Source organism: Achromobacter ruhlandii, assembly GCF_002082135.1.
In the GTDB taxonomy this organism is placed as follows: domain Bacteria; phylum Pseudomonadota; class Gammaproteobacteria; order Burkholderiales; family Burkholderiaceae_B; genus Achromobacter; species Achromobacter ruhlandii.
This window is the reverse complement of record NZ_CP017433.1, coordinates 6,270,246-6,326,552: the sequence shown is the minus strand read 5'-3', so window position 1 is coordinate 6,326,552 and position 56,307 is coordinate 6,270,246. Positions and strand designations below refer to the sequence as shown.

Genomic DNA, 56,307 nt, shown 5'->3' with positions numbered 1-56,307 from the left:
CCATTGGCCGATTATCCCAAGCAGGCGATCACCGTGGTGTCGCCGTTCCCGCCCGGGGGCGGCAATGATGGCGTGGCGCGTCTCATCGCGCAGGAACTGGGCGCCCTCATCGGCCAGAGCGTGGTGGTGGAAAACCGCTCCGGCGCGGGCGGCAACGTTGGCACCTCGCAGGTGTCGCGCGCCAAGCCCGATGGCTACACGCTGGTGATGTCGCAGACCAGCGTCATGGCGGTCAATCCGCGCCTGTACAAGAACGTCGGCTTCGATCCGCTCAAGGATTTCGTGCCGATCTCGCAGATCACCTCGGCACCGCTGGTGCTGGTGGCGCGCAGCGAAAGCGCCTACAAGTCGCTGGGCGACTATCTGGACGCGGCGCGCAAGCAGCCGGGCGTCATCACCTACGCCACGCCCGGCAACGGCACCATGAGCCACCTGATGGGGGCGCTGCTGTCGCAGAAGGCCAACGTCAAGCTGGTGCACGTGCCGTACCGCGGCGCCGCGCCCGCGATCACCGACCTGATGGGCGGCACGGTCGATATGCTGATCACCTCGCCGGCCTCGGCCGAGCCGATGGTGGCGGCCGGCAAGCTGCGCATCCTTGCGCTCAGCCATGAAACCGGCATCGGCATCTTCAAGGGCGCGCCCACGCTTGGCCAATCCGGCATGGACGGCATCACGGCCGACGACTGGTACGGCCTGTTCGCGCCGGCCGGCACGCCGCCCGAGCGCGTCGCCTACCTGGCGCAGGCGGTGGCGCAGGCCATGAAGTCGCCTAACGTCATCGCCAAGATCCAGGCCGGCGGCAGCCAACCCGTCGGCAGCGCGCCCGATGCGTTCGGCAAGCGCCTGCAACAGGACACCGCGTACTGGGCCGACATGGTGAAGGTGGCGGGGGTGTCGGTGGATTGAGGCGGCGCTACACCACCAGCATCTTGCCGACCGCGCTCTTCAGGGCCGCGAAGGCCGGCTGCTTCTGCGCATTGGTGTTGGTGACGAGGTGATCGATGCGGTTCACCTCGCAGTACGACACCCGGCTGCACAGGCCGATCTTGCTGAAGTCGGCCAGCAGGATGCGCTGCTTGGCGTTGGCCGCCATGGCGCGCGCCACCTCGGCTTCGCGCAGGTCGTAGCTGGTGGCGCCGCATTCGGCATCCACGCCCACCGGCGACAGCAACGCCACGTCGGCGCGGTAGCGGTGGATCTCGGCGATGGTGATGTCGCCGGCGGTGGCGCACACCGGCCCGCCCACCGATCCGCCCAGCATGATGAGTTCATTGGCGCCGCTACCGGCGGCGCCGACCTTGAGCGCCACGTCGAACGAATTGGTGATGAGGGTCAGGCCGCTCAGCTTGGCCAGCTCGTCCGCCAGCATGCTGGTGGTGCTGCCGGCGTCCAGGAACAGCGTCTGGCCGCTCGTCACCAGGCTGGCGGCGGCGCGCGCGATGGCGCGCTTGTACTTGACGCGGGTGTGCACGCGCTCGGTGATCGGCGGCTCGCTGTGCACCGGCACCGCGCCGCCATGCACGCGGCGCAATTCGCCCATCGCCTCCAGCTCCAGCAGATCGCGCCGGACAGTCTCCCGCGATACCCCCAACTCGCCGACGATACGGTCGGTCGATACCTGCTGCAGCGAAGACAGCAGGGCGCGGATTCTCTGATACCGCTCTTCTTGCCACATATCGGATGCTTCCTAATCTATTTGCGGCGTCGCGCCGGCAGCGCGATCAACGCGCGCATCGCCAGCAGCGAACCGCCCACGACCAGCATGATAAGCGTCGAATAGGCCGCCGCCTGCGAGACGAACCCCGCTTCGTCCAGCCGCAGTACGGAAACCGGCGCGACGCTGACCGACGGCGTGACCAGGAAGATCACCGCCGACAGCGTCACCATGGAACGCATGAACAGGAAAAAGAACACGCCCAGCACCGTTGGGGCGATCTGCGGCAGCACCGCGTCGCGCAGCACCTGCACGGTGCCGCCGCCCAGGCAGTTCACCGCCTCCTCCAGCGCCTGCGGCACCGCGCGCATGCCGGTCATCATCGTCAGGAAGCCCTGCGTGTGATAGTGGTAGAAGTTGCACAGCGCGATCAGCGCGGCGCTGCCATACAGCGCGTAGAGCGGATTGGCGGGCGAGTTGAAGGCGAAGATGTAGGACAGCCCCAGCACCAGCCCCGGCACGCCCACTGGCAGCACCGACACCAGGTACACCAGCTTGGCCCAGGCGCGCGGGATGCGGCAGACACCGAAGGTCAGGAAGAACAGCAGCAGCACCCCGCCGGCCGCGGCCGCCAGCGACAGGTACAGCGAGGTCCACAACGGCGCATAACCGCCGCTGACGGTGATGTCGTAGTGCTTCAAAGTCCACTCCATGCGGTACGGCCACAGCCGCATGAAGCTCGCGAAAACCACCGTGCCCACCGTCACCACGATGGCGCTGGCGCACAGCAATACGCCGGCCGTGAACGCCAGGTCGCGCCCGCGCGCCGGTTGTGGCGTGACGCGCAACCCGCTGGGCGACGCGGCGCCGAACTGGCGCTGCGACGCCACCCGTTCGATCTGCACCGAGATCAGCGACGGCAGCAGCAGCAAAATGCCCACCACCGAGCCCATGCCGAAATTCATCTGCCCCGACACCTGGCTGTAGATCTCGGTGGCCAGCACGCGATAGTTGCCGCCGATCACCGCGGCGTTGCCGAAGTCGGTGATGGTGATGACGAACACGACGAACGCCGCGCTCAGCAGCCCGAATTTGCAGTTGGGCAGCGTGATGTCGAAGAACTGCCGCGCGCTCGACGCGCCCATCACCTCGGCCGCGTCGTAATAGCGCGCATCCGTGTTGCGTAGCGCCGCCTGGAGGATCAGCACGGCCTGGGGCAGGGCGTAGAACACGTTCGAGATCAGCAGGCCCCAGAACCCGTAGATATCGAATTCCCACCCGGTCCAGCGATGCACCAGGCCGTTGCGTCCAAGGATGAAGATCAGCCCCAGCCCCTGCACCAGCGACGGCGCCAGCAGCGGCAGCACCAGCGCCAGCTTCACCAGCGCCTTGCCGCGCATGCGGCTGCGGTCCAGCCCGAAAGCGATGGCAAAGCCCAGCAGCAGGCTGACGGCGGTGGTGGCCGCGCTCATCGTCAGGCTGTTGGCGGTGGCGGTCAGGATGCCGCGGGTGGCGAACACCTCGGCGTAATTGCCCAGGCCGATAGCGCCGTCCTTTTCCACCAGGCTGCGCCAGCCGACCGTGGCCAATGGATACAGGAAGAACAATGCCAGCCCGGCCATCGGGATGCCGACGCAGGTCCAGAGCAACACCCGGTCCAGCGACACGGACGCGCGGCCGGCGCGGGACGACGCGGCGGCGCCGATACGAACCGTATTCATGCTCGGACTCCCGCGCGTGCCGGCGTGGCGGACGCAGTCATACGCGAACCCAGGCGCATTGTTCCGGCGCCATGTCCAGCCGCACGGGCGCGCCCTGCGACAAGCCCGCCGTGCCCTGTTGTTCGACCAGCAACTCGCGGCCTCGCCAGTCCACCCGCACGCGCGTCAGGTTGCCCATGAAGGTCATTTCCCGCACCCGGCCCGGCCCGCGCTCGTCGGCGGCGATGCGCAGGCTTTCCGGCCGCAGGCAGGCCTCGAAACGCTCGCTGGCGCCATCGGGCCGGGTCGCCAGCAACGCCGGCATGGCCTCGCGCACCCAGTCGGTCGGCAGCAGGTTGCTCAGGCCGACGAAGTTGGCGACGAAGCGTGTGCTCGGCCGCAGATACAGATCGGAAGGCGAGCCCACCTGCTCGACGCGGCCGTCATTCATGCACACGATCTTGTCCGCCAGCGTCAGCGCTTCCTCCTGGTCGTGCGTCACCATGATGGTCGGAATCCGCAGGCGGCGCTGCACCTCGTGGATCTCGGCGCGCATGTCGGTGCGCACGCGCGCATCCAGCGCCGACAAGGGTTCGTCCAGCAGGATCAGCGCCGGGTCCACCGCCAGCGCCCGTGCCAGTGCCACGCGCTGTTGCTGGCCGCCGGACAACTGGTGGGGATAACGCTGTGCATAATCCGGCAGCTTGATCAGCGCCAGCAATTCACGCACTCGCGCGTCGATGCGCTCGCGGCTCTCGCCACGGATGCGCAAGCCGTAGCCGACGTTCTCGGCCACGGTCATGTTGGGAAACAGTGAATACGACTGGAACACGATGCCAAAGCCGCGCTTGCGCGCCGGCAGCGCCGACAGGTCGCGTCCGCCCAGCGTGATGGTGCCGCTGTCGAACGGCAGCAACCCGGCGACGATGCGCAGCAGGGTCGTCTTGCCGCAGCCGCTGGGTCCCAGCAGGCAGACGAATTCATGTTCGCCCACCGACAGGTCGATGCCTTCCAGCGCCACCGCGCCGTCGAAGGTCTTGCGGATCCCGCGCAATTCCAGGTACATGGCCGCTCCAGGCGGTGGCGTGGCGGCCGGCGGCGCCGGCCGCGCGCGCCGTCAGCGTTTGATGGTGTCCTGCCAGGTCTTGATGGTGGCGTCGCGTTCCGCCGCCGATTTCTGGAAGTCCACGGGGTACAGCACGGCGGTCAGGTCCTTGGGCAGCCCGGCGGCCTCGGCCGCCTTGTTGGGGGCGGCGCCGGGAATCGTCACCAGTTCCTTGTACTTGCTGTACAGCCCGCCTGCCTGCGCCGACAGCGTCCAGTCGAGGAAGCGCTTGGCGTCCGCGGGATTCTTCGACGTCTTCATCAGGCCGGAGGCTTCGAGTTCGTAGCCCACCCATTTCGACGGGATCACCATCTTCACCGGAAAGCCCTCCTCGATCGATTGCATCGCCGGGAACGCGAACGACACGCCGATCGCATACTCGCCGGCGCGCGCCATCTTGCAGGGGCGGGAACCCGACGGCGTGTACTGCGCCACGTTCTTGTCCAGGTCCTTGAGCAGCGCCCAGCCTTTCTCGGCGCCCAGGCCCTGCAGCAGCGCCACGATCTGCAGATAACCGGTGCCGGATGCGGCCGGACTGGGGATGACGATCTCGCCCTTGTAGACCGGCTTGGTCAGGTCTTCCCATGAGGTCGGCATCGGCAGGTTCTTGGACTTGAGCCGGTCGGTGTTGACACAGAACGCGGCCACGTAGCCGGTGGCGGCGAACCACTTGTTGTCGGCGGCCTTGTATTGCGCCGGCAGGGCGTCGATGCCCTTGGCCGCATAGGGCTCCAGCAGCTTCTGCAGGCGCGGATCCAGCATGTTGCTGACGGCAAATCCCCAGATCACGTCCTGCTGCGGATTGCCGGCCTCGGCGATCAGGCGCGCGCCCAGGTCGCCGGTGGACAGCCGCAGCACGTTCACCTTCACGTCCGGCAGCGCGGCATTGGCGGCCTTCAGGTAGGCGGCGATCTCGTCTTCCTCCAGCGCGGTGTAGACGGTGATGGCGCCAGCGTGGACGGCCTGGGTCAAACCTAGGGAAATCACTGCAACCACGAGACCAAGCTTCTTCTTACATTGCATGATGGGACTCCGGAAAGGAATACACGGCAACGGCGATGAGCTGCTTTTCTGCGAACGGCGACCTGCGGGGCGGGGCGGTAGGGTTGCGCGAGGAAACGTTGCGTTTCCCTGGTTGCGTTTTTAGGTATATTTGCAAATTTGTGGCAACGTGTCTAGACTGGAAAAACCCGAATCGCATGGGTCTTTCCGCGCCGCGTTACGCCTCGGAGCTCGTCATGCAAACTTCGCCGCCGCTTACCGCGCAGCAATTGGCCGCGTTTTCCTCGTTCGCCCAGACGCTGGCGGACCAGGTCCGGCCCTTGTCGCGCCAGTGGTTCCGCCACCCCCTGATGGTCGAAACCAAAGCGGATGAAAGTCCCGTCACCCGTGCCGACCGCGAGGTCGAGCAGGCGCTGCGCGAAGCCATCGCCCGCCAGTATCCGGATCACGGCATCTTCGGCGAGGAATACGGCGCCAGCCATGCGGAGGCCGAGTGGGTGTGGTCGCTCGATCCCATCGACGGCACCCGCGCCTTCATCTCCGGCAATCCCCTGTGGGGCACGCTGCTGGGCCTGCTGCACCGCGGCCGCCCGGTGCTGGGCCTGATCGACATTCCCATGATGGCCGAACGCTGGCTGGGCGTTGCCGGTTCGCCCGCGCGCCTGAATGGCGAACCCTGCCGCGCGCGCCCCTGCACCGAACTGGACCAGGCGATTCTCTACGCCACCTCGCCCGACATCTTCGAAGGCGCCGACCTGGACGCGTTCGAGGCGCTGGCGCGCTCGGTGCGCATGCGCCGCTATGGCGGCGATTGCTACAGCTATGGCCTGCTGGCCAGCGGCCATGTCGACCTGGTGGTCGAGGCCGGCCTGCAGCCGTATGACTATCTGGCGCTGATGCCCGTGATCGAAGGCGCGGGCGGCGTCATTACCGATTGGTCGGGGCAGCCGTTAGGCCTCGCGTCGCAGGGCCGCGTGATCGCGGCCGCCACGCCGCAACTGCATCGCGAGGCGATGCGGATGCTGGGGGCGGCCGTGACCTGAAACACCGCGCCCCGCGACCCCGCACGTCAACGCAACGCTTCAGCCACGACAAGGTGAACGAGCCATGCATGCACTAGGGGTAGCAACGGTGGAAGACGCGGAGCGGCTGGTCCAGGCCAGCACGCTCTCGCATATCAAGATCGGCCTGTCCGACGTCGATGGCGTCATGCTGGGCAAGTATGTCAGGCGCGACAAATTCCTGGCCGCGCTGCGCGGCGGGCTGGCGTTCTGCGACGTGGTGTTCGGCTGGGACCTGGACGATCAGCTCTACGACAACACCAAGTACACCGGCTGGCACACGGCCTATCCCGATGCCAAGCTGCGCATCGTGCCCAGCACCTGCCGCCGGCTGCCGCTGGAGCAGGGCCCCGGGGGCGAGGACATGTTGCTGTTCCTGGCCGAGTTCGAAGGCCCCGCCGCCGACATCTGCCCGCGCCGCCTGCTGCACCGCACGCTGGACCGCGCCGCCGGCATGGGCTTTGAGGTCTACGCCGCGCTCGAATACGAGTTCTTCATGTTCCGCGAGACGCCGCACTCGGTGCGCGCCAAGCACTACCGCGACATGGAGAACTGGACCCCCGGCAACTTCGGCTACTCGGTGCTGCGCAGCACGGTGCAGGGCGATTTCTACCGCAAGCTGCTCGACATGTGCGAGCGCATGGACATGCCGATCGAGGGCCTGCATACCGAGACCGGTCCCGGCGTGCTGGAGGCGGCCATCGCGGTCGACCAGGCCGCCGCCGCCGGCGACAAGGCCTTCCTCTTCAAGACCTTCACCAAGGCGCTGGCGCAGCAGAATGGGCTGATGGCCACCTTCATGGCGAAGTGGTCGCACGATCATCCCGGCCAGAGCGGTCACATCCATCTGTCGCTGCGCGACCGCACCAGCGGCCGCTCGGCGTTCCACGACGAGTCGCGCCCGCACGGCATGAGCGCGACACAGGAAGCCTTCATGGCCGGCGTGCAGCGCTACCTGCCCGAATTCATGGCGCTATACGCGCAGACCATCAACAGTTATTCGCGCCTGGTGCCGGGCTACTGGGCTCCGCTGGACGCGACCTGGGGCATGGAGAACCGCACCACCGCGCTGCGTCTCATCCCGGGCAGCGACAAGTCGCAGCGTGTCGAAGTGCGTATCGGCTCGGCCGACGCGAATCCGTACCTGGCGCTGTCGGCCGCGCTGGCGTCGGGCCTGCGCGGCATCGAACTGGGCCTGCAACCCGAACCGATGGTGCAGGGCAACGCCTACACGCAGCAGTTTCCCGAGCACCTGCGCCTGCCCACGACGTTGTGGGAAGCGGCGCAGCGTCTGCGCCAATCCGAAGCCGCGCGCGAGCTGTTCGGCAATGCCTTCGTCGAGCATTACGCCGCCACGCGCGAATGGGAAGAACGCCAGTTCCGCCGTCACGTCACGGACTGGGAACTGGCTCGCTATTTCGAGATCATCTGAACGCCGCCGCTTCATCTTTTCTCCACGCATGCACAGGGTCGCCATGACGCAGGAACTCATCACCATCAGTCCCATCGACGGCCGCGAAGTCGTGCGCCGTCCCTACGCCAGCGAGGCGCAGGTCGCGCAGGCGCTGGCCGACGCGCAGGCCGCGCAGGGTGCCTGGCACGCGCTCGGCATCGAGCAGCGCGGCCGCATCCTGTCCGAGGCGGTGACGCGCTTTGTCGCGGGCAAGGTCGAGATCGCGCGGGCCATCACGATCCAGATGGGCCGTCCCCTGCGCTACACGCCGGGTGAGGTCGATGGCTTCGAGGCGCGCGCGCGCCACATGATCGGCATCGCCGCCGAAGCGCTGGCGCCGATCCAGGTGCCCGAGATCGCGGGCTTCACGCGCTTCATCAGCCGCGAGCCGATCGGCGTGGCGTTGACGATCGCGCCGTGGAACTATCCGCTGCTAACGGCCGTGAACAGCATCGTGCCTGCGCTGATGGCCGGCAACACCGTCATCCTCAAGCATTCCGACCAGACCCCGCTGTGCGCCGAGCTCATCGGCCGCGCCTTCAGCGAAGCGGGCGTGCCGCATGGCGTGTTCCAGTACCTGCACGCGAACCACGACATCGCGCAACGCCTGATCCGCGCGCCCGAGATCGGCTACGTGTCCTTCACCGGTTCGGTGCGTGGCGGCCAGAGCGTGGAGAAGGCCGCCGCCGGCCGCTTCATCGGCGTGGGCCTGGAGCTGGGCGGCAACGACCCCGCGTATGTGCGCGCCGACGCCAACCTGGCGCACGCGGTCGAGACGTTGGTCGACGGCGCCTTCTTCAACTCCGGCCAATCGTGCTGCGGCATCCAGCGCATCTACGTGGCGCGCGACCGCTACCAGGATTTCATCGATCGCGCCGCGGCGCTGACCCAGGAGTACGTGCTGGGCGATCCCTTGCAGCCGGACACCACGCTCGGCCCGGTGGTGCGCACGCGCGCCGCCGACGAGGTGCGCGAGGTGATCGCCGAAGCCGAAGCGCGCGGCGCCCGCAATCTGGTCGATGCCACGCGTTTCGACGCCGCGCGCGCCGGTACGCCGTATGTGGCGCCGACGCTGCTGACGCAGGTGGATCACCGCATGCGTGTGATGAACGATGAATGCTTCGGCCCCGTGGTCGGCGTGATGCCGGTCGACACCGACGAAGAGGCGGTCGCCTTGATGAACGACAGCCCCTATGGCCTGACCGCCGCCATCTTCACGCAGGATGAAGAGGCCGCATTGCATCTCGGCCGCCAGTTGCGCACCGGCACCGTCTTCATGAACCGCTGCGACTACCTCGATCCCGCGCTGGCGTGGACCGGCGTCAAGCAAACCGGCCGCGGCGTTTCGTTGTCGCGCGTCGGCTACGAACAGCTCACCCAAGCCAAATCCTTCCATCTGCGCCGCAACGCCTGAGCGCGCGACCAGGAGCCCACATGGCCGTCCCCAGCGTCAACTGGAACTATCCCACCGCCATCAAGGCCGGCCCCGGCCGCATCAAGGAGTTGCCCGACTGGTGCCGCGAACTCGGCATGGCGCGCCCCTTGTTGGTCACCGATCCCGGCCTGGCCGCGCTGCCCATGATCGCCGACGCGGTGCGCGGCTGCCGCCAGGCCGGACTCGAATGCGGCCTGTTCCACGAAGTGAAGGGCAACCCCACCGGCAAGAACGTGGACGATGGCGTGTCGCGCTATCGCGAAGGCCGTCACGACGGCGTCATCGCGTTCGGCGGCGGCTCGGCGCTGGACGCGGCCAAGGCCATCGCGCTGATGGCCGGACAGAAACGTCCGCTGTGGGACTTCGAAGACGTGGGCGACAACTACCTGCGCGTGAACGTGGCCGGCATGGCGCCAGTCGTCGCGGTGCCGACCACCGCGGGCACGGGCTCGGAAGTGGGACGCGCCTCCGTCATCACCGACGAGGCGGCGCAGGTCAAGCGCATCATCTTCCACGCGCGCATGCTGCCCGCCATCGTCATCCTCGACCCCGAGCTCACAGTGGGCCTGCCGCCGCGCATCACCGCCGCGACCGGCATGGACGCGCTGTCGCACAACCTCGAGGCCTACTGTTCGCCGTTCTTCCATCCGATGGCCGCCGGCATCGCGCTGGAAGGCATGCGCATGATCAAGGAATACCTGCCGCAGGCCGTGACCGACGGCGCCGACCTGCAGGCGCGCCAGCAGATGCTGGTGGCCTCCAGCATGGGCGCCACCGCATTCCAGCGCGGGCTCGGCGCGATGCACGCGCTGGCGCATCCGCTGGGGGCGTTGTACGACGCCCACCACGGCATGCTCAACGCCATCCTGATGCCTTACGTGCTCAAGGCCAACCAGCACGCGGTCGCGCCGCGGCTGCAGGCGCTGGCGCGCTACCTGGCGTTGCCGGACGACAGTCCCGGCGCCGTGCTCGACTGGGTGCTGGCGTTGCGCGAGACCGTCGGCATCCCGCACACCCTGGCCGATATCGGCATCGACGACGCACAAGCCGAGCGGATAGGGCGCATGGCCAGCGAGGATCCGTCCGGCGGTACCAACCCGGTCACCTACACCCCGGACCAGTACGCCGAACTTTTTCGTGCAGCCGTTCGCGGAATCTTGTAAGCTTCGCCCCCTCTGCGCGGAAACGCGGCAGGCAGAACGAAAGTTTTGAATATTTTTCGTCCCAGGCGTTTGACAGCGGATTTGAAAGTGTTCATAATCTCAAGTTCTCCGCTGGAGGGGTGCCCGAGTGGTTAAAGGGGGCAGACTGTAAATCTGTTGGCCTTGCGCCTACGTTGGTTCGAATCCAACCTCCTCCACCAGAGACCCAAACCTGAATCCAGGCGATGTTTGCCTGGATTTTAAAATGTAGGCCTAGGGAACTGGGCGGCCTTCGCAACGAAGGTGGCTGGTTCTCCAAGGCCTTAGTTTTGAAAGTCTGGGATAGATAGTGAGGTGGTGAAAGGACAGCCGCGGGTGTAGCTCAATGGTAGAGCAGAAGCCTTCCAAGCTTACGACGAGGGTTCGATTCCCTTCACCCGCTCCAAGCAGTACACATGCCCATGTGGCTCAGTGGTAGAGCACTCCCTTGGTAAGGGAGAGGTCGCGCGTTCGATCCGCGCCATGGGCACCACAAATTCCAAAGTCTTTTCTTCAGTCAGCAGCTTCAGTCAAAAGCGCAATCCAGGTCAGGAGTCAGCCATGGCAAAAGGCAAGTTTGAACGTACCAAGCCGCACGTGAACGTGGGTACGATTGGTCACGTTGACCACGGCAAAACGACGTTGACGGCGGCCATCACGACCGTTCTGTCGACCAAGTTCGGTGGCGAAGCCAAGGGCTACGACCAGATCGACGCGGCACCTGAGGAAAAGGCTCGCGGCATCACGATCAACACGGCGCACGTCGAGTACGAAACGGAAACGCGTCACTACGCGCACGTTGACTGCCCGGGCCACGCTGACTACGTCAAGAACATGATCACGGGCGCAGCGCAGATGGACGGCGCGATTCTGGTCGTGTCGGCCGCTGACGGCCCGATGCCGCAAACGCGTGAACACATCCTGCTGAGCCGCCAGGTTGGCGTGCCGTACATCATCGTCTTCCTGAACAAGGCCGACATGGTTGACGACGCCGAGCTGCTCGAGCTGGTGGAAATGGAAGTTCGCGAACTGCTGAGCAAGTACGACTTCCCGGGCGACGACACCCCGATCGTGAAGGGTTCGGCCAAGCTGGCGCTGGAAGGCGACAAGGGCGAACTGGGCGAGCAAGCGATCCTGTCGCTGGCCCAAGCCCTGGACACGTACATCCCGACGCCCGAGCGTGCCGTTGACGGCGCGTTCCTGATGCCGGTCGAAGACGTGTTCTCGATCTCGGGTCGTGGCACCGTGGTGACCGGCCGTATCGAGCGCGGCGTGATCAAGGTCGGCGAAGAAATCGAAATCGTCGGTATCACCCCGACGGTCAAGACGACCTGCACCGGCGTGGAAATGTTCCGCAAGCTGCTGGACCAAGGTCAAGCCGGCGACAACGTGGGCATCCTGCTGCGCGGCACCAAGCGTGAAGACGTCCAGCGCGGCCAGGTTCTGGCCAAGCCGGGCTCGATCACCCCGCACACGGACTTCACCTCCGAGGTGTACATCCTGTCCAAGGAAGAAGGCGGCCGCCACACCCCGTTCTTCAACGGCTACCGTCCCCAGTTCTACTTCCGCACGACGGACGTGACGGGCACGATCGACCTGCCGGCCGACAAGGAAATGGTTCTGCCGGGCGACAACGTGACGATGACCGTCAAGCTGCTGGCCCCGATCGCCATGGAAGAAGGCCTGCGTTTCGCCATCCGTGAAGGCGGTCGTACCGTCGGCGCCGGCGTCGTCGCCAAGATCCTGAAGTAAGCAATACCCGGATGGGTAGAGTGGACTCTCAAGTCCCTCTATCCATCTTTGCTGTAAAAGTAGTATGATGTTTGGTTCCGCAAGCCGCTACGCGTGGCGGCCTGGCAGGAACGGCGAAAGTGTAGTGCACGTGTAGTGATGTGTGAGTTTTAGGGGCATAGCTCAATTGGCAGAGCGTCGGTCTCCAAAACCGAAGGTTGTAGGTTCGATTCCTACTGCCCCTGCCACCGCCAGGATAAACCCGCGGGAGATCATCGCGAGTTACGCATTCAGGCGGCTCGCGTCGCAATATGTCTAATACCAGCGTAGAAACCGTAACCAGTACCGCCGACCGGGTCAAGCTCGGGCTGGCGGTTCTTGTCGTTATTGCTGGCATCGTCGGGTTTTCCGTGCTCAGCGCACAGCCGATGCCTGCCCGTATCGGCGTCTTTGTCGGCGGCCTCGTGATCGCAGCCGTGATCGCCTGGTTCAGCGAACCCGGCCGTCGCACCCTGAGCTTTGCCAGCGAGTCCTACAACGAAGTCAAGCGTGTGTCGTGGCCGACCCGCAAGGAAACGACCCAGATGACGGGCATCGTTTTCGCGTTCGTGGCGGTCATGGGCATTTTCATGTGGGTGCTCGACAAGGGCATCGAATGGATTCTCTACGGCCTGTTGTTGGGCTGGAAATAAGGACGGCGAATGAGTAAGCGTTGGTATGTCGTCCATGTGTACTCCGGCATGGAAAAAAGCGTACACAAGGCCCTGAACGAGCGCATCGAGCGCGCGGGCCTGCAAACGTCTTTCGGCCGCATTCTTGTGCCCTCCGAGGAAGTCGTCGAGGTCAAGGGTGGCCAGAAGTCGATCACCGAGCGCCGTATTTTCCCCGGTTACGTCCTGGTTGAAATGGACCTGACCGACGAAACGTGGCACCTGGTCAAGAACACCAACCGCGTCACCGGCTTTTTGGGTGGCTCGGGCAATCGTCCGACCCCGATTTCCGAAAAGGAAGTCGAAAAGATCCTCTCCCAGATGGAAGAGGGCGTCGAGAAACCCCGTCCCAAGATCCTGTTCGAAGTGGGCGAGATGGTTCGGGTCAAGGAAGGTCCGTTTGCGGACTTCAACGGCAACGTCGAAGAAGTCAACTACGAAAAGAGCAAGGTTCGCGTGTCTGTCACGATCTTCGGTCGTGCCACCCCCGTCGAACTGGATTTCAGCCAGGTCGAAAAGACCTGATTTCAACCCCCGGGGAGCCCTGGCCGCGCGCTAGGGCGATATAACCCGCAAGGAGCAAAGCATGGCGAAGAAGATCGTCGGCTTTATCAAGCTGCAAGTGCCGGCTGGTAAGGCTAACCCCTCCCCCCCGATTGGCCCGGCCCTGGGTCAGCGTGGCCTGAACATCATGGAATTCTGCAAGGCGTTCAACGCCAAGACCCAAGGCATGGAGCCTGGTCTGCCGATTCCGGTGGTGATCACCGCTTTCGCCGACAAGAGCTTCACCTTCATCATGAAGACCCCGCCCGCGACGGTCCTCATCAAGAAGGCCGCCGGCGTGCAAAAGGGTTCGTCCAAGCCGCATACCGACAAGGTCGGCACGCTGACCCGCGCGCAAGCTGAAGAAATCGCCAAGGCCAAGGGCCCCGATCTGACCGCCGCCGATCTGGACGCCGCCGTCCGCACGATCGCTGGCAGCGCCCGCAGCATGGGCATCACGGTTGAGGGGATCTAATCATGGCAAAACTGAGCAAGCGCGCCGCCGCCATTGCGCAAAAGATCGACCGCACCAAGCTGTACCCGGTCGCCGAAGCCCTGACCCTGGTCAAGGAAACCGCTGTCGCCAAGTTCAACGAATCGATTGACGTGGCCGTGCAGCTGGGCATCGACCCGAAGAAGTCGGACCAACTGGTCCGCGGCTCGGTCGTGCTGCCCGCCGGCACCGGCAAGTCGGTCCGTGTCGCCGTGTTCGCCCAAGGCGACAAGGCCGAGGCCGCCAAGGCCGCTGGTGCCGACATCGTCGGCCTGGACGACCTGGCTGACCAGATCAAGGCCGGTCAAATGGACTTCGACGTGGTCATCGCCTCGCCCGACACGATGCGTGTCGTCGGCGCCCTGGGTCAGATCCTGGGCCCGCGTGGCCTGATGCCGAACCCGAAGGTCGGCACCGTGACCCCCGACGTCGCCACCGCCGTCAAGAACGCCAAGGCCGGTCAGGTTCAGTACCGCACCGACAAGGCCGGCATCATCCACGCCACGATCGGCCGCGCGTCGTTCGGCGTGGAACAGCTGCAAACCAACCTGGCCGCGCTGGTCGACGCCCTGCAAAAGGCTCGTCCCGCCGCTGCCAAGGGCATCTACCTGCGCAAGCTGGCCGTTTCGTCCACGATGGGCGGCGGTGCGCGCGTGGAAATTGCCTCGCTGTCGGCTACCAACTAAGCCAACAGCTGTAAACGTACTTTGGGCCGCATCCGGATTCCTCCGGATGCTGCTGTCAAAGACCGCTGGAGCAGGTCAGCGCGAAGGTTCTCCTTCCGCTGGAAGCAGTACCCTCGCTGCCCCGCTTAATCCCGAAGCTCGCAAAGTTCGGATCCAGCGTAGACGGCGTCCCCAGGAAGATTTCTTTACCCGAAGAACTCGACCAGGCGCCGCATTCGGTTGACGCGCAAGGCTCCGGCCCCAGGCGTCTTTTGATGGAGTGTTCAAACCGTGAGTCTCAATCGTCAAGAGAAAGCGGTGGTAATCGAGGAAGTCTCGGCCGAAGTGGCCAAGGCGCAATCGATTGTTATCGCCGAGTACCGTGGTCTGGACGTCGCCTCTGTCACCGTACTGCGCAAAACTGCGCGTGAATCGGGCGTGTATCTGCGTGTTCTGAAGAACTCGCTGGCCCGTCGTGCTGTTGCCGGCACGGCTTTCGAGCCGTTGGCCGAGCAACTGACCGGTCCGCTGATCTATGGCATCAGCGCTGACCCGGTTACGGCGGCCAAGGTCCTCGCAGGTTTCGCGAAAAGCAACGACAAGCTGGTCATCAAGGCGGGCGCTCTGCCCAACAGCCTGCTGAACCAAGAAGGCGTGAAGGCTCTGGCCACCATGCCCTCGCGCGAAGAGTTGCTGTCGAAACTGCTGGGCACCATGCAAGCCCCCATCGCGCAATTCGTGCGTACGCTCAACGAAGTTCCGACCAAGTTCGCCCGTGGCCTCGCCGCCGTGCGCGATCAGAAGGCCGCGGCTTAATCCCCGCCCTTCACGGAAATTCGCTGAACGACCGAGCGACACCCAAACCCTGGCATTACCCAATATTTGGAGTTCTTAAAAATGGCACTTAACAAAGCTGAAATCCTTGACGCCATCGCTGGCATGACCGTGCTCGAACTGTCCGAGCTGATCAAGGAAATGGAAGAGAAGTTCGGCGTGTCGGCTGCTGCCGCCGCTGTGGCCGTGGCCGCTCCGGCCGCCGGTGGCGCTGCCGCCGCTGCTGAAGAGCAGACCGAGTTCACCGTTGTCCTGGCTGAAGCCGGCGCCAACAAGGTTTCCGTCATCAAGGCCGTGCGCGAGCTGACCGGTCTGGGTCTGAAGGAAGCCAAGGACCTGGTCGACGGCGCGCCGAAGCCCGTCAAGGAAGGCGTTGCCAAGGCTGACGCCGAAGCCGCCAAGAAGAAGCTGGAAGAAGCTGGCGCCAAGGTCGAAGTCAAGTAAGACCTGCGTCAATTTGCCCGGGGACAGCGCAATTTGCCGTCCCCGGGCTTTTGCGTTTCCAGGAAACCCCTGCTGGGGTCATGCCCTTTCCAGAGGGGTTTCCTGGAGTCGTATCACCTGGGGCCGTGGTTGACGGCCCATGCAACCTCGAGTCGGAGTGCTCATGCCTTACTCGTACACCGAAAAAAAGCGCATCCGCAAAAGCTTCGCCAAGCGTGAAGACGTTCAAAACGTTCCCTTCCTTTTGGCGACTCAGCTTCAATCCTACCTAACTTTCCTGCAGGCGGATACCGCCCCGTCCGATCGCGTAGCCGACGGTTTGCAGGCGGCGTTTTCGTCGATTTTCCCGATCGTTAGTCACAACGGTATGGCGCGCTTGGAGTTCGTGAGCTATGTGCTAGGCGAACCGGTGTTCGATGTCAAGGAATGTCAGCAACGTGGCCTGACCTATGCCTCGCCCCTGCGAGCCAAGGTCCGCCTGGTGCTGCTTGACCGCGAAGTCAGCAAGCCCACCGTCAAGGAAGTGAAGGAACAGGAAGTCTACATGGGCGAAATTCCGCTCATGACGGGCACCGGTTCGTTCGTCATCAACGGCACCGAGCGTGTCATCGTCTCGCAGCTGCACCGCTCGCCCGGCGTGTTCTTCGAACACGACCGCGGCAAGACGCACAGCTCGGGCAAGCTGCTGTTCTCGGCCCGCGTGATTCCCTACCGCGGCTCGTGGCTGGACTTCGAATTCGACCCCAAGGACATCCTGTTCTTCCGCGTCGACCGTCGCCGCAAGATGCCTGTCACGATCCTGTGCAAGGCCATCGGCATGACGCCGGAATCGATCCTGGCCAACTTCTTCGACTTCGACAACTTCGAGTTGAAGAGCGAAGGCGCCATGATGGAATTCGTGCCCGAGCGCTGGAAGGGCGAAATGGCCCGCTTCGACATCGCGGACCGCTCCGGCAAGGTCATCGTCGAAAAAGACAAGCGTATCAACGCCAAGCATCTGCGCGACCTGGCTGCCGGCGGCATCCAGCGCATCTCCGTGCCGGAAGACTTCCTGTACGGCCGCGTGCTGGCCAAGAACATCGTTGACGCCGATACCGGCGAAGTCATCGCCAACGCCAACGACGAGATCACCGAAAGCGTGCTGGGCGCCCTGCGCGCCGCCAACGTGCACGACATCCAGACGCTCTACACGAACGACCTGGATCGCGGCCCGTACATCTCGCAGACGCTGCGCACCGATGAAACCGCCGACCAGATGGCCGCGCGCGTTGCCATCTACCGCATGATGCGTCCTGGCGAACCGCCCACCGAGGAAGCGGTGGAAGCGCTGTTCCAGCGCCTGTTCTACAGCGAAGAAACGTACGATCTGTCGCGCGTCGGCCGCATGAAGGTCAACAGCCGTCTGGGCCGTGGTGAAGACATCACCGGTCCGATGACGCTGACCAACGAAGACATCCTTGAAACCATCAAGGTGCTGGTCGAGCTGCGTAACGGCCGTGGCCAGATCGACGACATCGATCACCTGGGCAACCGCCGCGTGCGTTGCGTCGGCGAACTGGCCGAGAACCAGTTCCGCGCCGGCCTCGTGCGCGTCGAACGCGCCGTCAAGGAACGCCTGGGCCAGGCCGAGACCGAAAACCTGATGCCGCACGACCTGATCAACTCCAAGCCGATCTCGGCCGCCATCAAGGAGTTCTTCGGTTCGAGCCAGCTGTCGCAGTTCATGGACCAGACCAACCCGCTGTCGGAAATCACGCACAAGCGTCGTGTTTCGGCACTGGGCCCGGGCGGCCTGACCCGCGAGCGCGCCGGCTTCGAAGTCCGTGACGTGCATCCGACCCACTACGGCCGCGTCTGCCCGATCGAAACGCCGGAAGGCCCGAACATCGGCCTGATCAACTCCATGGCGCTGTACGCTCGCCTGAACGAGTACGGCTTCCTGGAAACGCCTTACCGCAAGATCGTCGACGGCCGCGTCAGCGACCAGATCGACTACCTGTCGGCCATCGAAGAAAGCCACTACGTGATCGCGCAGGCCAACGCCGCGCTCGATGACGAAGGCAAGTTCGTGGACGACCTGGTGGCTTGCCGTGAAGCCGGCGAAACCATGCTGACCGCCCCGGCCAACGTGCACTACATGGACGTGGCCCCGTCGCAGATCGTGTCGGTCGCCGCCTCGCTGATTCCGTTCCTGGAGCACGACGACGCGAACCGCGCGCTGATGGGTGCCAACATGCAACGTCAGGCCGTGCCTTGCCTGCGTCCGGAAAAGCCGGTCGTGGGCACGGGTATCGAGCGCACCGTGGCCGTTGACTCGGGCACCACCGTGCAGGCGCTGCGTGGCGGCCTGGTCGACCACGTCGACGCCGAGCGCGTGGTTATTCGCGTGAACGACGAAGAAAACGTCGCCGGCGAAGTCGGTGTCGACATCTACAACCTGATCAAGTACACGCGTTCCAACCAGAACACGAACATCAACCAGCGTCCCATCGTCAAGCGCGGCGACCGTGTCGCCAAGGGTGACGTGCTGGCCGACGGCGCATCGACGGACCTGGGCGAACTCGCCCTGGGCCAGAACATGCTGATCGCGTTCATGCCCTGGAACGGCTACAACTTCGAAGACTCGATCCTGATCTCCGAAAAGGTCGTGGCCGATGACCGCTACACCTCGGTGCACATCGAGGAACTGACGGTCGTGGCCCGTGACACCAAGCTGGGTCCGGAAGAAATCACGCGCGACATCAGCAACCTGGCCGAGACGCAACTGAACCGCCTGGACGATTCCGGCATCACCTACATCGGCGCCGAAGTCAGCGCCGACGACGTGCTGGTCGGCAAGGTCACGCCCAAGGGCGAGACCCAGCTGACGCCGGAAGAAAAGCTGCTGCGCGCCATCTTCGGTGAAAAGGCGTCCGACGTTAAGGACACCTCGCTGCGCGTGCCTTCGGGCATGACCGGCACCGTCATCGACGTGCAGGTGTTCACCCGCGAAGGCATCGTGCGCGACAAGCGCGCCCAGTCCATCATCGACGATGAACTGCGCCGCTATCGCCAGGACCTGAATGACCAGCTGCGCATCGTTGAAAACGACCAGTTCGACCGTATCGAGAAGATGCTGGTCGGCAAGACCGTCAACGGCGGCCCGCGCAAGCTGGCCAAGGGCGCGACGATCACCAAGGCCTACCTGGCCGACCTGGATCGCTGGCAGTGGTTCGACATCCGCCTGGCCGACGAGCCCCACGCCGTGGTGCTGGAGCAGGCCAAGGAATCGCTCGAGCAGAAGCGTCACCAGTTCGACCTGGCCTTCGAAGAGAAGCGCAAGAAGCTGACGCAGGGCGACGAGCTGCCCCCGGGCGTGCTGAAGATGATCAAGGTCTACCTGGCCGTGAAGCGTCGTCTGCAGCCTGGCGACAAGATGGCAGGCCGTCACGGCAACAAGGGCGTGGTCTCGCGCATCACCCCGGTGGAAGACATGCCGCACATGGCTGACGGCACGCCGGCCGACATCGTTCTGAACCCGCTGGGCGTGCCCTCGCGGATGAACGTGGGCCAGGTGCTGGAAGTGCACTTGGGCTGGGCTGCCAAGGGCGTGGGTCACCGCATCGCCGACATGCTGCGCGACGAGCGCACCGCGCAGGTCAAGAACGTCCGTGCGTACCTGGACAAGGTCTACAACACGACCGGCACCGGCGCGCGCATCGACGAGCTGACCGACGAAGAAGTCATGGAAATGGCCCAGAACCTCAAGAACGGCGTGCCGTTCGCGACGCCCGTCTTCGACGGCGCGACCGAAGAGGAAATCACCAAGATGCTGGAACTGGCCTATCCGGACGACGTCGCCAAGCGCATGGCGCTGACGCCCTCGCGCACGCAGGCGTGGCTGTACGACGGCCGCACTGGCGAGAAGTTCGAGCGTCCGGTCACCGTCGGCTACATGCACTACCTGAAGCTGCACCACTTGGTCGACGACAAGATGCACGCGCGTTCGACCGGTCCGTACTCGCTCGTGACCCAGCAGCCGCTGGGCGGCAAGGCGCAGTTCGGTGGCCAGCGTTTCGGGGAAATGGAAGTGTGGGCGCTGGAAGCCTACGGCGCCGCCTACACCCTGCAGGAAATGCTGACGGTGAAGTCCGACGACATCACCGGCCGCACCAAGGTATACGAAAACATCGTCAAGGGCGATCACGTCATCGATGCCGGCATGCCGGAATCGTTCAACGTGCTGGTCAAGGAAATCCGCTCGTTGGCCCTGGACATGGATTTGGAGCGTAACTAATGAAAGCGCTACTCGACCTCTTTAAGCAAGTCTCGCAAGACGAGCAATTCGATGCCATCAAGATCGGCATCGCCTCGCCCGAGAAGATCCGTTCGTGGTCCTACGGCGAAGTTCGCAAGCCCGAGACCATCAACTACCGCACGTTCAAGCCCGAGCGTGACGGTCTGTTCTGCTCCAAGATCTTCGGCCCGATCAAGGACTACGAGTGCCTGTGCGGCAAGTACAAGCGCCTGAAGCACCGTGGCGTGATCTGCGAGAAGTGCGGCGTTGAAGTTACCGTTGCCAAGGTTCGCCGTGAACGCATGGGCCACATCGAGCTGGCCAGCCCCGTCGCGCACATCTGGTTCCTGAAGAGCCTGCCGTCGCGTCTGGGCATGGTGCTCGACATGACCCTGCGCGACATCGAACGCGTCCTGTACTTCGAAGCCTGGTGCGTGATCGAACCCGGCATGACGCCGCTCAAGCGCGGCCAGATCATGTCGGACGACGATTTCCTGGCCAAGACCGAGGAATACGGCGACGACTTCCGTGCCCTGATGGGCGCCGAAGCCGTGCGCGAGCTGCTGCGCACCATCGACATCGACCGCGAAGTGGAAACGCTGCGCGGCGAACTGAAGGCCACCAGCTCGGAAGCCAAGATCAAGAAGATCTCCAAGCGCCTGAAGGTGCTGGAAGGCTTCCAGAAGTCCGGCATCAAGGCCGAGTGGATGGTCATGGAAGTGCTGCCCGTGCTGCCGCCGGACCTGCGTCCGCTGGTGCCGCTGGACGGCGGCCGCTTCGCGACCTCCGACCTGAACGACCTGTACCGCCGCGTCATCAACCGCAACAACCGTCTGAAGCGCCTGCTGGAGCTGAAGGCCCCTGAAATCATCCTGCGCAACGAAAAGCGCATGCTGCAGGAAGCCGTCGACTCGCTGCTGGACAATGGTCGCCGCGGCAAGGCCATGACCGGCGCCAACAAGCGCCAGCTCAAGTCCCTGGCCGACATGATCAAGGGCAAGAGCGGTCGTTTCCGTCAGAACCTGCTGGGCAAGCGCGTCGACTACTCGGGCCGTTCGGTCATCGTGGTGGGTCCGCAGCTCAAGCTGCACCAGTGCGGCCTGCCCAAGCTGATGGCCCTGGAACTGTTCAAGCCGTTCATCTTCAATCGCCTGGAGATGATGGGCCTGGCCACGACCATCAAGGCCGCCAAGAAGCTGGTGGAAAGCCAGGAACCGGTGGTCTGGGACATTCTGGAAGAAGTCATCCGCGAACACCCGGTCATGCTGAACCGTGCGCCCACGCTGCACCGTTTGGGCATCCAGGCGTTCGAGCCGGTCCTGATCGAAGGCAAGGCCATCCAGCTGCACCCGCTGGTCTGCGCGGCGTTCAACGCCGACTTCGACGGTGACCAGATGGCCGTCCACGTGCCGCTGTCGCTGGAAGCCCAGCTGGAAGCGCGCACGCTGATGCTGGCTTCGAACAACGTGCTGTTCCCGGCCAACGGCGAACCGTCGATCGTGCCGTCCCAGGACATCGTGCTGGGTCTGTACTACACGACGCGCGAGCGCATCAACGGCAAGGGCGAAGGCATTTTCTTCACCGACGTCGCTGAAGTGCAACGCGCCTACGACAACGGCGAAGTGGAGCTGCAAAGCCGCATCACCGTGCGCCTGAAGGAACACGAGCGTGACGAGAATGGCGAATGGCAGCCGGTGATCCGCCGCCACGAAACCACCGTCGGCCGCGCGCTGCTGTCCGAGATCCTGCCCAAGGGCCTGCCCTTCACCGTGCTGAACAAGGCGCTGAAGAAGAAGGAAATCTCGCGCCTGATCAACCAGTCGTTCCGCCGTTGCGGCCTGCGCGACACGGTGATCTTCGCCGACAAGCTGATGCAGTCGGGCTTCCGCCTGGCCACCCGCGGCGGTATCTCGATCGCCATGGGCGACATGCTGATCCCGTCGGCCAAGGAAGGCATCCTGGCCGAAGCCAGCCGTGAAGTGAAGGAAATCGACAAGCAGTACTCGTCGGGTCTGGTCACGTCCCAGGAACGCTACAACAACGTGGTGGACATCTGGGGCAAGGCCGGCGACAAGGTCGGCAAGGCGATGATGGAGCAACTGGCCACCGAACCCGTGATCAACCGTCACGGCGAGGAAGTGCGTCAGGAGTCGTTCAACTCCATCTACATGATGGCTGACTCGGGCGCCCGCGGTTCGGCCGCCCAGATCCGCCAGCTGGCCGGCATGCGCGGCCTGATGGCCAAGCCTGACGGCTCGATCATCGAGACGCCCATTACCGCGAACTTCCGTGAAGGCCTGAACGTGCTTCAGTACTTCATCTCGACTCACGGCGCGCGTAAGGGTCTGGCCGACACGGCACTGAAGACTGCGAACTCGGGTTACCTGACCCGTCGTCTGGTCGACGTGACGCAGGACCTGGTGATCACCGAGGACGATTGCGGCACCTCGCAGGGCTACAACATGAAGGCCCTGGTGGAAGGCGGTGAAGTCATCGAGCCGCTGCGCGACCGCATCCTGGGCCGCGTGGCCGCCATCGACATCGTCAACCCGGACACGCAGGAAACGGCGATCACCGCCGGCACCCTGCTGGACGAAGACATGGTCGACATGATTGACCGCATCGGCGTGGACGAAGTCAAGGTCCGCACGCCGCTGACGTGCGAAACGCGCCATGGCCTGTGCGCGCACTGCTACGGCCGTGACCTCGGCCGCGGCACGCCGGTCAACCAGGGCGAAGCGGTTGGCGTCATCGCCGCCCAGTCCATCGGTGAACCGGGCACGCAGCTGACGATGCGTACGTTCCACATCGGTGGCGCGGCGTCGCGTTCGGCCCTGGCCAGCGCGGTGGAAACCAAGTCCAGCGGCGTGGTCGGCTTTGCCAGCACCATGCGCTACGTCACCAACGCCAAGGGCGAACGCGTCGCGATTTCGCGCTCGGGCGAACTGGCGATCTTCGACGACAACGGTCGTGAACGCGAACGCCACAAGATCCCGTACGGCGCGACCGTGCTGGTGGGCGATGGCGAGGCCGTGAAGGCCGGCGCGCGCCTGGCGACGTGGGATCCGCTGACCCGTCCGATCGTGTCGGAATACGGTGGCGCCGTCCGCTTCGAGAACATCGAAGAAGGCGTGACCGTGGCCAAGCAGGTGGACGAAGTCACCGGCCTGTCGACGCTCGTCGTCATCACGCCCAAGACCCGTGGCGGCAAGATCGTCATGCGTCCGCAGATCAAGCTGGTCAACGAGAACGGCGAAGACGTCAAGATCGCCGGCACCGATCACTCGGTGAATATCTCGTTCCCGGTCGGCGCGCTGATCACGGTGCGTGACGGCCAGCAGGTTGCCGTGGGTGAAGTCCTGGCGCGTATTCCGCAGGAATCGCAAAAGACCCGCGACATTACCGGCGGTCTGCCGCGCGTGGCCGAGCTGTTCGAAGCCCGTTCGCCCAAGGATGCCGGCATGCTCGCCGACGTCACCGGCACGGTCTCGTTCGGCAAGGACACCAAGGGCAAGCAGCGCCTGGTCATCACCGACCTGGAAGGCGTCAGCCACGAGTTCCTGATTCCGAAGGAAAAGCAGGTGCTGGTGCACGACGGCCAGGTGGTGAACAAGGGCGAAATGATCGTGGACGGCCCGGCCGATCCCCACGACATCCTGCGCCTGCAGGGCATCGAGAAGCTGGCGACCTACATCGTCGACGAAGTGCAGGACGTGTACCGTCTGCAGGGCGTGAAGATCAACGACAAGCACATCGAAGTGATTGTTCGTCAGATGCTGCGCCGTGTGAACATCGTCGATGCGGGCGATACCGAGTTCATCCCGGGCGAGCAGGTCGAGCGCTCCGAGCTGTTGAACGAGAACGACCGCGTCAACGCTGAAGACAAGCGTCCGGCCACGTACGAAAACGTGCTGCTGGGTATCACCAAGGCCTCGCTGTCGACCGACTCGTTCATCTCGGCCGCCTCGTTCCAGGAAACCACGCGTGTCCTGACCGAAGCCGCCATCATGGGCAAGCGCGACGACCTGCGTGGCCTGAAGGAAAACGTCATCGTCGGCCGCCTGATCCCGGCCGGTACCGGCCTGGCGTACCACCATGCCCGCAAGGACAAGGAAGCCCTGGAGGCCGCGGAACGCGAAGCCGCCCGCCAGCTGGCCAACCCGTTCGAAGACTCGCCGGTCACGGTGGGCTCGGACGCCGATGTCCCGTCGTCCGACCTGGGCAGCGAGGACGCCGCCGAATAAGGGCGACGTCCGGAGCACCCCCCCGCGCGGGTCCGGCGGGGGAGGCCAGAAGCAAAAAGGCCGCTGATGCGAATCAGCGGCCTTTTTTTGCCCGCGCGGGGCGGGGCGGCGCTATTTGGCGGCCTGGCTCTTGGCGCGCTGGAACACCGGGCCCCAGACCGGATGGCCGGCCTCGTTGGGCGCCAGTTCGAAGTTGGGGTCGATCTGGAGAATGCGGCTGAAGCTGTCCTCGCACAATTGCGTGTAGCGGCTGACGCAGTAGCTGAACGCCTGTAGCTTGTAGGCCTCGATGCGCACGGCCTTGCTGGAGGCGGCCAGCTCGTCGGAGCGGGCCACGCCGCGGATCACTTCGCCGTACTGGCCGGCGCTGTACTGGTCGCGCACCCGTTGCAGCTGTTCCAGCGCCTCCGGGGTGGGCGGGTGTTCGGGCGCGCTGGCGGGCAGGCCGGCACAGCCGGCCAATACCATCGATAATCCGAGCGAACTGCAGAGAAGGCGAATTTTCATAGGCTTTCAGTGAATTGAGGGAATTTGGCGATACGCTATCGTGCCACAGCCTGATGCGCTCGGACATTTTCGGCAATGTCCTTGCGTAACGGATTGGATAATATTCCGCCTACCAGCCGCCAACCCGTTTTCGCGTCCGTCGCGCAGCATTCTTGAATATGTCTTCATCCGTCGGCCTGCATACGCCGCGCAGCCCCTTTTCTGGCGCCGCGCCGCTCGCCTTGCGCCCCTTGAGCGCCATCGCCGCCAGCGCGGCCGGGGGCGTGCCGGAGTCGCGCATCAAGCGCTTGTTGGCGGATCTGCTGCCAGCGCTGATGGGCCTGCATGCGCAGGGGGAAATATGCGGCGATATTTCCCTGGACACGGTGGGCATGGATGAAGGCGCGCGCGCCCATCTGTTGCCGGAACTGGCGGTGCCGCGTTCGCACCGGGCGGGAGTCACGCCGGTTCCGGGGTTCGCTCCATTTGAGCTTTACACGGATTCCGCGGAATGGCCGCGCGGTCCCTGGACCGACGTCTACGCGCTCTGCGCGGTGATGCACGCGCTGGTCACCGGCCTGCGCCCGCCTCCGGCGCCCGAGCGCCGCGCCGCCGACAGTTACGAACCCCTGGTCTCGCTCGGCCTGACGAAGTACAGCCCGGCTTTCCTGGGCGTGATTGACCGTGGCCTGGCGATGCTGCCGGCCGACCGGCCGCAGACGTTGGCCGAACTGGCGGCCATGCTGGAAATCTCCGCCTACGCCGAGACGCCCCCCGCGGCCCAGAAAACGTCGCAGGCGGAGGCGATATCCGCGCCTCCCGCCCCGGTGGCGGTTGCCGGCAAGCCGCGCGGCGGCGGCCGGCCCCTGTTGGCGTTGTTGCTGGTGTTGGCGTTGATCGGCGCGGGTATCTATGCCTGGGTCCGTTACGGCCTGGGAGGCAGCAATGCCGTGATCACCCGTTCGGAGCTGGTGCAGCCAAATCCGCCCGCGATTGCGCCCGCGCCCGCGCCCGCGCCCGTTGCGCCGGCTGCTCCCGCACCGTCGCCTGAACCTCCCGCGCCCTCCACATCGCAACCGGCCCCGCCCGAATCCGCCAACCCGGGTACGACGACGTCCGCTCCGGAAGCGGGGGCGCCCGTAACGCCTGGCTCGGCCGCCGTCCCGCCCGTTGCGCCGGTGCCCGTCACGCCCGCCGAACCGGGCATGTCCGCGCCAGCGCCGATCCCGCCGGCGGTCCAGGAGCCAGCCGCGCCCGCGGTCCAGGAAGAGGCGCCCAAGCCCAAGCCCGTGCCGGTCCTGGTGCGGCTGGATATCCGGCCGTGGGGCGAGGTGTGGATCAACGGTGTTGCCCGCGGCATCAGCCCGCCGGTGAAGGAGTTGCGGCTGATTCCCGGCAAGTACCAAGTGGTGCTGCGCAATGCCAACCTGCCGCCTTACCGGGCGACGCTGGAAGTGAAAGCCGGCAAGCCGGCCGTCATCTCGCACGTCTTCGAATAGGGCGCCGGCAAGGCGGACCGTCAGTCCGCGGTTTCCTCGGGCGCCATCGGCAGGCACAGTGTGAACACCGATCCCACGCCCGTTTCGCTCGTCACTTCGACCTCGCCGCCGTGGCGTTGGGCCACGGTGCGCACGAAGGCCAGCCCCAGTCCCGCTCCCCCCACATCGCCGCGCGTGGCCACGCCGACGCGCGAGAAAGGCTCGAACAGGCGAGCCAGGTCCGGCGGCGCGATGCCTTGTCCCTGGTCGCGGATGTGCACGCGCCAATAGCCGGCCGCCTCCTCGATGCCACAGGTGATGCGGGTGTGGGGCGGACTGTACTTGATGGCGTTGTCGATCAGGTTGCTCAAGGCCCGCATCAGCAGCGTCTGGTCGCCGCGGACGTAGGCCGTCGGCAGCGGCGAGATCACTTCCAGCACGATGCCGCGCTTGTGCGCGGCCGCCCAGAACTCGTCGACGCCATCCTGCAGCAAGCCGCCCAGGTCCAGGTCGACCGCGTTGATGGCCATCGATTCGGCGCGCGTCAGGTGCACGAAGTCGTCGACCAGATGCAGCGTGCGGTTGGCCAGCGCGGCGATGCGGGTGAGCGTATCGTCGCGGCTATCCGCGGGATCTCCGTCCTGCTTCATTTCGACCAATGCCAGGATGGAGCTTTGCGGCGCGCGCATGTCGTGCGAGATGAAGCGCAGCGTCTCTTCGCGCTGGCGCTCGGCCTGGCGGATGCCGGAAATATCGGTCAACGTGGCGACGGTGCCCGCGAAATTGCCTTCGGCCGTGTGGATCGGCGCGCACTTCAGGATCAGGTCGCGGCCGGCATGGTCGCGCACCTCCAGGTCGGCGCTCCACGGCGATTGCTCGGCGACTGGCCCCTGGCCGCTCAGCACCTGCGCCACGCGTTGCCGCGTCGACTCGTCGCCGATGGTTTTCTCCAGCAGGTGGATGGCTGGGTGGCCGACGCGCGGCGGGCGCATACCCAGCCGCTGGAAGTACATCACGGCGGCCTGGTTGCGGAATTGCATGCGGCCGTCCTGGTCGAACACCAACGTCGCATCGGGCATCCCGTCCAGCCCGTCCGCCAGGAAGCGCCGCAGGTTGCGCACGCGCGCCAGCGCGCGCCGCAATTCGCCGACACGGCTTTCGAGCGAAGCGCTGGGCCCGCCGGACTGCGCCCGGGCCTCGTTCAGCACCGGCGGATATTCGCGTTGCAGCCGCCGTAGCTCGTTGTCCATGTAGCGCAGCGCGGCCTCCTGGCTGCGCCAGCTCCATAGCGGATAGCACAGCGCCACGCCCAGCAGCGCGGCAGTCGGCGCAAACCACCGGTAGCTGTGGCCAAGCAGCAGCAGGCTGGCGAGCAGAATCAGCGCCAGCAGGGCGATGTTGACGAGCAGCGCCCGGTTGGGTGACAGGCGCCACAGCGCCAGACAGGCCAACAGCACCGGCAGCGCGGAGAACAGGGCGTTGAGCCAGGGGGCGGCGGGCTGGAAGGCGATGTCGTCATTGGCGGCCTGCAGCAGGTTGGCGATGATCTCTACGCCCGGCATGCCGCTGACGTTGTGCGATACCGGCGTGGTGTAGGCGTCGCCCAGTCCGGTGGCCCAGGCGCCCACCAGGACATATTTTCCGCGCAGCTGTTCGGCCGGCACGTCGCCACGCAATACCGACAGGTACGAGACCGCGCGCGTATGTGCTACCGGTCCCGCGTACGGGATCAGGATGCTGCCGTCCGGGGCGGCGCGCCGCAGCAGCCTGTCGGCCAGCGGCTTCTGTCCGCCTACGTCGAGCATGCTCAACGCGAAATGCTGCCAGCGCTCGCCCCCGTAGCGCGTGGTCAGCACCGCCGATCGCAACACGCCGTCCGCGTCCAGGCTGGCATTGATGAAGCCGCTGCCCGCCGCGGCTTGCGCCAGCAGGGGAATGGGCGTGCTGATGGAGGAAGGGTAGGCCAGACGATCCAGCACGACCGGCAGCACGGTGCGGCCGTTGCGCCGGATGCTGTCGGCGAGGATGGCGTCGTCGCCCGGATGGGTGGTGTCGGGTTCGGCGAAGATAAGGTCCAGGCCGACCGCGCGGGCGCCTCGCAGTCGGTCCAGCAGTGCCGCGTGGACCGCCCGGCGCCAGGGCCAGCGGCCCAGCGCGTCGATGCTGGCATCGTCGATCGCGACGATCACGATGTCGGGCGAGATGTCGCGTCCGGTCAGCGCGACGGCGCGGTCATACAGGATCTGGTCGACGCGTCCGAGTCCATTGACCCAGCCGAGCAGCGCCGCCAGCAGCGCCAGCGCCACCGTCAACCACAGGCCTGATCGCGAGGTCCGGTCGATGGGGTCGGCGGCGTCTGCCATGGGCGCCTTTCTAGTATTCGGTCAGCGTCACGAATCCGCCGCTGCCGGTGGCGACGCCCAGCCCGCTGCTGGTCATCAGCTGGCTTACGCCGATGAACGTGGCCATCGCGTCCTCGCCCCCCAGGCCCAGCTCGTCGATGGCGCGCACCGATACATAGAAGGTGCCGGCGCCGGGCGCGCTGAAGCGGATGTCGGGGCTGGGAAAGCGGGTCGAGGAGACCGGCTGGGTTCCCTCGGCATCGCGCGCCACGCGCACCAGATAGCCCTGCGCGCCGGGCACGGGGGCGAACGTGCTGGTCCAGACCCCGCCGCCGGCGCGCACCGGTTCCGCCAGTTGCGGCGCCGCCAGCAGCGGCCGCACCCCGGCGACATTGCCATCGGCGCCGACGGCCGCGCCATAGCCCTTGGCCACCGCCACCGGCCGTGCCGGCGCCGCGCCGGGCGCGTGCGGTTGCAACCTTACGCTGCCTTCCAGCACTTCGCTGTGCACCCCATGGCTGCCGCTCTGCACCCGAAAACGCGTGCCGCGCACGCCGGTTACGGCAACAGGTGTCCGCACCTCGAAGCGGCCCACGCCCTGGCCCGCGGGGGCGACGCTGGATTCGACACTGCCGCGCTCCACATGGATGACCGAATCGGTCAGGTTGGTGCCTTCGAATTGCCGCAGGCGGGTCAGTTCCACTGAGCCGTCGGCCGGCAGCGTGAGCTTGGAACCGTCGGCCAGTTCCAGCGTCACGAAGCCGTTTGGCGCCGTGACGACCTTGCTGCCTTCGGCCACGTTGGCGCCCGGCTTGAGCGCCTGTCCGTCCAGGTTGGCCTGGCCGCTGACATGCACCACGCGCGCTTGGGCGGCGCGTTCGGGAATCATCGACAGCGGAATGCGCAGCTCCAGCCCGATCGGCAGGCGTTCAGGGGTGGTCACGTTATTGAGCGTCTGCAGCGGGTTCCAGTTGGCCTGGTTGCGCGTGTAGGTCGAAGCGATGTCGATCAGCGTATCGCCAGGGCGCACGCGGTAGATGAAGTTCTCTCCCAGCGCGCCCGCGGGTTGGCTATGCGAGGTTGTTGCGAGCAGCAGGCCGGAAAGCAGGGCAAGCAAAGAAAGCGCGCGGCAGCGGCTCATGACTTTCAATTCTCCAGGTAAGACCGTCAGGGGCTAGGGCGCGGAGGGCGGGCTATCTTCCGACGCGCTGATCAATTCCAGCCGGTAGCCGAGCGCGTAGGACGAGCTCAGGCGCACGCCATGCTCCGGACGCAGCTGGAGCTTCTGGCGGATGTTCGACAGATGGGTGTCGAGTGTGCGGGAGGTGGCGGGAATCTCGCGATTCCAGACGCATTCGGCCAGCACGTCGCGAGACATCAGCCGGCCCAGGTTGCGGAAAAACAGCAGCGCAAGTTCGAATTCCTTGGGCGCCAGCGCGACCGCCGCGCCATCGAGCGAGATCGTGCGCGCGGCGGGATCGACGCGGTAGTTGGCGACATCGAATGCTTCATCGGCCGGCTCGGCGATCTGGCTGCGGCGCAGCAGTGCCGCGACGCGCGCCAGCAGTTCCAGCGGCCGCAGGGGCTTGACGATGTAATCGTCGGCGCCGGCGCGCAGGCCCTCGACCAGGTCATCCTCGCTGGAACGGTTGGTCAGGAAGATGACGGGAATGCGCGGGCCGATGTTGGCGCGCAACCAGCGCACCACATCGTCGCCATCGATATCAGGCAGGTGCCAGTCCAGCAGCACCAGGTCAAACGATTCATTGCGCAAAGCGGCAAGCAGGTCGCGGCTTTGCTGATAGCTGGTGCAGGTGTATCCGGCGGCAGTCAGGACTTGCTGGATACGTTTCGCCTGGTCCAGGTCGTCTTCCAGCGACGCGATTTTCATCAGACGTGGTCTCGCGAAGGTTGGCTGCGCAAGCGCGCCCTGTGGCGCCCCAATGCAAGAAGAGGAAAGGATTGTGTAATGGAATGATAACTCGCGTCGCGTCACCGTTGGCTACGTTGTGCCAAGAACTGTCAAACATTGCAAACTTGACGAATCTTGACTGGAGTTGTTGCACAACAACCGGTCAAACTGTCCTCAACCTTCCCGCGAACCAGCGCGGTCTGCCGGGCACCGGGGGGGCAGAAGGGATGGAAAGAACCTATGAATCAATTGCGCGTACTGATGATGTCGCCGGACGAGGCTGCACGTAACACCGCTGTGTCCGCACTGCTTCAAGCGGGAATTTCGGCCCGCGGCTGTTCGACTTCTCTGGAATTATTTGGCCTGCTCAGCAATGGCACCTACGACGCCGTCGTGCTCAATGTGGGCACGCTCGGCGAAATCGGCTATGCCCTGGTGGCTCGCCTGCATGGCTCCTCGCCCCTGGGCATCGTGGTGATGGGCACCAACCTGTCCCTGGAAACCCGCCTGCGCTGTCTGCAGAGCGGCGCGGACGCCTGCCTGCCGCCGCCGCACGATCCGCGCGAACTGGCCTGCATCCTGCTGGCGCTGGCACGACGCCTGCCTGCCGGCCAGGACGCCGCCGCGGTCGAGGAGCCCGTGCCAGGTCAATGGGAACTGCGCGACCAGGGCTGGACCCTGGCGGCGCCCTCCGGCACCACGATCTCGCTGTCCGCCAACGAGCGCTTGATCGTGCGGTCGCTGCTGGAAGTGGCGGGCCGGGCAGTCGGTCGCAACGAGTTGGGAGATGAGCTTCGGGTGGAGGGGGGCGGGGCGCGCTCCAGCGGCACGCGCAGCATCGACGTCATCGTCAGCCGTCTGCGCCGCAAGGCCGAGCTGGCCGGGGTGATGTTGCCGATCCGCACCGTCTACGGCAGCGGCTACCTGTTCGCCGACCAATAAACTGTCCACGCCCATCGTCACCGGCTACACTGCCGGCTGGCTTGCGGACTCCCGTCCGCCGCCCGGCGCCATGGCGGGCTTGTCGACTCCGGGCCCTCCGGATCGCCATCATTGGGTCGGTCGGTAATTTGGCCCCATTTTTATCGACCTGCGTTCGACCTGCGCTTATCTGGCCGTCTTTTGCCGGCAACGCGCCCGCGCGTTTCGCGCACAAAAGTTTTTGACAGTGCGCCAAGTTCTAAGCTATGCTAAAGGGCTTACTGCTTTATTCGCGCGCAAAGTTTGATGCCAGGAATGGCGATCACGTGTGATCAAGGCGCCAGGAAAGACAGGTCCGGCCAGTCGTTTTCCGGTGAAACGTTCGAATGAACTTCGAACGCAATCATCCGGCGGCCCAAGGCCAAAGGGGTGCGTCACGAGCCCCCGTCATCCGACGCTGCCATCTCCGAAGCATCCGGTTTGTGCGTTTGTCATGGTTTGTTGGCAGGCCCGCTCTTTTACGTATTTGAACGTTTGAGGCGGTCTTGCGCGAGCCGCCTTCTCCAAGAGTCATCGCTTGAGGAGACGAGTACGTAAGTACTTACCAGTGGTACGTAAAAGGGATTTCAAAGGTCATGCCTACCATTAGCCAACTCGTGCGCAAGCCGCGCGAAGTCAGCATCATCAAAAGCAAGAGCCCCGCGCTCGAAAACTGCCCGCAACGCCGCGGCGTGTGCACTCGCGTGTACACCACCACCCCCAAGAAGCCGAACTCCGCTCTGCGTAAGGTTGCCAAAGTGCGTCTGACCAACGGTTACGAAGTCATTTCGTACATCGGCGGTGAAGGCCACAACCTGCAAGAGCACTCGGTGGTTCTGGTGCGTGGCGGTCGTGTGAAGGACTTGCCCGGTGTGCGTTATCACATCGTGCGCGGTTCCCTCGACCTGCAAGGCGTCAAGGATCGCAAGCAAGCCCGCTCGAAGTACGGCGCCAAGCGCCCGAAGAAGGCCTAAGGGTTCGCAACGCGAATCAGCAGTACCCCCGCGTGGCGGCCATCCGTCATTAGGGAAGTGCAACCGCGCCGTCCGCAATACAGGAAGGTGCGCGGCACGTAAGGGGTCGTCTTATTGGACGGCCATGGCCGTGTAATGAAACACGGTTCAACTGAACAGACACAAGGAAGCAACAATGCCCCGTCGTCGCGAAGTACCCAAGCGCGAGATTCTGCCCGATCCCAAGTTCGGCAGCGTCGAACTCGCCAAGTTCATGAACGTCGTCATGCTGGACGGCAAGAAGGCCGTCGCCGAGCGCATCGTCTACGGTGCCCTCGAGCAAGTCGCCACCAAGACCGGCAAGGAGCCGATCGAGGTGTTCAGCCTGGCGATCAACAACATCAAGCCGATCGTCGAAGTGAAGAGCCGCCGCGTTGGCGGTGCCAACTACCAAGTGCCGGTTGAAGTGCGCCCCGTGCGCCGCCTGGCCCTGGCTATGCGTTGGCTCCGTGAAGCCGCCAAGAAGCGTGGCGAGAAGTCGATGGATCTGCGTCTTGCTGGCGAACTGATCGACGCCTCCGAAGGTCGTGGCGCCGCGATGAAGAAGCGCGAAGACACGCACAAGATGGCCGAGGCCAACAAGGCCTTCAGCCATTTCCGCTGGTAATTTAAGGACTAACCCACCATGGCCCGCAAAACCCCGATCGAGCGCTATCGCAACATTGGCATCTCTGCGCACATCGATGCAGGGAAAACCACCACGACCGAACGTATCCTGTTCTACACCGGCGTCAATCACAAGATTGGCGAAGTGCATGATGGCGCCGCCACCATGGACTGGATGGAACAAGAGCAAGAGCGTGGCATCACCATTACGTCGGCTGCTACGACGGCGTTTTGGCGTGGCATGGCCGGCAACTACCCCGAGCACCGCATCAACATCATCGACACCCCGGGGCACGTGGACTTCACCATCGAGGTGGAACGTTCCATGCGCGTCCTGGACGGTGCCTGCATGGTCTACTGCGCGGTGGGTGGTGTTCAGCCCCAGTCCGAAACCGTGTGGCGCCAAGCCAACAAGTACGGCGTGCCGCGTCTGGCGTTCGTCAACAAGATGGACCGTACCGGCGCGAACTTCTTCAAGGTCTATGACCAGCTGAAGACGCGTCTGCGCGCGAACCCTGTGCCCATCGTGATCCCCATCGGCGCCGAAGACACGTTCCAAGGCGTGATCGACCTGGTCAAGATGAAGGCGATCATCTGGGACGAAGCCAGCCAAGGCACCAAGTTCGACTACAAGGACATTCCGGCCGAGCTGGAAGGCGCCGCCGCCGAATGGCGCGAAAAGCTGGTTGAAGCCGCCGCCGAATCGTCGGAAGAGCTGATGAACAAGTACCTGGAAACGGGTTCCTTGGACGAAGCCGAAATCAACCTGGCCATCCGTCAACGCACCATCGCTGGCGAAATCCAGCCGATGCTGTGCGGCACCGCCTTCAAGAACAAGGGCGTGCAGCGCATGCTGGACGCGGTCATCGACTACCTGCCTTCGCCCGTGGACATTCCCCCGGTTGACGGCCAGGACGACGATGGCAACGCCATCAACCGCAAGGCTGACGACAACGAGAAGTTCTCGGCGCTGGCGTTCAAGCTGATGAGCGATCCGTTCGTGGGTCAGCTGACCTTCGTGCGCGTCTACTCGGGCGTTCTGAAGTCGGGCGACACGGTCTACAACCCCATCAAGGGCAAGAAGGAACGTATCGGCCGCATCCTGCAGATGCACGCGAACAACCGCGAGGAAATCAAGGAAGTTCTGGCCGGCGACATCGCCGCCGTGGTGGGCCTGAAGGACGTGACGACCGGCGAAACGCTGTGCGACGTCGATTCGCACATCCTGCTGGAGCGCATGGAGTTCCCCGAGCCCGTGATTTCGCAGGCCGTCGAACCCAAGTCGAAGGCTGACCAGGAAAAGATGGGCCTGGCGCTGTCGCGCCTGGCGCAGGAAGATCCGTCGTTCCGCGTGCGCAGCGACGAAGAATCCGGCCAGACCATCATTTCCGGCATGGGCGAGCTGCACCTGGAAATTCTGGTCGACCGCATGAAGCGCGAATTCGGCGTGGAAGCGAACGTCGGCAAGCCCCAGGTGGCCTACCGCGAAACGATCCGCAAGACCTGCGAAGAAGTCGAAGGCAAGTTCGTCAAGCAGTCGGGCGGTCGTGGTCAGTACGGTCACGTGGTCCTGAAGGTCGAGCCGCTCGAGCCGGGCGGTGGCTACGAATTCGTCGACGCCATCAAGGGCGGTGTGGTTCCTCGCGAATTCATCCCCGCGGTGGACAAGGGCATCCAGGAAACGCTGCCTGCCGGCATCCTGGCCGGTTACCCGGTCGTGGACGTCAAGGTCACGCTGTTCTTCGGTTCGTACCACGATGTGGACTCGAACGAAAACGCGTTCAAGATGGCCGGCTCGATGGCGTTCAAGGAAGGCATGCGCAAGGCTAGCCCCGTGCTGCTGGAACCGATGATGGCCGTTGAAGTCGAAACGCCTGAAGACTACGCCGGTACCGTGATGGGCGATCTGTCCTCGCGTCGCGGCATGGTCCAGGGCATGGACGACATGGTCGGTGGTGGCAAGACCATCAAGGCCGAAGTCCCGCTGGCCGAGATGTTCGGTTACGCCACGAACCTGCGTTCGCTGACGCAAGGTCGTGCCACGTACACGATGGAATTCAAGCATTACTCCGAGGCCCCCAAGAACGTCGCTGACGAAGTCATCGCCGCTCGGGCCAAGTAAATAACCCTCGCCGCGACCGCCCACAAGGCGGCGCGGCAAATATCGAAATTTCCTTGAAAGTCAAAGGATAGAGATCATGGCAAAAGGCAAGTTTGAACGCACCAAGCCGCACGTGAACGTCGGCACCATCGGTCACGTCGACCACGGCAAGACCACCCTGACGGCGGCCATCACGACCGTTCTGTCGACCAAGTTCGGTGGCGAAGCCAAGGGCTACGACCAGATCGACGCGGCACCTGAAGAAAAGGCTCGCGGCATCACGATCAACACGGCGCACGTCGAGTACGAAACGGAAACGCGTCACTACGCGCACGTTGACTGCCCGGGCCACGCTGACTACGTCAAGAACATGATCACGGGCGCGGCGCAGATGGACGGCGCGATCCTGGTCGTGTCGGCCGCTGACGGCCCGATGCCGCAAACGCGTGAACACATCCTGCTGAGCCGCCAGGTTGGCGTGCCGTACATCATCGTCTTCCTGAACAAGGCCGACATGGTTGACGACGCCGAGCTGCTCGAGCTGGTGGAAATGGAAGTTCGCGAACTGCTGAGCAAGTACGACTTCCCGGGCGACGACACCCCGATCGTGAAGGGTTCGGCCAAGCTGGCGCTGGAAGGCGACAAGGGCGAACTGGGCGAGCAAGCGATCCTGTCGCTGGCCCAAGCCCTGGACACGTACATCCCGACGCCCGAGCGTGCCGTTGACGGCGCGTTCCTGATGCCGGTCGAAGACGTGTTCTCGATCTCGGGTCGCGGCACCGTGGTGACCGGCCGTATCGAGCGCGGCGTGATCAAGGTCGGCGAAGAAATCGAAATCGTCGGTATCACCCCGACGGTCAAGACGACCTGCACCGGCGTGGAAATGTTCCGCAAGCTGCTGGACCAAGGTCAAGCCGGCGACAACGTGGGCATCCTGCTGCGCGGCACCAAGCGTGAAGACGTCCAGCGCGGCCAGGTTCTGGCCAAGCCGGGCTCGATCACCCCGCACACGGACTTCACCTCCGAGGTGTACATCCTGTCCAAGGAAGAAGGCGGCCGCCACACCCCGTTCTTCAACGGCTACCGTCCCCAGTTCTACTTCCGCACGACGGACGTGACGGGCACGATCGACCTGCCGGCCGACAAGGAAATGGTTCTGCCGGGCGACAACGTGACGATGACCGTCAAGCTGCTGGCCCCGATCGCCATGGAAGAAGGCCTGCGTTTCGCCATCCGTGAAGGCGGTCGTACCGTCGGCGCCGGCGTCGTCGCCAAGATCCTGAAGTAATCCGGATCACTTAAGCAGCACACAACCAGCGAGGGCCTATCAAAGCCCTCGCCTCTCGTTCTTTAGGAAACGCCATGAAAAACCAAAAGATCCGTATCCGCTTGAAGGCTTTCGATTACAAGCTGATCGATCAATCGGCCGCTGAAATCGTCGACACCGCCAAGCGCACGGGCGCCGTTGTCCGCGGCCCGGTGCCGCTGCCCACGCGTATCCGTCGTTACGACGTGCTGCGTTCGCCGCACGTCAACAAGACGTCGCGTGACCAGTTCGAAATCCGCACCCATCAGCGCCTGATGGACATCGTTGACCCCACCGACAAGACCGTTGACGCCCTGATGCGTCTGGACCTGCCGGCCGGCGTCGACGTCGAAATCGCGCTGCAATAAGGCGCTCCCGGGTCCGCCACCTTCGCCGGTGGGCTCGTGAAGAATGGCCGCAATCCCTCGGGACTGCGGCCATTTTGTTTTTGCGCCACAACCCTGGCGTGCTGGCAGCGGGCATAGGTCCTTTTACGCTAAGTGCTTGTGCTGCCTGAAAAAAACGTGCTAATATGCCAAGCTTGCCATTTTGTGGCAGGTCTAACTATGGTGAGGCGCGCGCAAGTCCGGGATTTTCCGGGCCGGCAACCCCAAGCCAGGTTGAACATAGTCGTAGGGCAAAGGCCGTTACCTTTTGCCTGATTAGCCCCGACCAATCGCAGTCGGGAATGGAGAAAACGATGTCGAATTCGACACCCACGCCCGCCGCTCATCGGCTGGGGCTGGTGGGTCGCAAGGTCGGCATGACCCGCATTTTTACCGAGGAAGGTGAATCCATCCCGGTGACCGTGCTGGACGTGTCGAACAACCGCGTGACCCAAGTTAAGTCGCTGGAAACCGACGGCTACGCCGCGATCCAGGTGGCTTATGGCGCTCGTCGCGCCTCGCGCGTGCCGCAAGCACAAACGGGCCACTACGCCAAGGCCGGCGTTGAAGCCGGTAGCATCCTCAAAGAATTCCGCCTTGATCCCGCTCGCGCCGCTGAATTTGCGGCCGGTTCCGTGATCGCCGTGGAATCGGTGTTCGAAGCCGGCCAACAGGTCGACGTCACGGGCACCACCATTGGTAAGGGCTTTGCCGGTACCATCAAGCGCCACAACTTCGGCTCGCAACGCGCCTCGCACGGTAACTCCCGTTCGCACCGCGTTCCCGGCTCGATCGGCCAAGCTCAAGATCCGGGCCGCATTTTCCCGGGTAAGCGCATGGCGGGTCACCTGGGTGATGTCACCCGCACCGTTCAAAACCTCGACGTCGTTCGCGTTGACGTGGAGCGCGGCCTGCTGCTGGTCAAGGGCGCTGTCCCCGGCCACGCTGGCGCCGATATCGTCGTGCGTCCGGCCATCAAGGCCCCGGCCAAGAAGGGAGCGTAAGTAAATGGATCTCAAGCTCCTGAACGACCAAGGTCAGGCCGCGACTTTCAGCGCGCCCGACACGATCTTCGGCCGTGACTTCAACGAAGCGCTGATTCACCAGATCGTGGTGGCTTTCCAAGCCAACGCCCGTGCCGGCAACCGCGCTCAGAAGGATCGCTCGGAAGTCAAGCACTCGACCAAGAAGCCCTGGCGCCAGAAGGGTACCGGCCGCGCTCGCGCCGGTATGACCTCGTCGCCGCTGTGGCGTGGCGGTGGTCGGATTTTCCCGAACTCGCCGGAAGAGAACTTCAGCCAGAAGGTCAACAAGAAGATGTACCGCGCCGGGATCCGCTCGATCCTGTCGCAGCTGGCTCGTGAAGACCGCATCGCCGTCGTCGAATCGTTCGATCTGGAATCGCCCAAGACCAAGGCCGCCGCTGCAAAGCTGAAGAGCCTGGGCCTGGACTCGGTCCTGATCATCACCGACAACGTCGATGAAAATGTTTACCTCGCCACCCGCAACCTGCCGCACGTTGCCGTTGTCGAGCCCCGTTATGCCGATCCGTTGTCGCTGGTCCACTACAAGAAAGTGCTGATCACCAAGCCGGCCATCGCTCAACTCGAGGAGATGCTGGGATGAACGCTGAACGCTTGATGCAAGTCATTCTGGCTCCGATCGTGACCGAAAAGGCCACGTTCGTCGCTGAGAAGAATCAGCAAGTCGCTTTCCGTGTCGTGGCTGACGCTACCAAGCCGGAAATCAAGGCTGCCGTCGAACTGCTCTTCAAGGTGCAGGTCGAGTCCGTGCAGGTCCTCAACCGTAAGGGCAAAGTCAAGCGCTTTGGCCGATTCGTTGGCCGTCGTCGCGACGAGCGCAAGGCCTACGTTTCGCTCAAGGACGGCCAGGAAATCGACTTTGCGGAGGTGAAGTAAATGGCCCTCGTAAAAGTTAAGCCGACTTCGGCTGGCCGCCGTGGCATGGTGAAGGTTGTCAGCCCGAACCTGCACAAGGGTGAGCCCTACGCGCCGCTGCTGGAAAAGAAGACCCGTGGTTCGGGCCGTAACAACAACGGTCACATCACGATCCGCCACCGTGGCGGCGGTCACAAGCAACACTACCGTGTCGTCGACTTCCGTCGCGACAAGGACGGCATCCCCGCGAAGGTCGAGCGTCTGGAATACGACCCGAACCGTACGGCGCACATCGCTCTGCTGTGCTACGCCGACGGCGAGCGTCGCTACATCATCGCTCCGCGCGGCCTGGAAGTGGGCGCCACGCTGATCTCGGGCATCGAAGCCCCGATCCGCGCCGGCAACACGCTGCCGATCCGCAACATCCCGGTGGGTACGACGATTCACTGCGTCGAAATGCTGCCTGGCAAGGGTGCCCAGATGGTCCGTTCGGCCGGCGCTTCCGCCGTCCTGCTGGCCCGCGAAGGTACCTACGCTCAAGTGCGTCTGCGCTCGGGTGAAGTTCGCCGTGTGCACATCGAATGCCGTGCCACCATCGGTGAAGTCGGTAACGAAGAACACAGCCTGCGCCAAATCGGCAAGGCCGGTGCAATGCGTTGGCGCGGTGTCCGCCCGACGGTTCGTGGCGTGGCCATGAACCCGGTCGACCACCCGCACGGTGGCGGTGAAGGCCGTACCGGTGAAGCACGCGAACCGGTCAGCCCGTGGGGCACTCCGGCGAAGGGTTACAAGACCCGTCGCAACAAGCGGACGAACAATATGATCGTCCAACGGCGCAAGCGCAAGTAAGAGGCGAACACTATGTCACGTTCGATCAAGAAAGGCCCGTTTGTCGATGCTCACCTGATCAAAAAGGTGGACACGGCCGTCGCGGGCAAAGACAAGAAGCCGATCAAGACCTGGTCGCGTCGCTCGACGATCCTGCCCGAGTTCATCGGTCTGACGATCGCTGTGCACAACGGCAAGCAGCATGTTCCCGTTTACATCAACGAGAACATGGTCGGTCACAAGCTGGGCGAGTTCGCGCTGACCCGTACGTTCAAGGGTCACGCCGCGGACAAGAAGGCGAAGAGGTAAGCGATGGAAACTACTGCCATTATCCGTGGGGTTCACATCTCCGCTCAAAAGACGCGTCTGGTTGCGGATCTGATCCGCGGCCAGAAGGTCGGCCGTGCGCTCGAGATCCTCACCTTCTCGCCGAAGAAGGCCGCCGCCATCCTGAAGAAGGCTGTCGAGTCTGCCATCGCCAACGCCGAGCACAACGACGGCGCCGATATCGACGAACTGAAAGTCACCACGATCTTCGTGGACAAGGCTCAGTCGATGAAGCGCTTCTCCGCTCGCGCCAAGGGCCGCGGCAACCGTATCGAGAAGCAGACCTGCCACATCACGGTCAAGGTCGGAGCTTAAGGAGTCACGATGGGTCAGAAAATTCACCCCACTGGGTTCCGTCTCGCGGTCACCCGTAATTGGTCCTCGCGTTGGTTCGCCGACGACAAGGCCTTCGGCAGCATGCTGGCCGAAGACATCCGCGTCCGCGAGTACCTGAAGAAGAAGCTCAAGAGCGCCTCCGTCGGTCGCGTGATCATCGAGCGTCCCGCCAAGAATGCCCGCATCACCGTCTACTCGGCTCGTCCGGGCGTGGTGATCGGCAAGCGCGGCGAAGACATCGAAAGCCTGAAGGCTGATCTGCAGCGCCTGATGGGCGTGCCCGTGCACGTCAACATCGAAGAAATCCGCAAGCCGGAAACCGATGCTCAACTGATCGCCGACTCGATCTCGCAACAGCTCGAGAAGCGCATCATGTTCCGCCGCGCCATGAAGCGCGCGATGCAGAACGCCATGCGTCTGGGTGCCCAAGGCATCAAGATCATGAGCTCGGGCCGTCTGAACGGTATCGAAATTGCTCGCACCGAGTGGTATCGCGAAGGCCGTGTGCCGCTGCACACCCTCAAGGCCAACATCGACTACGGCACCTCCGAAGCCCACACCACGTACGGCGTGATCGGCATCAAGGTCTGGGTCTACAAGGGCGACATGCTGGCCAACGGCGAACTGCCGCCGGAAACCGCCGCCCCGCGTGAAGAAGAACGTCGTCCGCGCCGCGCTCCGCGTGGTGATCGTCCGGACGGTGCTCGCACCGGTCGTCCGGGTGGTCGTGGCCGTGGTCCCCGCAAGGCGGACGCTGCTCCGGCGCCTGAAGGAGAATAACCATGCTGCAACCCTCTCGCAGAAAGTATCGCAAAGAGCAGAAGGGCCGCAACACCGGTCTGGCGACCCGTGGCACCCACGTGTCGTTCGGCGAATTCGGTCTGAAGGCCACCGGCCGTGGCCGTCTGACCGCTCGCCAGATCGAAGCCGCTCGTCGTGCCATCAACCGTCACATCAAGCGCGGCGGCCGCATCTGGATTCGCATTTTCCCGGACAAGCCCATCTCGCAAAAGCCTGCCGAAGTCCGTATGGGTAACGGTAAGGGCAACCCGGAGTACTGGGTCGCCGAGATTCAGCCCGGCAAGGTGCTCTACGAAATGGAAGGGGTTAGCGAAGAGCTCGCGCGTGAAGCTTTCCGCCTGGCCGCTGCCAAGCTGCCGATTTCGACCACGTTCGTCGCGCGTCATATCGGTGCTTAAGGAGTACTAAGACATGAAAGCCAGCGAACTCCGTTCGAAAGACGCCGCCGAGCTCGGCAAAGAGCTCGAAAGCCTGCTGAAGGCACAATTCGGTCTGCGTATGCAGAAGGCCACGCAGCAGCTTGCCAACACCAGCCAGCTGCGTAACGTGCGCCGCGACATCGCGCGCGTGCGTACCTTGCTGACCGAGAAGGCAGGGAAATAAAGATGAGCGAAACTCAAAACACCCAAGTGGCCAAGCGCCAGCGTACGCTGGTCGGCAAGGTCGTCAGCAACAAGATGGACAAGACTGTCGTCGTTCTGGTTGAACGCCGCGTCAAGCACCCCATCTTCGGCAAGATCATCATGCGTTCCGCGAAGTACAAGGCGCACGATGAGTCGAACCAGTACAACGAAGGCGATACGGTTGAAATCGCTGAAGGCCGTCCCATCTCGCGCTCGAAGTCGTGGCGTGTGGTGCGTCTGGTTGAAGCCGCGCGTATCATCTAAGTGAAGATTTCGGAACGGTTCGCCGTTCTGAGGTAAAACGGCAAGGGTTCAGGCCCTTGCCGTTTTTTTTCGTCTCGCGGCTTCGTTTTGGAATGGGTTGTCCAAGGACATCATGCGCGGTTTCAGGAAAGCGATTGTGCACGGCGGGTGGGTCGCCATGGGTGTGCTGACGGCAGGCACGGGTGCCCAGGCCGCGGATGCGGAACGAGGCGGGCCGGCGGCGCCGGTGGCTACCGCCCCCGCGGACGCCCAGGCAAGGCCGCCAGGTGTCGTGACGCCCAGCGCCGATCCCGCCGCGATCGGCCGCAATGTGCTCAATGCGGGCCCGGATCCGCGCGTGCGGCTGGATGGCCTGTCGCTCGATCACGCGGCCATCTTCGGCACGCAGGATGAGGATGAACAGGCGTTGCTGGACAACGAACGCGCGCTACAGGCGCAGCGGGAGCAACTGCGTGTCCTGGAACGGCTGCTGACGCAGAAGCCGGCGGCGGCGGACCCGTTTCCACCGGCCATGATCCCGCTGACCACCGGCACGCCTATGAATATGGCGCCGCTCGCGCCCGCGCCCTCCGGCTCGCAATTGGTCGGTGGCGAGGCGCAACGCAGCGTGGACCAGATGCAAAGGCGGGTCAACGAAATGCGGCGTGGCGGCGAGGCGCTGAGGCAGGGACCGCGCTGAGCGCGGCTGTTTCCTCAGGCAATTTCGGCGGGCAAGGGCACGGACGGCTTAGCGCGGCCGGGCCAGCTCCCGCAGGCGTCCGGCGACCCCGGTGGGAAAGTAATACACGGACAGCACGAACAAGATGCCCAGCCACAGCAGCCAGCGGTCGGGTTCGAACAACAGGGCCAACGGTGCCACGCTGCCTACGGCATCGTGGATGACGTGCAGACCGTCCTGCAGGTAGCTTTGCGCGAACACGAACAGGCTGGCGCCGATCACTGCGCCGTACATCGTGCCCATGCCGCCGATCACCACCATGAGCAGGATGTTGAGCATGATCTCGAACGATAGCGAGGTGTCCGGCCCGTTGTAGCGCAGCCAGAGCGCATACAGCGCGCCGGCCAGCGTGGCGAAGGCCGCCGCCAGCAGGTTCGACAGGCTGCGGTACAGCACCGTGCGGTAGCCGATCGCTTCGGCGCGGAACGGATTCTCGCGGATCGCCTGCAGCACGCGGCCGAACGGCGAATTGACGATGCGCAGCAGCATCAGGAACAGCACCACGCAAACCGCGGCGATCAGATAGTAGGTGATGATGCGGCCATCGATGTTCACGCCGAACAGCGGTTCGGACAGGGGCCGGAAGGCCGGGCGCAGGGCCTGGGGCACCTTGAAGTTCAGTCCGTCCTCGCCGCCGGTCAGGTCGGACAGCTGTGACACCAGGGTCTGGAATGCCGCCGCCACTGCCAGCGTGATCATGGCGTAGAAGATGGCGCGAACACGCAGGCTGGCCAGGCCGATGATGAGGGCGAACACCAGCGACACGGCCAGGCCCGCGGCCGTGCCCGTCAGCACCGCCAGCCAACCGGCCTCCATGCGGACGCTGGCGATTGCCACGCCGTAGGCGCCGATGCCGAAGAACATGGTGTGGGCGAAGCTGACGATGCCGGTATAACCCAGCAGCAGATCGTAGCTGGCGACCAGGATCACGAATACCAGGATCTTGGCCGCCACGGCCAGCGACTTGGGGCCGGGAAACAGGAAGGGCGCAGCGGCCAGCGCGACGACGATGACGATCAGCATGACCGCCAGCAGCGTGCTGCGCGGAGGATCGCCGGATAGCAGGCGGAAGGACATGGGGCGATTCCTAGCGATTCGTGACCGGGTACACGCCTTGCGGGCGCCACAGCAGGATGGCGACCATCAGCGCGATGTTCGAGAACAGCGCGGCCTTGGGCATCAGGAAGCCGGTGTAGTTGGCCATCAAGCCGACCAGCAGCGCGCCGATCAGGCAGCCCACCGTCGAGCCCAGCCCGCCGATCATGATGACGATGAAGATCAGCACGTTCACCTGCGCGCCCAGCTGCGGCACGATGGATTGCTGGTACAGGCCCCACAGCACGCCGCCCAGACCGGCGAGCATCGAGCCGGCCACGAATACGCCGACGAACAGATGGCGGATGCGGTAGCCCAGGCTCTCGACCATCTCGCGGTCCTCGACCCCGGCGCGGATCAGCAGGCCGAGCTTGGTGCGGTTGAGCAGCCACAGCATGCCGCCCAGCACCGCCAGGCCCACCACCAGCGCGACGATGCGGAATTTCTCGATGGCGGCGTCGCCGACCAGCAGCGCGCCGCGCAACGCCTCGGGCAGGGGCAGCGACAGCGTCTGCGGACCCCACAGCATCTTGATGATCTCTTCGCCGATGATCATGCCGCCCATGGTGATGAGGATCTGCTTGAGGTGCTGGCCATAGACCGGCCGCACGATCACGCGCTCGAACGCCACGCCCACCGCGCCGGCCACCAGCATGCCGACGATCATGGCGGGCAGCACCGCGGCCAGGTTCAGCCACAGGCTGCCGGTCTGGGTCCAGTCGGACATCGCGCCAAGCACCGTGGCCGCCATGTAGGCGCCGATCGCAATGAACAGGCCATGGCCGAAGTTCAGCACATCCATCAGGCCGAACACCAGCGTCATGCCGGAGGCCACGATGAAGATGATCATGCCCATCGCCAGGCCGGCGAAGGTCAGCGTCACCCAGGTCGAGAACGAGCCGACCAGCGGCAGCGCGATGGCGGCCAGCGCCAGCACCAGCAGCACCGGGCGCAGGTCCGCGCGGGTTTGCGGCAGCGGCGTATCGATATCGGCGGCGCTCATTGGTGCGCTCCCAGCGACAGGCCCAGCAGGCGGGTCTGCAGCGCGTCGTCGTGCGCCAGCTCGGCCATGCCGCCGGCGTGCACCACCCGGCCGTTGTCCATGACCGCGACGTGGTCGCCCACCTGGCGCGCGAAATTGAAGTTCTGCTCCACCAGCAGGATGGTGGTGGAGGCCTGCTTGAGTTCGATAAAGGCGTCGATCATGTTCTGGATGATGGCGGGCGCCAGGCCCTTGCTGGGCTCGTCGACCAGCAGCAGGCGGCGCGGCTCGATGATGGCGCGCGCGACCGCCAGCATCTGCTTCTGGCCGCCCGACAGCTTGCCGGCGGGGTACAGCCAGAATTTGCGCAGCGCGGGGAAGAAGCCGAAGATCCATTCCAGCCGCGCGGTGTCCAGCTGCGCGGCGCTTCGCGCCTGGCGCGCGGCCAGCAGGATGTTCTCTTTCACCGACAGGTCGGCGAAGATGCCCATGTTCTCCGGCACGTAGGCGATGCCCTGGCGCGCCATGTCGGGCGGCGAGGTGCGCACGCCCGGGCCGCCGACCGCGGCGCCGTCAAAGCCGATGTGGCCCTGTGTCGCCTTCCACAGGCCCATGATGGTGCGCAGCGTAGTGGTCTTGCCCGCGCCATTGCGGCCCAGCAGCATGGTGACGCCCGCGGCGGGAACCGCCAGGTCCACGCCGTGCAGGATGTGATACGCGCCGATGTGCGTGTGCACGTCCTTCAGTTCCAGCAAGGTGGCCGCGCTCATGTCGTCTTCTCCGGCAGGGCGGCGCCCAGGTAGGCCTGCTGCACGATCGGCGAGGCGATCACCTCGGCGGGCTCGCCGTCGGCCATCAATTCGCCGTTGTGCAGCACCACGATGCGGTCCGCCAGTTCGCGCACCACGTCCATCTTGTGTTCCACCAGCAGGATCGTCTTGGACGCGTCGGCCTTGATCTCGCGGATCAGGTCCAGCACCACGGGCACGTCGTCCACGCTCATGCCAGCGGTGGGTTCGTCGAACATGAACACCTGCGGCTCCAGCGCGATCAGCATGGCGATCTCGAGCTTGCGCTGGTCGCCGTGCGGCAGGTCGGCCGCAGCCTGGTCGCGGCGGGCCGTCAGGCGGGTGCGTTCGAGCAGCGCGTCGGCGCGCGCCAGCAGCGCCCGGTCATCGTCCCAGGTGCGCCAGAAGCGGATCTGGCGCCAGCCCAGGCCCTGCTGGCGCGACTGCAGCGCCAGCCGCACGTTCTCGCGCACCGACAGGCGCGGGAACAGCTGCGTCAGCTGGAAGGCGCGCCCCAGGCCGGCATGCATGCGCGCTGGCGCCGACAGCCCGGTCAGGTCGCGGCCGTTCAGGTGCACCGAACCGGCGCTGGCGCGCAGCTGCCCCGAGATCAGGTTGAAATAGGTGGTCTTGCCCGCGCCGTTGGGCCCGACGATGGCCGTCAGGCTGCCCGGCGCGAAGCGGCAGCTCACCGCGTTGACGGCCACGTGGCCGCCGAAGCGGATCGTGAGCGATTGGGTTTCCAGCATGAAGGGCAGGGCTCAGCGTTTGTTCTGGATCGGCACCGCCATCTGGTCGGGCGTGATTTCCTTGACCAGATCCTGCACCGCCCACGGCACCGAGGCGTCGTTCTTGATGCGGAAGTGGTACATCGACTGCATGGCCTGGTGGTCTTCCGGGCGGAAGGTCATCTTGCCCTTGGGCGTGTCGAAGCTCATGCCTTCCATCGTCTTGATGAGCGTGTCGGTGTCGCTCTTGCCGGCGCTCTTGTTCAGCGCGGTGACGATGGCGATGGCGGCGGACATGCCGCCGGCGGTGAAGAAGTCCGGCGGCTGCCCGTAGCGCTTCTGGTGCTCGGCCACCAGCCAGTCGTTGATCGGGTTCTTGGGGATGCCGTAGTAGTAATAGGTCGCGCCTTCCATGCCGGCCAGCGATTTGAGCGGCGTCATCGCGGCCAGCGTGTTGCCGCCGGTGGCGATCTCGATGCCGAAGCGCTTGGGGTCGAGATCGGCGATCTTGAACGGATTGCCGGCGCCGGCCCACAGGATGAAGATGATCTTGCGGCCCGGCTTGTCCTTGAGCGCGTCGAACAGGCGTTGCGCGCCGGCGGTGAAGTCGGTGGCGTTGGCCGGCAGGTATTCCTCGTGCACGATCCTGGCCTGCTTGAGCGCGCCCTTGAAGGCCTTGACGCCGTCGCGGCCGAACGCGTAGTCCTGCGCCAGCATGGCGATGGACGTATCCGGCTGGTCGAAGGCGACAGCGTTGGCGATGGCGTCCTGCGACGAATTGCGGCCGGTGCGGAAGATGTACTTGTTCCACTTGTCGCCGGTGATCGAATCGGCCACCGCGGGTTCCACCAGCAGGATCTTCTCGTATTCCTCGGCGATCGGCAGCATGGCCAGCGCCACGCCCGACGAGGTCGGGCCCACCGCGATGTCGGCATTGTCGTCGGCGTAGGCCGAGGCGAGCTGGGCGCGAGCAACGTCGGGCTTGCCCTGGTTGTCCTTCTCGATCACGCGGATCTTGCGCCCGGCCACCGTCATGGTGCCTTGCGTGGCGTATTCCAGGCCCAGCATCAGGCCGTTGTGGGTCTGCTTGGCGTAGGCCTCCAGCGGCCCGGTCTTGTCGTAGACGTGCGCCACCACGAAGTCCTTGGCCATGGCGGCCGAACTCAGGCACAGGCCGGCCAGCGCGGCGAGCAGGATGCGTTTCATGGGAGTCTCCTTGGTTCTAGTAGGCGCCGGCGGCTGCGTCGGCGGCCGGCGTGGCGAGAAATTGGCGGACGGCCTCGATCTGCGGCGCGACGTTCAAGGCCGGCGCATGACCGCAGTCAGGGAAGTCGATGCGCCGGGCGCGCGGGCCGCGGCGGGTCATGGCCTCGGCGACCTCGGGCAGCAGCAGGTCGGAATCGGCGCCGCGCAGCAGCAACAGCGGCAGGCGCAGCGTGTCGTATTCGGCCCAGCGTTCATAGTCCGCCGGGTGGTGGTGGAACTGGCCGACGATGGCCGGATCGTAATGCGCCGTGACGCGGCCGTCGGGCAGGCGGCGCACCGAGGTCTCGGCCATGCGGCGCCATTGCTCATCGCTCTGCCAGCCATAGGGCTTGTAGGCGGCGCGCAGCCAGGTCTCCAGTTCGGTGACGGTGTCGAAGGCCGGCGGATTGCCGGCATAGGCCAGGATGCGGTCGATGGCCGGCTGCGGCAGCGACGGCCCGATGTCGTTGACCACCAGGTGCGAGATGCGGTCCTTGAGCGTGGTGGCGGCGGCGTACATGCCGGTGGCGCCGCCCATCGAGGTGCCGACCCAGCGCACCCGGTCCAGCCCCAGGCCGTCGAGCAGGGCGCGCGCCAGCCGGGCGTAGAAGTCCAGCCGGTACTCGGCCGCCGGATCGGGGCTCCATTGCGACAGCCCACGGCCGATCGTGTCGGGGCAGATGATGCGGTAGTCGCCGGCCAGCGCCCGCGCCAGCTCGTCGAAGTCGCGGCCGGTCCGGGCCAGGCCGTGCCACATGATGAGCGCGGGGGCGTCCGGACGGCCCCATTCGGTGTAATGCAGCTCGCGGCCTTCGCAGCGCAGATAGCGCGAAGCCGGCGTGTGGCGAGCGGCCTGTACGGGCGCGTTGGCCATGCGTCTCCTCCCGGGTTGTCCAGGTTGTATGCTTGTGGCGCTGACTATAGACTTGCGCCAGGCGCGGCCACAATGCGCCGGACCACCCGCGGCAGGGTGAGTCAAGAATATGTAGACGCAGGGTCACGAGCCCCCGCCGACCCCCGCGAACCAGGAGACCGCGCCATGCCCGACACGGAATTCGCCACTTCGGCCATCGCTGGCGCCGAGCGGTACGAGCAATGGCGCGCGGCCCTGTCGGATGCCTTCGGGCCGTTCGAGGTGCACCAGGGACAGGCCGGCCAGTTCGCCGGTCATGTGCGCTATGTGCGGCGCGCCAGCCTGCAGTTCAACGACCTGCACTATCAGGGACAGAAGATCGAGCGCACCGCCGGCAATGCCTCGCGGCTGGACCAGGAGTTCTACACCTTCGGCCTGCCGCTGGCCGGGCCGCTGGCCGTGGTGCAGCAGGGCCGCGAATTCCAGGTCGAGCCCGGCTGCGTCTACCTGATGAACCAGAGCCTGCCTTACCAGGCCACCGCGCTCGGCGCCGACGGCTACCGCAGCCTGAGCGTGTCGTTCCCGCGCAGCGCGCTGTCGCAGCGCGATTCGCGCATCGGCCCCTTCTACAAGCTGCGCGTCGATGACGGGTCGCCGCGCGGCGCGATGCTGGCCAGCTACATGGACCACCTTTTCAAGGGGCTGGACGGCTGGTCGCCGGCGGAGGCGGCCGAACTGGGCGAACGGCTGATCGACCTGATCGTGCTGTTCCTGGTGCAGCCGGGGCAGGGCCACGCCTCGGAAGCCGACAGCAGCGTGACCATGGCGCATCGCCAGCGCGCCATGGCCTACATCCGCCAGCACCTGGCCGACCCGGCGCTGTCGCCGCAGCGGGTGGCGCAGGGCTGCGGCCTGTCGGTGGCCTACCTGCATCGCATCTTCCAGGCGGGCGACCTGTCGGTGGAAAGCTTCGTCTTCGACCAGCGCCTGGAGCGCTGCCGCGAACTGCTGCTGAACCCGGCGCAACGCCACCGCGGCATCGCCGAGCTGGCGTACCAGGCCGGCTTCGCCCATCCCTCGCATTTCAGCCGGCTGTTCAAGCGCCGCTTCGGCGTGTCGCCGCGCGAATGGCGCGCGCGCGGCTAGGTTCGCGCCGCGCACTGACAAGGCCCGCTCGCGCGGGCCTTGTCGCATCGGGCCAGCGCCCCGTGTTCGATCAGAACGGCGACGGCGTGGTCGACAGGTTGACCAGGCTGTTGGTCTTCAGGTCCAGGCGGATGTGCTCCGACGGCAGGCCATCGGCCAGCTTCAGCATGATCGCCATCAGCGGCTTGAAGCGCGCCTTGAACATGTCGGCCGGCGTGTTGGCGTCGCTGACCCGGTCGCCGTTCATCTGCATGCTGGCGTTGGTCTGGCTCAGGGCCTGGGCCAGCAGCTTGTACTGGCTGGCGCGCTGCGCCGGGATGTCGGCGTAGGCCAGGTCGCCGGCGTTGGCCAGGCGCACGAAGTCGCCCGCCATGTCCAGCGCCTTCCACTTGGCGAAGTCGGCCAGCTGCATGCCGTTGGCCTGCGCCAGCGCCTGGGCGCGGGTGGTGGCGTCGGCCATGTCGCCGGCGAAGGCCGGGTTGCTGGCGGTCGGGCCGCCCGCGACGTACAGGCAGTTGAAGAACTCGGGCGTCAGCTGGGCGCGGTCGCCGGTGTTCTGCAGTTCGCCCAGCGTCACCGAAGTGCGCAGCTGCGACAGCACCAGCAGGTCGGCGCCGGTCAAAGGGCTCTTGACCAGCTCGCGCATTTCGCAGCGCCAGTCATCGTTCAGCAGGCGCAGGCGCACCAGTTCGCTCATGTAGCGGTAGTTGAAGTCGCCGTAGTCCTTGGCATCCAGAATCGACACGTCCCAGCGCGGCGGCACGGTGTAGGCGTGCTCGGCGCGGTAAAGGTCGAACAGTTCGTCAAAGCGCGGCACCTTGTCCAGGCGGATGGTCTGCAGCTCGATCTGGTCGGGGCCTTGCATCGTCATCAGCTTGTAGGCCGGCACGTAGGCCGCCATCGACGGCGCCTGGATGTTGAACAGCGCCTTGTCGCCGCCGTAGTTGCGCGACGTGGTGTCGTTGAAGTGCATGTGGCCGCCCACGTGCACCTTCAGGCCGGTGTCGGCCAGCGCGCGCGTGGTGTTCTCGGCCGGGCGGCGCACCATCTGCATCTTGTTGGCGCCCAGCAGCGCCTCGATATCGTCCGAGGCGCCGTTGAAGAACTCGGTCATCGGGAAATGGCTGAACGCCACCACCTGCTTGCCCTGCGCCTTGCCGCGCGCCACCACGTCGGCCAGCCACTTGATGACGTGCGCCTTGTGCGTGAGCATCTTGTTGTAGCCCTGGTCGCCCGAGCCGGTGAAATCGTTGGCGCCGTTGCCGGTCGGCACGTAGACGTTCGCGTCGATGCCGACCAGCCACACGCCCTTGACCGGCTCGACCACGTACGAGGTGTCCGGCACCATCTTGCAGAAGGTGTAGTTGGCCGGCTTGTTCGGGCCGCCGGTGCCTTGCGCGCAGATCTCGTACTGGCGGTTGATCCAGCTGGCCTGCGACAACGCGGTGTTGTAGTTGTAGTCCTCGTACTTGTAGCTGCTGTACGGGGTCTCGTAGTACAGGTATTCGGGCTTGGGCATGAAGCCGTGCTGGGTCAGGGCGTCGGTGATGCCCGCGTAGCCCATGTGCAGCACCTCCTCGGTGCAGTAGGTATCGCCCACGCGCGCCCAGTCGCCGGCATAGGGCGTGCTGCAGGCGGCGTTGCCGCCGCGGCTGTAGATCGGCTGCGAGAAGCCGATCGCGCCCGTCGTCGGATCGAGGCCCAGGTAGTCGCTTTTGCCGTTGGCCTGGTTGAACGGCCGCACCGGGTCATGGTTGCCGGGGGCGGCGAAGAACTGGATGCCATGCTTGCGCGTGTAATCGTCCATGATCTTGACCAGGCCGCGCATGTGCACCGGCTGGCCGTCGTCGGAGAAGTCGCCGGGAAGGGCGATGTACTTCACGCCGCGCGCCACCGCGTCGTCCAGCGCGGCCAGGAAGGCGAAGTAGTTCTCGTTGAACAGGCGCGTCGAGGTCAGCTGCGCGTACATCGTGCGGATGGTGGCGTTGTCGCCGCGCTTGGGGTTCGGGATGCCCGGGAACGAGCCGTCCTTGAAGTCCGCGTAGACATCGTGGAAATGGATGTCCGGCATGAAGGCGACCTGCACCGCGGCGGGTTGCGCCACCGGCGGCGTCTCGGCAACCGGGGAGGTGTCGTTGTCGTCGTCCTTGTCGCCGCCACAGGCGGCCACCAGGCTGATGAGCGCGGCCGCGCCCAGCGCGCGCGCGCTTTGCTGATATCGATGCATTGTGCTTCTCGGGTTGGAACAAGTTTTTCTTCAGGCGTGGCTTCCCTGTTCCTGGGAGATGCCGCCCGCGAGTGAGGCGCAATCCTCGCCGGCCAGGGTTACAGCAACATGAAAGAATGGCGCCAAAATGAATGGGGTTGCTTGCGCGCGGGCAAAAAAAAAGCCCCGCAAGGGGCTTTTCTGGGGGCGAAGCGCCGAGGTCAGATGTGCGTGATGTACTTCGTGACCAGGTAGCCGTCGAACGTTTCCAGGCCGCCTTCGCTGCCGATGCCGCTGTCCTTGATGCCGCCGAACGGCGTCTCGGCCAGCGCGCTGCCGAAATGGTTGATGTTGACCATGCCGGCTTCCAGGCCGTTGGAGACCTTGGTGGCGGTCTGCAACGAGTTGGTGAAGACGTAGGAAGACAGGCCGAACGGCAGGCTGTTGGCGCGCGCCAGCACTTCATCGGTGTCCGTGAAGCGAACCACCGGCGCGACCGGACCGAAGGGTTCCTCGGTCATCAGCATGGAGTTGTCGGGCAGGTCGGTCACCACCGTGGGGGCGAAGAAGAAGCCCTTGCGGTCCAGCGGGCCGCCGCCGACCACCACCTTGCCGCCATGCTTCTTGGCGTCGTCGATGAAGGCGCTCATGGCGGGCACGCGGCGCTCGTGCGCCAGCGGGCCCATGTCGGTGCCGGCTTCCAGGCCGTCGCCAACCTTGACGTTCTTGAGCACGTCGGAGAAACGCGCCAGGAATTGCTCATAGGCGCCGTTCTGGACGTAGAAACGGGTCGGCGAGACACACACCTGGCCGGCGTTGCGGATCTTGAACTTGGCCAGCATGGTGGCGGCGCGGTCGATGTCGGCGTCGTCGAACACCAGCACCGGCGAGTGGCCGCCCAGTTCCATCGTGACGCGCTTCATGTGCGCGCCGGCCAGCGCGGCCAGCTGCTTGCCCACCGGCACGGAACCGGTGAACGACACTTTGCGCACGATCGGCGAACGGATCAGGTAGTCGGAAATCTTGGCCGGCTCGCCCCAGACGATGTTCAGGCAGCCCTTGGGAAGCCCGGCGTCATGGAACATGCGCGCGATCGCCATGACGGCGCTGGGCGAATCTTCCGGGCCCTTGAGCACGACCGTGCAGCCGGCGCCGAGGGCGGCGGCGATCTTGCGGATGGCCTGGTTGTAAGGGAAGTTCCAGGGCGTGAAGGCGGCGCAGACGCCGATCGGCTCGCGCACCACGATCTGGCGCACGTCGGGGTTGCGCGGCGGGATCACGCGGCCGTAGATTCGGCGGCATTCCTCGGCGTGCCAGTCGGCGTGTTCGGCGCAGGAGGTGACTTCGCCGATGGCCTCGGCCAGCGGCTTGCCCTGGTCCAGCGTCATGTTGCGGCCGATTTCCTTGGCGCGCTCGCGCGACAGGGTGGCGACCTTGCGCAGGATGGCCGAACGATCCATGGGAGAAGATTTCTTCCAGGATTCGAACGCGCGCTGGGCGGCGGCTAGCGCACGGTCCAGATCCGCTTCGGTGGCGTGAGGCAGCTGGCCGAGCACTTCCAGCGTGGCCGGGTTGATGACGTCCTGGGTGCGCCTGCCCTCGCCGGCGACGAATTCGCCGTCGATATACAGCGCCAACTGTTCATACATGCCTGTCTTTCCTTGCGAAATAGGAGTGGGTAGCGATCGCAATCGCCCATGCCAGTCTAAACCAGCTTGTCCGCCGCGGGGAGGGCCAATCCCTGTCGCCGACTTGGAGCCAATGGACGCCTCTTGCGTCGCGGGGGCGGCATGGACAAAATGGTGCATCTTTGGCTGTCTATACAGATACTTATTGTGCAACCTGTCGATACGCGTCCGCCCAGCCAGCCCAGTGCCTATTCCCGTGTCTTTTTCCGTTTCATCGATTGGCTGCGCCACCGTATCGCGCAGGCGTCCCTGGTGGGCGACCGCCCGATCTTCCATAACAGTCAGTTCCCCTGGGTCGCGCGCCTGGAGGCCCAGGCGCCCGCCATCCGCGCCGAGTTGATGGCGTTGCTGGCCGAGCGCGAGCGGCTGCCGTCTTTCCATGAACTGTCCCCGGATGTCGGCATGATCACCTCCGATGATCAGTGGAAGACCTTCGTCTTCATGGGCTATGGCCTGCGTTCCGACCGCAATCTGGCCCGCTGCCCGGCCACGGCGCAGGCGCTGCGCGAAATCCCCGGCCTGCGCACGGCCTTCTATTCGATCCTCGAACCGGGCAAACGCATTCCCCTGCATACCGGTCCCTATAACGGGGTGCTGCGCCTGCACCTGGGACTGCTGGTGCCCGAGCCGGCCGAGCGCTGCTGGATCGAGGTGGGGGGCGAGCGCTACCACTGGAAGGAGGGCGAGGCCGTGGTGTTCGACGACCTGTATCCGCACCAGGTGCACAACGACACGGACGGCACCCGCGCCGTGTTGTTCGTCGACTTCGAGCGTCCCTGTCGTGCCCCGATCCGTTGGCTGAACCGGCTGGTGCTGATGGCGGCGCCCTTCACCGACGAGATCCGGCGTGGCAAGGCCAACCACGACGCCTGGGAGCGGAACTACTATCGAAATAAAACGGGGGCGGATTAAAGCGGCATCCTCGGCGGGGGCAACGCGACAGTTGTCCACAGGCACTGTCGTGTATTTGCTCTCTCTTTCACAAAGGGCTTGCGCTCAAAATCTAACCAGGCTAGAATGGTCAGCTTTCCCAGATTGTCGATTGGCCTGGAACTAGCCGGGCCAACGTGTTGGGGGAATACCCGCAGGATTTCAACCCAGGGTCGTTGCGTTGCCACCAGCTGATGGTTTCAGGGCGAAAGCTCAAGACCAGCCAGCAACAAAGCAGGGCGGCTGACCTGACGGGACCAAAACTGGCAGGAATTGCAGTGTTCCCTTTTTTGGGGAAAACCGTATTTCCAGTTAAGTTGGAACAGGAAAAATCATGATCCAAATGCAGACCACGCTGGACGTGGCCGATAACACTGGTGCGCGTCATGTCATGTGCATTAAGGTGCTCGGTGGCTCCAAGCGCCGTTATGCCGGTATCGGCGACATCATCAAGGTGAGCGTCAAAGATGCGGCTCCGCGCGGACGCGTCAAGAAAGGCGAAATTTACAATGCCGTGGTGGTTCGTACCGCCAAGGGCGTGCGCCGTAAGGACGGTTCGCTGATTCGTTTCGGTGGCAATGCCGCCGTGTTGCTCAATGCCAAGCTGGAGCCCATCGGCACCCGCATCTTCGGACCCGTTACGCGTGAACTGCGTACCGAGAAGTTCATGAAGATCGTGTCGCTGGCCCCGGAAGTGCTGTAAGGAGCCCTACGATGAACAACATTCGTAAAGGCGACGAAGTCATCGTCCTGACCGGCCGCGACAAGAAGCGTCGCGGTACCGTGCTGGCGCGCGTCGATGCCGACCACGTCCTGGTCGAAGGCGTCAACGTCGTCAAGAAGCACGTGAAAGCCAACCCGATGGCCAACAACCCGGGTGGCATCGTCGAAAAGACCATGCCGATCCACATCTCGAATGTGGCGCTCTTCAACCCCGCCACCGGTCGTGGCGACCGCGTCGGCGTGCAAGAAGTCGAAGGCCGCAAGGTTCGCGTGTTCCGTTCCAATGGTGCCGTTGTCGGCGCCAAGGCGTAAGGGGCGATAGACATGTCTCGTTTGCAAGATTTCTACAAGAGCAAGGTCGCTGGCGACCTGCAGGCCAAGTTCGGCTACAAGAGCGCCATGGAAGTGCCGCGCATCACCAAGATCACCCTGAACATGGGTGTCTCGGAAGCCGTCGCCGACAAGAAGGTCATCGAGCACGCTGTCTCGGACCTGACCAAGATCGCTGGCCAAAAGCCTGTCGTGACCAAGACCAAGAAGGCTATCGCCGGTTTCAAGATCCGCGAAAACTACCCGATCGGTTGCATGGTCACGCTGCGTGGTCAACGCATGTACGAATTCCTGGATCGCCTGGTGGCGGTTGCGCTGCCTCGCGTGCGCGACTTCCGCGGCATCTCGGGTCGTGCTTTCGACGGCCGTGGCAACTACAACATCGGGGTGAAAGAGCAGATCATTTTCCCCGAAATCGAGTACGACAAGATCGACGCGCTGCGTGGGCTGAACATCAGCATCACCACCACCGCGAAGACCGACGAAGAAGCCAAGGCGCTGTTGACGGCCTTCAGCTTCCCGTTCCGTAACTAAGGGGCTGATGACGTGGCTAAACTTTCCCTCATCAATCGCGACATCAAGCGCGCCAAGCTGGCTGACAAGTTCGCCGCCAAGCGCGCTGAGTTGAAGTCGATCATCGACGACCAGTCGAAGACCGACGAAGAACGTTACCA

At 64.7% G+C, this 56,307-nt stretch carries 54 protein-coding genes and 4 tRNA genes (2 of these 58 running past the window's edge); 42 read left to right on the top strand and 16 right to left on the bottom strand.

Translation table 11 applies throughout. From position 1 onward, the window contains the following. On the top strand, positions 1-909 hold the 3' portion of the coding sequence (locus AruCF_RS28750) for a Bug family tripartite tricarboxylate transporter substrate binding protein (RefSeq protein ID WP_049077287.1). Its footprint begins 93 nt before the window's first position; the window shows 909 of its 1,002 coding nt (coding positions 94-1,002); its start codon lies off the left edge, out of view; it ends in the stop codon at positions 907-909. A 7-nt stretch (positions 910-916) separates the two neighbouring features. On the opposite strand, the gene AruCF_RS28745 is transcribed toward AruCF_RS28750, so the two are convergent. Genes AruCF_RS28745 through AruCF_RS28730 form a run of 4 tightly spaced genes read right to left on the bottom strand, consistent with a single transcriptional unit; the run spans position 917 to position 5,485 of the window. Next, positions 917-1,678, bottom strand: coding sequence for a DeoR/GlpR family DNA-binding transcription regulator (locus AruCF_RS28745; RefSeq protein ID WP_049077284.1), 762 nt, complete (start codon positions 1,676-1,678; stop codon positions 917-919). 17 nt (positions 1,679-1,695) lie between these two features. Further along, positions 1,696-3,378, bottom strand: coding sequence for an ABC transporter permease subunit (locus AruCF_RS28740; protein ID WP_049077282.1), 1,683 nt, complete (start codon positions 3,376-3,378; stop codon positions 1,696-1,698). Between the two features lie 37 nt (positions 3,379-3,415). Beyond that, entirely contained in the window at positions 3,416-4,423 is a 1,008-nt protein-coding gene (locus AruCF_RS28735; protein WP_049077279.1) for an ABC transporter ATP-binding protein, read from the bottom strand. A 51-nt stretch (positions 4,424-4,474) separates the two neighbouring features. Beyond that, complete coding sequence (locus tag AruCF_RS28730; protein ID WP_053086031.1) at positions 4,475-5,485, bottom strand: ABC transporter substrate-binding protein; 1,011 nt, start codon at positions 5,483-5,485, stop codon at positions 4,475-4,477. 215 nt (positions 5,486-5,700) lie between these two features. Here AruCF_RS28730 and hisN point away from each other — a divergent pair, with 215 nt between their 5' ends. The 17 genes from hisN (at position 5,701) to rpoC (ending at position 24,534) form a co-directional block, all read left to right on the top strand. Beyond that, positions 5,701-6,507 carry a histidinol-phosphatase gene (hisN, locus tag AruCF_RS28725; RefSeq protein ID WP_049078213.1) on the top strand — a complete coding sequence of 269 codons (807 nt, stop codon included), beginning with the start codon at positions 5,701-5,703 and terminating at the stop codon, positions 6,505-6,507. A gap of 64 nt (positions 6,508-6,571) precedes the next feature. After that, positions 6,572-7,957 (top strand): glutamine synthetase family protein, encoded by a 1,386-nt coding sequence (locus AruCF_RS28720; RefSeq protein WP_049077274.1) that lies wholly within the window; start codon positions 6,572-6,574, stop codon positions 7,955-7,957. Between the two features lie 43 nt (positions 7,958-8,000). Continuing rightward, entirely contained in the window at positions 8,001-9,392 is a 1,392-nt protein-coding gene (locus AruCF_RS28715) for an aldehyde dehydrogenase family protein (protein ID WP_049077273.1), read from the top strand. Between the two features lie 20 nt (positions 9,393-9,412). Beyond that, positions 9,413-10,576: an iron-containing alcohol dehydrogenase gene (locus AruCF_RS28710; RefSeq protein WP_049077271.1), complete on the top strand. Its 1,164-nt coding sequence runs from the start codon at positions 9,413-9,415 to the stop codon at positions 10,574-10,576. A gap of 113 nt (positions 10,577-10,689) precedes the next feature. After that, positions 10,690-10,776, top strand: a tRNA-Tyr gene (locus AruCF_RS28705). Between the two features lie 150 nt (positions 10,777-10,926). Continuing rightward, positions 10,927-11,000 (top strand) — tRNA-Gly (locus AruCF_RS28700). 12 nt (positions 11,001-11,012) lie between these two features. Further along, positions 11,013-11,087: transfer RNA gene (locus AruCF_RS28695), tRNA-Thr, on the top strand. Positions 11,088-11,155: 68 nt separating this feature from the next. Next, a complete protein-coding gene (gene tuf / locus AruCF_RS28690; RefSeq protein WP_020925806.1) occupies positions 11,156-12,346 on the top strand; it encodes an elongation factor Tu in 1,191 nt (396 codons plus the stop codon). A 151-nt stretch (positions 12,347-12,497) separates the two neighbouring features. Then, positions 12,498-12,573, top strand: a tRNA-Trp gene (locus AruCF_RS28685). Positions 12,574-12,636: 63 nt separating this feature from the next. Next, positions 12,637-13,017, top strand: coding sequence for a preprotein translocase subunit SecE (secE, locus tag AruCF_RS28680; RefSeq protein ID WP_006389585.1), 381 nt, complete (start codon positions 12,637-12,639; stop codon positions 13,015-13,017). A 9-nt stretch (positions 13,018-13,026) separates the two neighbouring features. Then, positions 13,027-13,560: a transcription termination/antitermination protein NusG gene (gene nusG, locus AruCF_RS28675; protein WP_006389586.1), complete on the top strand. Its 534-nt coding sequence runs from the start codon at positions 13,027-13,029 to the stop codon at positions 13,558-13,560. Between the two features lie 61 nt (positions 13,561-13,621). Further along, entirely contained in the window at positions 13,622-14,053 is a 432-nt protein-coding gene (rplK, locus tag AruCF_RS28670) for a 50S ribosomal protein L11 (protein ID WP_006389587.1), read from the top strand. Between the two features lie 2 nt (positions 14,054-14,055). Further along, complete coding sequence (gene rplA / locus AruCF_RS28665) at positions 14,056-14,757, top strand: 50S ribosomal protein L1 (protein WP_006389588.1); 702 nt, start codon at positions 14,056-14,058, stop codon at positions 14,755-14,757. Positions 14,758-15,027: 270 nt separating this feature from the next. Continuing rightward, positions 15,028-15,552 carry a 50S ribosomal protein L10 gene (rplJ, locus tag AruCF_RS28660; protein ID WP_006389589.1) on the top strand — a complete coding sequence of 175 codons (525 nt, stop codon included), beginning with the start codon at positions 15,028-15,030 and terminating at the stop codon, positions 15,550-15,552. An 81-nt stretch (positions 15,553-15,633) separates the two neighbouring features. Then, complete coding sequence (gene rplL, locus AruCF_RS28655; RefSeq protein ID WP_006389590.1) at positions 15,634-16,014, top strand: 50S ribosomal protein L7/L12; 381 nt, start codon at positions 15,634-15,636, stop codon at positions 16,012-16,014. 163 nt (positions 16,015-16,177) lie between these two features. Further along, positions 16,178-20,290, top strand: a complete 4,113-nt coding sequence (gene rpoB, locus AruCF_RS28650; RefSeq protein WP_020925808.1) for a DNA-directed RNA polymerase subunit beta — start codon at positions 16,178-16,180, stop codon at positions 20,288-20,290. Next, positions 20,290-24,534 (top strand): DNA-directed RNA polymerase subunit beta', encoded by a 4,245-nt coding sequence (gene rpoC, locus AruCF_RS28645; RefSeq protein ID WP_049077268.1) that lies wholly within the window; start codon positions 20,290-20,292, stop codon positions 24,532-24,534. The genes rpoB and rpoC overlap by 1 nt, the downstream gene beginning before the upstream one ends. 111 nt (positions 24,535-24,645) lie before the next feature. On the opposite strand, the gene AruCF_RS28640 is transcribed toward rpoC, so the two are convergent. Continuing rightward, positions 24,646-25,041, bottom strand: a complete 396-nt coding sequence (locus AruCF_RS28640) for a TssQ family T6SS-associated lipoprotein (protein ID WP_049077266.1) — start codon at positions 25,039-25,041, stop codon at positions 24,646-24,648. 158 nt (positions 25,042-25,199) lie between these two features. Between AruCF_RS28640 and AruCF_RS28635 the strand changes: the two genes are divergently transcribed. Further along, on the top strand, positions 25,200-26,519 hold the full coding sequence (locus tag AruCF_RS28635) for a serine/threonine-protein kinase (protein ID WP_049077262.1): 1,320 nt from the start codon (positions 25,200-25,202) through the stop codon (positions 26,517-26,519). 20 nt (positions 26,520-26,539) lie between these two features. Here AruCF_RS28635 and AruCF_RS28630 read toward each other — a convergent pair whose 3' ends face one another. The 3 genes from AruCF_RS28630 to AruCF_RS28620 are packed head-to-tail and all read right to left on the bottom strand — an operon-like array spanning position 26,540 to position 30,731. Next, on the bottom strand, positions 26,540-28,861 hold the full coding sequence (locus AruCF_RS28630) for a CHASE2 domain-containing protein (RefSeq protein WP_049077261.1): 2,322 nt from the start codon (positions 28,859-28,861) through the stop codon (positions 26,540-26,542). 10 nt (positions 28,862-28,871) lie between these two features. Continuing rightward, positions 28,872-29,981: a FecR domain-containing protein gene (locus AruCF_RS28625; RefSeq protein WP_049077260.1), complete on the bottom strand. Its 1,110-nt coding sequence runs from the start codon at positions 29,979-29,981 to the stop codon at positions 28,872-28,874. Positions 29,982-30,014: 33 nt separating this feature from the next. Next, positions 30,015-30,731, bottom strand: a complete 717-nt coding sequence (locus AruCF_RS28620; RefSeq protein ID WP_049077259.1) for a response regulator transcription factor — start codon at positions 30,729-30,731, stop codon at positions 30,015-30,017. 261 nt (positions 30,732-30,992) lie between these two features. Between AruCF_RS28620 and AruCF_RS28615 the strand changes: the two genes are divergently transcribed. The 17 genes from AruCF_RS28615 to AruCF_RS28535 all read left to right on the top strand — a co-directional run bounded on the left by AruCF_RS28615 (position 30,993) and on the right by AruCF_RS28535 (position 42,880). After that, positions 30,993-31,694 (top strand): response regulator transcription factor, encoded by a 702-nt coding sequence (locus tag AruCF_RS28615; protein ID WP_049077257.1) that lies wholly within the window; start codon positions 30,993-30,995, stop codon positions 31,692-31,694. A 614-nt stretch (positions 31,695-32,308) separates the two neighbouring features. Beyond that, positions 32,309-32,686, top strand: coding sequence for a 30S ribosomal protein S12 (gene rpsL, locus AruCF_RS28610; RefSeq protein ID WP_005017264.1), 378 nt, complete (start codon positions 32,309-32,311; stop codon positions 32,684-32,686). Positions 32,687-32,861: 175 nt separating this feature from the next. Next, positions 32,862-33,332: a 30S ribosomal protein S7 gene (gene rpsG, locus AruCF_RS28605; protein WP_006389600.1), complete on the top strand. Its 471-nt coding sequence runs from the start codon at positions 32,862-32,864 to the stop codon at positions 33,330-33,332. 18 nt (positions 33,333-33,350) lie between these two features. Then, a complete protein-coding gene (fusA, locus tag AruCF_RS28600; protein ID WP_049077256.1) occupies positions 33,351-35,453 on the top strand; it encodes an elongation factor G in 2,103 nt (700 codons plus the stop codon). Positions 35,454-35,529: 76 nt separating this feature from the next. Continuing rightward, positions 35,530-36,720 carry an elongation factor Tu gene (gene tuf / locus AruCF_RS28595; protein WP_020925806.1) on the top strand — a complete coding sequence of 397 codons (1,191 nt, stop codon included), beginning with the start codon at positions 35,530-35,532 and terminating at the stop codon, positions 36,718-36,720. Positions 36,721-36,794: 74 nt separating this feature from the next. Continuing rightward, the gene (rpsJ, locus tag AruCF_RS28590; RefSeq protein WP_003806903.1) at positions 36,795-37,106 is read left to right on the top strand and encodes a 30S ribosomal protein S10; all 312 of its coding nucleotides are present in this window, start codon (positions 36,795-36,797) and stop codon (positions 37,104-37,106) included. A gap of 332 nt (positions 37,107-37,438) precedes the next feature. After that, a complete protein-coding gene (rplC, locus tag AruCF_RS28585) occupies positions 37,439-38,128 on the top strand; it encodes a 50S ribosomal protein L3 (protein WP_006392074.1) in 690 nt (229 codons plus the stop codon). 4 nt (positions 38,129-38,132) lie between these two features. Then, positions 38,133-38,750 carry a 50S ribosomal protein L4 gene (gene rplD, locus AruCF_RS28580; protein WP_006389605.1) on the top strand — a complete coding sequence of 206 codons (618 nt, stop codon included), beginning with the start codon at positions 38,133-38,135 and terminating at the stop codon, positions 38,748-38,750. Next, entirely contained in the window at positions 38,747-39,043 is a 297-nt protein-coding gene (gene rplW, locus AruCF_RS28575; protein ID WP_006389606.1) for a 50S ribosomal protein L23, read from the top strand. Before rplD ends, rplW begins: the two co-directional genes overlap by 4 nt. Next, complete coding sequence (gene rplB / locus AruCF_RS28570) at positions 39,044-39,871, top strand: 50S ribosomal protein L2 (RefSeq protein WP_006389607.1); 828 nt, start codon at positions 39,044-39,046, stop codon at positions 39,869-39,871. A gap of 12 nt (positions 39,872-39,883) precedes the next feature. Further along, on the top strand, positions 39,884-40,159 hold the full coding sequence (rpsS, locus tag AruCF_RS28565; RefSeq protein WP_006216555.1) for a 30S ribosomal protein S19: 276 nt from the start codon (positions 39,884-39,886) through the stop codon (positions 40,157-40,159). 3 nt (positions 40,160-40,162) lie between these two features. After that, entirely contained in the window at positions 40,163-40,492 is a 330-nt protein-coding gene (gene rplV / locus AruCF_RS28560) for a 50S ribosomal protein L22 (protein WP_006389608.1), read from the top strand. 9 nt (positions 40,493-40,501) lie between these two features. Beyond that, the gene (rpsC, locus tag AruCF_RS28555; RefSeq protein ID WP_006389609.1) at positions 40,502-41,293 is read left to right on the top strand and encodes a 30S ribosomal protein S3; all 792 of its coding nucleotides are present in this window, start codon (positions 40,502-40,504) and stop codon (positions 41,291-41,293) included. Between the two features lie 2 nt (positions 41,294-41,295). After that, a complete protein-coding gene (gene rplP, locus AruCF_RS28550) occupies positions 41,296-41,712 on the top strand; it encodes a 50S ribosomal protein L16 (protein WP_006389610.1) in 417 nt (138 codons plus the stop codon). 13 nt (positions 41,713-41,725) lie between these two features. Then, positions 41,726-41,917 (top strand): 50S ribosomal protein L29, encoded by a 192-nt coding sequence (gene rpmC, locus AruCF_RS28545; RefSeq protein ID WP_003806912.1) that lies wholly within the window; start codon positions 41,726-41,728, stop codon positions 41,915-41,917. Positions 41,918-41,919: 2 nt separating this feature from the next. Beyond that, positions 41,920-42,201, top strand: a complete 282-nt coding sequence (rpsQ, locus tag AruCF_RS28540; RefSeq protein ID WP_006216549.1) for a 30S ribosomal protein S17 — start codon at positions 41,920-41,922, stop codon at positions 42,199-42,201. A 97-nt stretch (positions 42,202-42,298) separates the two neighbouring features. Continuing rightward, entirely contained in the window at positions 42,299-42,880 is a 582-nt protein-coding gene (locus tag AruCF_RS28535; protein ID WP_235432719.1) for a hypothetical protein, read from the top strand. Between the two features lie 48 nt (positions 42,881-42,928). Here the strand turns inward: AruCF_RS28535 and AruCF_RS28530 are convergent, their stop codons facing one another. Genes AruCF_RS28530 through AruCF_RS28505 form a run of 6 tightly spaced genes read right to left on the bottom strand, consistent with a single transcriptional unit; the run spans position 42,929 to position 48,631 of the window. Beyond that, positions 42,929-43,996, bottom strand: a complete 1,068-nt coding sequence (locus AruCF_RS28530) for a branched-chain amino acid ABC transporter permease (protein ID WP_049077253.1) — start codon at positions 43,994-43,996, stop codon at positions 42,929-42,931. Between the two features lie 10 nt (positions 43,997-44,006). Then, positions 44,007-45,017 (bottom strand): branched-chain amino acid ABC transporter permease, encoded by a 1,011-nt coding sequence (locus tag AruCF_RS28525; protein ID WP_049077251.1) that lies wholly within the window; start codon positions 45,015-45,017, stop codon positions 44,007-44,009. Further along, positions 45,014-45,766 (bottom strand): ABC transporter ATP-binding protein, encoded by a 753-nt coding sequence (locus AruCF_RS28520; RefSeq protein WP_049077250.1) that lies wholly within the window; start codon positions 45,764-45,766, stop codon positions 45,014-45,016. The genes AruCF_RS28525 and AruCF_RS28520 overlap by 4 nt, the downstream gene beginning before the upstream one ends. Next, complete coding sequence (locus AruCF_RS28515; RefSeq protein WP_049077248.1) at positions 45,763-46,533, bottom strand: ABC transporter ATP-binding protein; 771 nt, start codon at positions 46,531-46,533, stop codon at positions 45,763-45,765. The genes AruCF_RS28520 and AruCF_RS28515 overlap by 4 nt, the downstream gene beginning before the upstream one ends. A gap of 12 nt (positions 46,534-46,545) precedes the next feature. Next, positions 46,546-47,718 carry a substrate-binding domain-containing protein gene (locus AruCF_RS28510; protein ID WP_049077246.1) on the bottom strand — a complete coding sequence of 391 codons (1,173 nt, stop codon included), beginning with the start codon at positions 47,716-47,718 and terminating at the stop codon, positions 46,546-46,548. A gap of 16 nt (positions 47,719-47,734) precedes the next feature. Next, positions 47,735-48,631 carry an alpha/beta fold hydrolase gene (locus AruCF_RS28505; protein WP_049077244.1) on the bottom strand — a complete coding sequence of 299 codons (897 nt, stop codon included), beginning with the start codon at positions 48,629-48,631 and terminating at the stop codon, positions 47,735-47,737. Between the two features lie 165 nt (positions 48,632-48,796). Here AruCF_RS28505 and AruCF_RS28500 point away from each other — a divergent pair, with 165 nt between their 5' ends. Further along, positions 48,797-49,756: an AraC-like ligand-binding domain-containing protein gene (locus AruCF_RS28500; protein WP_049077242.1), complete on the top strand. Its 960-nt coding sequence runs from the start codon at positions 48,797-48,799 to the stop codon at positions 49,754-49,756. A gap of 70 nt (positions 49,757-49,826) precedes the next feature. Here the strand turns inward: AruCF_RS28500 and AruCF_RS28495 are convergent, their stop codons facing one another. Then, positions 49,827-51,983 (bottom strand): metallophosphoesterase, encoded by a 2,157-nt coding sequence (locus AruCF_RS28495; RefSeq protein WP_083037042.1) that lies wholly within the window; start codon positions 51,981-51,983, stop codon positions 49,827-49,829. A gap of 200 nt (positions 51,984-52,183) precedes the next feature. Beyond that, positions 52,184-53,611: an NAD-dependent succinate-semialdehyde dehydrogenase gene (locus tag AruCF_RS28490; protein WP_049077238.1), complete on the bottom strand. Its 1,428-nt coding sequence runs from the start codon at positions 53,609-53,611 to the stop codon at positions 52,184-52,186. Positions 53,612-53,797: 186 nt separating this feature from the next. Here AruCF_RS28490 and AruCF_RS28485 point away from each other — a divergent pair, with 186 nt between their 5' ends. The 5 genes from AruCF_RS28485 to rpsN all read left to right on the top strand — a co-directional run. Continuing rightward, positions 53,798-54,562, top strand: a complete 765-nt coding sequence (locus AruCF_RS28485; RefSeq protein WP_080977536.1) for an aspartyl/asparaginyl beta-hydroxylase domain-containing protein — start codon at positions 53,798-53,800, stop codon at positions 54,560-54,562. 352 nt (positions 54,563-54,914) lie between these two features. After that, positions 54,915-55,283, top strand: a complete 369-nt coding sequence (rplN, locus tag AruCF_RS28480) for a 50S ribosomal protein L14 (RefSeq protein WP_006216531.1) — start codon at positions 54,915-54,917, stop codon at positions 55,281-55,283. Between the two features lie 11 nt (positions 55,284-55,294). Next, a complete protein-coding gene (gene rplX, locus AruCF_RS28475) occupies positions 55,295-55,615 on the top strand; it encodes a 50S ribosomal protein L24 (RefSeq protein ID WP_006389623.1) in 321 nt (106 codons plus the stop codon). 12 nt (positions 55,616-55,627) lie between these two features. Next, positions 55,628-56,167 (top strand): 50S ribosomal protein L5, encoded by a 540-nt coding sequence (rplE, locus tag AruCF_RS28470; protein WP_006389624.1) that lies wholly within the window; start codon positions 55,628-55,630, stop codon positions 56,165-56,167. A 12-nt stretch (positions 56,168-56,179) separates the two neighbouring features. Further along, positions 56,180-56,307: the 5' end (the start) of a 30S ribosomal protein S14 gene (gene rpsN / locus AruCF_RS28465; RefSeq protein WP_006227037.1), read on the top strand. It continues 178 nt past the right edge of the window; 128 of the gene's 306 nt are visible here — the first part of the coding sequence; it begins with the start codon at positions 56,180-56,182; the stop codon falls past the right edge of the window.

Excerpts from the sequence above, each read along its gene's own strand:
- AruCF_RS28515 (WP_049077248.1), bottom strand. The coding sequence starts at position 46,533 with ATGCTGGAAACCCAATCGCTCACGATCCGCTTCGGCGGCCACGTGGCC.
- rplL (WP_006389590.1), top strand. The coding sequence starts at position 15,634 with ATGGCACTTAACAAAGCTGAAATCCTTGACGCCATCGCTGGCATGACC.
- AruCF_RS28525 (WP_049077251.1), bottom strand. The coding sequence starts at position 45,017 with ATGAGCGCCGCCGATATCGATACGCCGCTGCCGCAAACCCGCGCGGAC.
- rplD (WP_006389605.1), top strand. The coding sequence starts at position 38,133 with ATGGATCTCAAGCTCCTGAACGACCAAGGTCAGGCCGCGACTTTCAGC.
- rplC (WP_006392074.1), top strand. The coding sequence starts at position 37,439 with ATGTCGAATTCGACACCCACGCCCGCCGCTCATCGGCTGGGGCTGGTG.
- rplW (WP_006389606.1), top strand. The coding sequence starts at position 38,747 with ATGAACGCTGAACGCTTGATGCAAGTCATTCTGGCTCCGATCGTGACC.
- AruCF_RS28630 (WP_049077261.1), bottom strand. The coding sequence starts at position 28,861 with ATGGCAGACGCCGCCGACCCCATCGACCGGACCTCGCGATCAGGCCTG.
- rplE (WP_006389624.1), top strand. The coding sequence starts at position 55,628 with ATGTCTCGTTTGCAAGATTTCTACAAGAGCAAGGTCGCTGGCGACCTG.
- secE (WP_006389585.1), top strand. The coding sequence starts at position 12,637 with ATGTCTAATACCAGCGTAGAAACCGTAACCAGTACCGCCGACCGGGTC.
- AruCF_RS28520 (WP_049077250.1), bottom strand. The coding sequence starts at position 45,766 with ATGAGCGCGGCCACCTTGCTGGAACTGAAGGACGTGCACACGCACATC.
- AruCF_RS28490 (WP_049077238.1), bottom strand. The coding sequence starts at position 53,611 with ATGTATGAACAGTTGGCGCTGTATATCGACGGCGAATTCGTCGCCGGC.
- AruCF_RS28625 (WP_049077260.1), bottom strand. The coding sequence starts at position 29,981 with ATGAGCCGCTGCCGCGCGCTTTCTTTGCTTGCCCTGCTTTCCGGCCTG.
- rplB (WP_006389607.1), top strand. The coding sequence starts at position 39,044 with ATGGCCCTCGTAAAAGTTAAGCCGACTTCGGCTGGCCGCCGTGGCATG.
- rplN (WP_006216531.1), top strand. The coding sequence starts at position 54,915 with ATGATCCAAATGCAGACCACGCTGGACGTGGCCGATAACACTGGTGCG.
- rpoB (WP_020925808.1), top strand. The coding sequence starts at position 16,178 with ATGCCTTACTCGTACACCGAAAAAAAGCGCATCCGCAAAAGCTTCGCC.
- rpsL (WP_005017264.1), top strand. The coding sequence starts at position 32,309 with ATGCCTACCATTAGCCAACTCGTGCGCAAGCCGCGCGAAGTCAGCATC.
- rpsJ (WP_003806903.1), top strand. The coding sequence starts at position 36,795 with ATGAAAAACCAAAAGATCCGTATCCGCTTGAAGGCTTTCGATTACAAG.
- AruCF_RS28510 (WP_049077246.1), bottom strand. The coding sequence starts at position 47,718 with ATGAAACGCATCCTGCTCGCCGCGCTGGCCGGCCTGTGCCTGAGTTCG.
- nusG (WP_006389586.1), top strand. The coding sequence starts at position 13,027 with ATGAGTAAGCGTTGGTATGTCGTCCATGTGTACTCCGGCATGGAAAAA.
- rpsS (WP_006216555.1), top strand. The coding sequence starts at position 39,884 with ATGTCACGTTCGATCAAGAAAGGCCCGTTTGTCGATGCTCACCTGATC.
- rplK (WP_006389587.1), top strand. The coding sequence starts at position 13,622 with ATGGCGAAGAAGATCGTCGGCTTTATCAAGCTGCAAGTGCCGGCTGGT.
- AruCF_RS28735 (WP_049077279.1), bottom strand. The coding sequence starts at position 4,423 with ATGTACCTGGAATTGCGCGGGATCCGCAAGACCTTCGACGGCGCGGTG.
- AruCF_RS28730 (WP_053086031.1), bottom strand. The coding sequence starts at position 5,485 with ATGCAATGTAAGAAGAAGCTTGGTCTCGTGGTTGCAGTGATTTCCCTA.
- AruCF_RS28640 (WP_049077266.1), bottom strand. The coding sequence starts at position 25,041 with ATGAAAATTCGCCTTCTCTGCAGTTCGCTCGGATTATCGATGGTATTG.
- rplP (WP_006389610.1), top strand. The coding sequence starts at position 41,296 with ATGCTGCAACCCTCTCGCAGAAAGTATCGCAAAGAGCAGAAGGGCCGC.
- AruCF_RS28505 (WP_049077244.1), bottom strand. The coding sequence starts at position 48,631 with ATGGCCAACGCGCCCGTACAGGCCGCTCGCCACACGCCGGCTTCGCGC.
- hisN (WP_049078213.1), top strand. The coding sequence starts at position 5,701 with ATGCAAACTTCGCCGCCGCTTACCGCGCAGCAATTGGCCGCGTTTTCC.
- AruCF_RS28710 (WP_049077271.1), top strand. The coding sequence starts at position 9,413 with ATGGCCGTCCCCAGCGTCAACTGGAACTATCCCACCGCCATCAAGGCC.
- rpoC (WP_049077268.1), top strand. The coding sequence starts at position 20,290 with ATGAAAGCGCTACTCGACCTCTTTAAGCAAGTCTCGCAAGACGAGCAA.
- AruCF_RS28720 (WP_049077274.1), top strand. The coding sequence starts at position 6,572 with ATGCATGCACTAGGGGTAGCAACGGTGGAAGACGCGGAGCGGCTGGTC.
- AruCF_RS28615 (WP_049077257.1), top strand. The coding sequence starts at position 30,993 with ATGAATCAATTGCGCGTACTGATGATGTCGCCGGACGAGGCTGCACGT.
- AruCF_RS28500 (WP_049077242.1), top strand. The coding sequence starts at position 48,797 with ATGCCCGACACGGAATTCGCCACTTCGGCCATCGCTGGCGCCGAGCGG.
- rpmC (WP_003806912.1), top strand. The coding sequence starts at position 41,726 with ATGAAAGCCAGCGAACTCCGTTCGAAAGACGCCGCCGAGCTCGGCAAA.
- rpsC (WP_006389609.1), top strand. The coding sequence starts at position 40,502 with ATGGGTCAGAAAATTCACCCCACTGGGTTCCGTCTCGCGGTCACCCGT.
- rplA (WP_006389588.1), top strand. The coding sequence starts at position 14,056 with ATGGCAAAACTGAGCAAGCGCGCCGCCGCCATTGCGCAAAAGATCGAC.
- AruCF_RS28715 (WP_049077273.1), top strand. The coding sequence starts at position 8,001 with ATGACGCAGGAACTCATCACCATCAGTCCCATCGACGGCCGCGAAGTC.
- tuf (WP_020925806.1), top strand. The coding sequence starts at position 35,530 with ATGGCAAAAGGCAAGTTTGAACGCACCAAGCCGCACGTGAACGTCGGC.
- AruCF_RS28495 (WP_083037042.1), bottom strand. The coding sequence starts at position 51,983 with ATGCATCGATATCAGCAAAGCGCGCGCGCGCTGGGCGCGGCCGCGCTC.
- rplX (WP_006389623.1), top strand. The coding sequence starts at position 55,295 with ATGAACAACATTCGTAAAGGCGACGAAGTCATCGTCCTGACCGGCCGC.
- AruCF_RS28745 (WP_049077284.1), bottom strand. The coding sequence starts at position 1,678 with ATGTGGCAAGAAGAGCGGTATCAGAGAATCCGCGCCCTGCTGTCTTCG.
- rpsQ (WP_006216549.1), top strand. The coding sequence starts at position 41,920 with ATGAGCGAAACTCAAAACACCCAAGTGGCCAAGCGCCAGCGTACGCTG.
- tuf (WP_020925806.1), top strand. The coding sequence starts at position 11,156 with ATGGCAAAAGGCAAGTTTGAACGTACCAAGCCGCACGTGAACGTGGGT.
- AruCF_RS28635 (WP_049077262.1), top strand. The coding sequence starts at position 25,200 with ATGTCTTCATCCGTCGGCCTGCATACGCCGCGCAGCCCCTTTTCTGGC.
- rplV (WP_006389608.1), top strand. The coding sequence starts at position 40,163 with ATGGAAACTACTGCCATTATCCGTGGGGTTCACATCTCCGCTCAAAAG.
- rpsG (WP_006389600.1), top strand. The coding sequence starts at position 32,862 with ATGCCCCGTCGTCGCGAAGTACCCAAGCGCGAGATTCTGCCCGATCCC.
- AruCF_RS28740 (WP_049077282.1), bottom strand. The coding sequence starts at position 3,378 with ATGAATACGGTTCGTATCGGCGCCGCCGCGTCGTCCCGCGCCGGCCGC.
- AruCF_RS28620 (WP_049077259.1), bottom strand. The coding sequence starts at position 30,731 with ATGAAAATCGCGTCGCTGGAAGACGACCTGGACCAGGCGAAACGTATC.
- AruCF_RS28530 (WP_049077253.1), bottom strand. The coding sequence starts at position 43,996 with ATGTCCTTCCGCCTGCTATCCGGCGATCCTCCGCGCAGCACGCTGCTG.
- fusA (WP_049077256.1), top strand. The coding sequence starts at position 33,351 with ATGGCCCGCAAAACCCCGATCGAGCGCTATCGCAACATTGGCATCTCT.